Source organism: Streptomyces sp. NPDC008125, from assembly GCF_042957125.1.
GTDB lineage: Bacteria > Actinomycetota > Actinomycetes > Streptomycetales > Streptomycetaceae > Streptomyces.
This window is the reverse complement of the sequence record NZ_JBIBHR010000033.1, coordinates 1-42,367: the sequence shown is the minus strand read 5'-3', so window position 1 is coordinate 42,367 and position 42,367 is coordinate 1. Positions and strand designations below refer to the sequence as shown.

The window sequence follows — 42,367 nt, the reverse complement described above, 5'->3', positions numbered from 1 at the left end:
CACCCCCCCCCCCCCGCCACGGGCCCCCCCCCCACCGCCCGCGCCGCGGGGGGGGGGGGGGCGCCCCCCCCCCCCCCCCCACCCCGCCCCAAGATCTTCATCAGTCTTCTAGGCATGGCAGGTTCATGACGGCATCCTCGGGGTGGACCTCATGAACCCACGAGGTGCACGCTCAGCCGGACTCCCCCTCACCCAGAGGAGATTGCCATGCGTCGCCAGGTCGCCACACTGCTCGGCACCGTCGCCCTCTCGCTCCCCCTCGCCCTGCTGCCCGCCGCATCCGCCTCGGCCGCGCCCGCGGACAAGCCCCAGGTACTCAGCTCATGGACGCAGACGAGCGCCTCCAGCTACAACAGTTGGAACGCCGCCCGCAACAACCAGGGCGCGTGGGCCGCCTATGGCTTCGACTGGTCGACCGACTACTGCAGCACCTCGCCCGACAACCCGTTCGGCTTCCCCTTCCAGACGGCCTGCGCCCGCCACGACTTCGGCTACCGCAACTACAAGGCCGCCGGCACGTTCTCCGCCAACAAGGCGCGCCTCGACTCCGCCCTCTACGCCGACCTCAAGCGCGTCTGTGCCGCCTACACCGGCGCGAAACTGACCTCGTGCAACTCCACGGCCTGGACGTATTACCACGCGGTGGACATCTTCGGAATCGCACCGGCCGGGGCGAGCACCGCCGGACTGCCCCAGTCCGCCTGACCGGTCCTGTCTCCGGAGGCCCGGGCCATGGGGTGGCCCGAGCCTCCCGTCCGGAGCGAGGGTCAAGTGCGGGCGCCGTCCCCGCGCCGAAGCAGCCCGGGCAGATCGGCCAGCAGCGGGGAGGTCCCGCACGCGGCGGCGGTGATCACTTCCTCCAGCGCCTCCAGGTGCGCCCGGATCGCCGCCGGCGGCAGGTACGCGGTGTCGGCGGTCAGCATGACGGCGAGCGTGCCCTCTTCCTCGGTCACATGGACGCAGTAGCGGCAGCCCAGCCGTTCCTGGGTGGCGGGGAAGGAGAACCGCGTACGCGTCCGGGCCTTCCTCAGCTCGTCGGCTCCCGGCAGAGGGCCCTCCGCCGGCGGGCGCGTGAAGAACCGCTGGTCGTTGTAGCAGCAGTACGGATGCACCGGCGTGCCGCGTTCCCTGCCGATCCGCTCACGGAGCGCCTCCCACGCGACGGGGTCGTACGCGGCGGCCCGGTAACCGGCCATCGCCGCGCGCCACGCCACCGACAGCAGGTCCGTGAACCGTACGGCTCCGGTGGTGTCGAGAAGGAACGGAGCGTCCTGGGACAGCATCGCCACCAGATCCCGGTGGTCGGCGGAGGTGCGGTTGCCGACGATGGGCATCATCGCGGCCGTGCCGTGACCGCCGTCGGCCGCGACGAGAGCCGCCAGGCCGGTCATCAGTACCGTCGATCCGCTGACGCGGTGTGCGGCGGCCAGCGCGTCGGTGGCCGTGGCGAGGGCTTCCGACACCAGCCGGCCGCTCCAGAACCGGGGCGTCCGGGGGGCCGCGGCCTGCCGGGGAAACATCGTCGGAGGGATGCTGCGGTAGAAGGACTCCCAGTGGGCCAGCGCCCGCTCGCTGCGGCGTACCCCCACCGGTCCGTGCTGTTCCACGGCGAGATCCATCGGGGTGGCGCGCGGCTTCCGGCCGGCGGAGCCGCGTACCACCAACAGCCGCAGATCGCGCACCACCTGTTCGGCGGCGTGTCCGTCGCAGGCGAGATGACACAGCACCAGCACCGCGTGCGTCACCCTGCCCTCGCTGCGCACCACGCCGACCCGCAGCGGCCACTCCCGTTCGTAGTCGAACCGGGTGGCACTGAGCCGGTCGAGCAGATGACGTGCGGCCGCGTCCGCATGCTCCGGCCGTGGTTCGTCGACCACGGTCACCGGCAGCCGGCCCGAGTCCGACAGCGACTGGACCGGCCTCCGCTCCGTCCCCCGAAGCCTCGTTCGCAGGGCCTCGTGGCGTTCCATCAACGCCGTCACCGCGGCGGTCAGCTGCGCCAGATCGGTCGTCCGGCCGCGCTCCCCCAGAGGGAGGAGCCGACCGATGTTGAAGTAGATGTCGTTCGGGGCGGTCCGCAGGATCGCGTTCCAGATCGCCTGTTGCCCCCAGGTCAGTGGCGCCGTCCCCGAGCGGTCCCCGGCGAAGGGGACCTCGACCACGTCGGCCGCGAGGCCCGCCGCGGGGACCTCCGGCTCACTCACGGGGCTGTCCGGCGTCCGCGGCGTCGAGCCGGGCGGCCAGCGTGTCCACACTCTCCCGGTAGAACGACGGGTCGGCGAGGTCGACCTCGACACCGAACTCCTCCTCCAGGGCGTCGACCAGCCTCAGCAGGCCCAGCGAGGTGACTCCCACCTCGGTCAGTGTCGCCCGGGACGTGAGCAGTTCGGCCGTGGCGATCTGCCCGTCCATGGCCTCGCGGATCAGCACGGCGAGCCGGGCGCGCGTCCCGGTGGCGGGGGCGGCGGCACTCACAGCTGCTCCTGCTCTGCCAGCCGGCGGCGCAGGCTCAGCGGCCTGATGTCGGGCCAGACCTCGTCGACGTGGACGACGCACTCGTCCTCCGTGCCGCTGAAACCGTCCGGCTGCCAGCCCTCCGGCGGGAGCGACTCGGCCGGCCACAGGGCGTGCTGCTCCTCCTCGTTGACCACCACCTGGTAGCGGATGCTCGTGTTCATCGGTTCTCCTCCATGAGGTCGGTGACGCAGGATGCGACACCGTGGACGGTGGGGCTGTCGAAGAAGGCGTCGAAGGGGACCGACACGCCGAACTCCTTGCGGATGCGGCCCGCGATGGCGGTGATCGTCAGTGAGTGGCCACCCAGGTCGAACAGGTCCTCGTCGGGTCCGAGGTCGTCCAGGTCGAGCACGTGCCGCCAGATCGCCAGCACGGCGGCGACGATTCCCCGCTCCCCGCCACCGGTGACCCGCTCGTCCGCCGTGTCGCGGCTCCGCGGCGGCTCGGGCAGACGGGCCCGGTCGATCTTCCCGTTGGGAGTGAGCGGAAGGGCGTCGAGCACCACGTACACGGCGGGCAGCGCGGCGGCCGGCAGATTCCGGGCCAGATGGGCGCGCAGGGCGTCGGGGGACGGCACCGGGCCGGCCGGTGCGGGCACGACGTAGGCCACGAGCCGGTCCTGTTCGCCGTCCGCACCGTCGCGGAGCACGGCCGAGGCCTGGGCAACCTCCGGATGTCCGCAGAGCGCGGTCTCGACCTCGCCGAGTTCGATCCGGTGTCCGCGGATCTTGACCTGGGTGTCGGACCGGCCCGCGAACTCCAGCCTTCCGTCGGTCCGGAGCCGGACCAGATCCCCGGTGCGGTAGAGGCGGGAGCCGGGCGGGCCGAAGGGGTCGGGCACGAACCGGCTCGCGGTGAGCCCGGCCCGCCCGCGGTATCCGTGGGCGACGCCGCTGCCTCCGATGTACAGCTCGCCGGTCGTCGCGTACGGCAGCGGACGCAGGCGCTCGTCCAGAACGTACGTACGGGTGTTGGCCAGCGGGCCGCCGATGGTGACGGGGCCGTCCGCCTCGATGTCGGCGGAGGTCGACCAGACCGTGGTCTCCGTCGGACCGTAGACGTTGACCAGCCGCCCCACGGCGCGGCGCAGCGTGGCCGCGAGGGGCGCGGGCAGCGCTTCCCCGCCGGTGAGCGCGACGAGGCCGGGGGCGTGCAGTCCGGCAGCGAGCATCAGCCGCCAGCCGCTCGGCGTGGCCTGCACATGGGTGAGCGCGTGACGTTCGACGAGGCCGGTCAGCGCGTCGCCGTCGCGGTGCCGACCCTCCGGTACGAGGACGACGCGACCGCCCGTGACGAGCGGGAGGAAGAGCTCGACGGTGGAGATGTCGAAGGAGAGGGAGGTGAGGCCCAGCCAGCGGTCCCCGGGCCGCGCGCCAGCCGTTTCGCCCATCGTGGCCAGCAGGTTCGCCAGCGCCCCGTGCGGCACCTCGACTCCCTTGGGCGTGCCGGTGGATCCCGAGGTGTACAGCACGTACGCCGGGTCTTCGAGGGCCGGCGGGGCCGGAGCGGGGGGTGGGGTGCCGGGTTCGCCGAGGGGTTCCGGGGCGAGGACGCCCGGCCCGGAACCCTCGGAGACCTGGAGGGTGAGACCGGAGTCGGCGCGGATGAACGCCAGCCGCTCCTCGGGGTGGTCGGGGTCGAGCGGCAGATAGGCAGCGCCGGCGGTGAGCACCCCGAGCACGGCGACGAGCTGGGCGGCGGACCGGGGCAGAGCGATGCCGATCAGGCTGCCGGGACCGGCGCCCCGTTCGCGCAGCCGGTGCGCGAAACGGCGTACCGCCGCGTCGAGCCGGGCGTAGCTGATCTCGTCGTCACCGTCGACGACGGCGACGGCGTCCGGGGTGGCCGCGGCCTGGGCCGCGAACAGGGCGGGCAGGCTGATGCCGGCGTTGCCGGGCGCGGACGTGGTGTCGGTGAGCAGGAGCGCGAGCTCCTGCGGGGGGAGCAACGGCAGGCCGGCGACGGGGGTGTCCGGCGCGTCCAGCACGCCGTCCAGCAGGGTGAGGAAGTGGGTCAGGATGCGTGCGGGGGCTTCGGGGGCGAAGGCGGCCGTACGGTACTGGAGGCTGCCTTCGAGCGCGTCCGGTGAGTCGACGAGCTGGAGGTGGGCGAGGTTGCGGGCGGTACGGGCGAAGCCGATCCATTCGGTACGGACGTCCAGCGCGTCACCGAAGACGGCCTGCGCCGAGGTGGTGCGGCGCCGGTAGCTGAGGGAGAGGGGGCACAGTGCCGTGCGCGGCGTCAGCCCACGGACGGCACGACTCAGCGGTACCGGTCGGTGGGCGTACAGGGCGCGCAGTTCCTCCCGGACCTCGTGGGCGAACTCCTGGAACGGGACGTGCGGTCGGGGGTGCGTGAAGAGCGGCAGCTCGTTGACGTGGAGCCCGGCCCGTCCGGGTGCGGCCTGGCCGCGGGTCGAGAGCTCGACGGCGGTGGCGGGCTCGGTGTTGCCGTAGCGCAGCAGGAGCGCGTGCCAGGCTGCGGTCAGCAGTTCGAACCGGGTGAGGCCGAGCGCGTGCGCGGTGGCGGTCAGACGGGCGTGCCGCCGCCCGTCGAGCCGGAAGCCGGCGGCGTTACCGGGAGCGGGTGCGACCGGGTCCACCAGGGAGTGTGCGGCCTGTCCCGGAAGGGACGGAGCGGAGCTCTCCCGCCAGCGGCCGGCCCAGAACCGGGCCGCCGCGTCGACGGCCTGCCCGGTGAGGGCGGGCGCGGACGAGAGGGGTGTCTGCGGCCGGTCCGGGGGCGCAGTGGCGGTGGCGGTGGCGGTGGCGGTGGCAGGGTCCTGGGTCGCGGCCCGGTAGTGACGCGCCAGCCCGGACACGTACACGTCCTTGGACTCGCCGTCGAAGACGATGTGGTGGGCGACCAGCAGCAGGGTGTGGTGGCCGGGGCCGGTGGTGTAGAGGGTCGGGCGGGCCAGGGCACCGTCCGGGGCGAACGGGGCGGCGGTCTCCTCCTCCTGGAGCTTCTCCAGGTCCGCGGAGGTGCAGGTGTGGTGTCGCACGGAGGGAACCGGCCCGGGGACCAGACACGGTCCGGCGGGGTCGACGCGGGCGGCGAGCACCGGGTTGTCGTGTACGAACCCGGTCCACGCGGTGTGCAGGGCCGCGAGGTCCAGCGGCCCCCGGAAGTGGAGCGCGACGCTGAGGTGATAGGCCGAACCGGTTCGCATCGCCTGTTCGGTGACCCAGACACCGTGCTGGGCCGGGTCCAGCGGGGCCGGATCGAACGGGACGGGTTCGGGCGCGGCCCGGCCGGGCGTGGCCGTGGCTGCGGAGGGAGTGGGCAGGGTCATGAGATCGCCTCGTCGTCCAGAAACCGGTGCAGTTCACGTTTGAGGACCTTGCCGCCCTCGTTGCGGGGCAGGGTGTCGCGGAAGAGGAACCGGGCCGGGAGCTCGTGCGCCGCCAGCCGGTCCAGCAGGAAGGACCGCAGCCCGGGGACGTCCAGCTCGCCGTGCCGGGGTACCACCACGGCCGCCACCACACTGCCGAGCACCGGGTGCGGGATCCCGAAGGCCGCCGCGTCGGCGATCCCGGGATGGGCGTGCAGGGCGTTCTCCACCTGGATCGTGGAGACCTTGTGGGCCCCGGACTTCACCACGTCGCGTTCCCGGTCCAGCAGGTGGAGGTAACCGTCGCCGTCCAGCATCCCGAGGTCGCCCATCCGTACCCACCGGCCCTGGAAGACGTCGCTGCCGCTTCCCTCCGGTCCGAGGTAGGAGCGGGGCGAGGCGGGAGAGCGCAGCCAGATCTCACCGGCCTCGCCGGCGGCCACGGGGCGGCCCTCAGGGTCGGTGATCCGCAGCTGGTCGAGCGCGGCCGGCAGGCCGGGCGAGCCCGGACGGCCGGGATCGAAGAGAAGAGTGATCTGTGCGGGGGCGGCCTCGGTGGAGGTGTAGTAGTTGACGATCTGCGCCCTGTCGAAGACCTGCGACAGGCGCAGCGCGACGGGCTGCGGCAGCGCCGCGGCGGTGGAGCCGACCAGCCGGACCGAGCTCAGGTCGCCGTGCGACAGGGCCGGGGAGGCCAGCAGCTCGATGGCGGTCGCCGGTACCAGGAACACGCTGCCGACCGTGTGTTCCTCGATCAGCCGGGCGAACCGCAAGGGGGTGAACTGCGGGGCCGCGACACCGGTGGCTGCCGCGTTCAGGCAGTTGACGAGCATCGTCTGGCCTGCGTTCGTCCCTATGGGAAAGCTGTGGAGGAAGGTACGCGAGTGCCGCAGCGGCCTGCGTCGTTCGTCGAGGGTGCACCCGTGGGCCAGGTTGGCGTGGGTCGCGCGGACCCCCTTGGGCAGGCCGGTGGTGCCGGAGGTGTAGAGGTACTGCGCGGGGGCGCCGGGAGCGGGCAGCGTGATGTCCGGCTCCTCCTCGACGGCCTCGGCCTCGATCAGGTCGCCGGGCGCCGCCCACACCCCCTCGGGCAGCCGTGGCGGCGGTCCGTCCGGTCCGTGCAGGACGGCGACCGCCCGGCAGTCGCTGAGGACGTGCGCGGCGGCGGCCGGTGCCATGCGGTCGCTGAGCGGTACGGCGACCCCGCCGGCCCGCAGGACCGCGCAGTAGGCGACGGCGTACTCCGTCCAGCGGGTACTGCCGTACCACAGCCCCACCGGCTCCCCGGGGCCGAGCCCGCGCGCGAGGAGGCCTGCGGCGAGGGCGGCGGAGCGGCGCTGCCAGCTGCCGAAGTCGAGGCTGCTCCCGCCGTTGTGCAGCGCGGTGCGGCCGGGGTGGAGCGCGGCACGGTGGGCCAGCACCTCCAGCAGGGATCCGGGAGGCGGCGCGGCGGTCGCGCGCCGGGGCGCGGTCACCGCTGTGCCCCGGCCGGCACCGGAGCGGTGTCGGCCTCCGCGGACGCTTCGCGCGTCTTCCTGGCCGCCGCCAGGGTCTGGGCACGCTCCCTGAGCCCGATGAGGTCGTCCGGCTCGGCGTCCGGCACGTCCCGGTCGAAGCGGGCGAGCACGGGCCAGCGCAGGGCGAAGGCCACCAGGACCAGCATGACGAGGCAGAACAGCAGATACATCAGGCCGATTCCGCGTCCCGGGCCGGTCCCGAGCACCCGGCCCACGCTGCCCGCCAGCACCCCGTCCTCGGCCAGCAGCGGGTCGAACAGCTTGACGCCGAGAGGAGCGATGAGGCCGTGGCCGATCGGCAGGGTGGACCAGGCCACCAGCGTGTTCAGCGCGAAGACCCTGCCGTGGAACCGCTGCGGCACCTTCACCTGCACGATCGTCGAGTACACCCCGTTGACCATCGAGATGGCGCAGGCCATCCCGAAGGCTCCGGCGCCGATCACCCAGAGGTCGGCGCGCAGTCCGGTCACCGCGCTCGCCAGGGCGAAGACGGCGGCCAGCGCCAGCATGCCGCGCACCCGGTGCCTGCGGGGTCCGCCCCACACCCCCATGAGCAGTCCGCCCACGATGGCTCCGGCGCCGCTCGCCATCGCCACCCCGGCCGCGTCGTCCAGGGTGCCGAAGGACAGCACCAACGGTGTCACCAGCAGGAAGAGGGGCGAGAGGAAGAGGTTCAGCACGGCGAACCACAGCAGCATCGAGCGGAATCCACGGTTGTGCCAGGTGTACGTGAACCCCTGTTTGATCTCCTCGACCACCGGTTCCCGGCGCCTCCACGGCAGCGTCCGGGGGAATCTGACGCACAGCAGCACGCCCACGGCGACGACGTAGCTGAGGATGTCGAGGATGAGCACGCCGCGCAGCCCGATGCCCGCCATGAGCGCGACCGCCACCAGCGGTACGACGAACTGCGCTGCTCCGAAGGCAAGTTGCACGGCTCCGTTGGCGTGTCCGAGGTACTGCTTGGGGACCAGTTGCGGAACGGCCGAACTGTAGGCGAGGCGCTGGAAGGTCAGCGCCACGGACAGCACGGCGAGCAGTACGTACAGGTACCAGGTGTCCAGTCGCCCGGCCAGCAGAAGGGCGAGCATGGCGACCTGGCTGAGCCCGGCGGTGAGGTCACCGGCCAGCATGACCTTGCGCCGGTCGAAGCGGTCGACCACGGCTCCGGCCAGCGGACCGATGAGAATGCCCGGCAGCATCGCGACGACGGAGTAGAGCGCGAACCGGGTCATCGACCCGGTCTCCAGCAGAATCCAGATGGGCAGGGCGAATTCGGTGAGCGCGGACCCCATGATGGAGGCGAGCTGGCCGAGCACGACCGTGAGGAAGCGGGCCATGCCCGGTTCCGGCCCGTCCGTGTCCCGCGCCGGGGCGCCGGTCCGGCCGGACGGGCCGCCACCTCCTCCTGGCCGGCGCGGGCCGGGCGCATCGGCCGGTCCCCGGCCGGCGGCCTGCTCCGGGTCCGCACCGTCCGGCCCGTCCGTGTCCCGCGCCGGGGCGCCGGTCCGGCCGGACGGATCGGCGGCCGGCTCCGGAGGCCCTGTCTCCCCGTGGAACCACCACGCCGCGTCCGGGGTCCGCTCCGGCAGGGACGCGGTGGCCTCCTCACGCAGGGCGCGGTGCACCGTGGTGACCGCCTCGGCGACCTCCGTGGCCCGGTACTTGACGAAGAAGTGGCCGCCCTGGTCGATCACCGCGACCGCCGAGCGTTCGGCCAGCAGCAGCCACTCCCGGTAGCGCTCGGAATAGAAGTCGGCGGCAGGGTCGCGGTCACCCACCAGCGACACCAGGGGTGCGCGCAGCCGTGGTGCTCCCGCCTCCACATCGGCGATCGCGCCGGTGAAGTAGTCCTCCGCGGCCTGCGAGTCGCGGCGCATGTTGCCCACGATGAACGCGGTCTGTTCGCGGTCGAGCTGGGAGGTGTCGACCCCCATCCCGGTGAGCCAGTTGACGTAGACCCGGTTTCCGAGCAGGGCCTCCAGGGAGGCGATCCGGCTCAGCGTGCCGAGCACGCGGCCGCGCGGTCGTGCGAAGGGGAACTGCGCTCCGGCGTAGACCGCTTCGAGTTCCCGTCCCGACGCCTCCAGCAGGCGTGCCGTCGCCACCGCCAGCGCGGTGCCGACGCCGCAGTGCCCGTACACGATCAGGGGGCCCTCGACGCGTTCCTCGATCTCGGCGGCGAGCTTCCCGGCCAGTTCTCCGAACGGCAGGTGCTCCTCGGTGACGCCGACGTCGTGACCGGGTATCGCGACGGACCAGAGCTCGTGGTCGTCGGGAAGCAGGTCGGCGACGGGCTGGTAGACGACCGCGCTGCCGCCTCCGTACGGAACGCAGACCACGGTGGCGCGCCGGCGCCCGGCCGGGACTTCGGGGGTCAGCCGGTGCAGCAGTCTGCGGGGGCCCCGGGCGTCCTCGGGCAGTTCCGCCAGCGCCGCCAGGTCCCTGACGGTCCGGCAGGTGAACAGGTCCATCACGCTGACCGGGCGGCCCCCGGCCTCCGGCAGCCGGGTCCGTGCCCGGGCCACGACCTGGGTGGCGAGCAGCGAGTGCCCGCCGAGGTCGAAGAAGTCCTCGTCCGCTCCGACCTCGTCCAGTCCGAGCACCTCGGCCCAGATCGCGGCGAGCACCCGCTCGGCGGGGCTCTCGGGTGCGAGGGCGGCTCCCGGGGCCCGGTGCAGCTCGGGCTTCGGCAGCGCCCGGCGGTCCAGCTTCCCGTTGGGGGTGAGCGGCAGGGCGGGCAGGGCGGTGAAGGAGACGGGCACCATGTAGTCGGGGAGCACGAGCTTGAGCCGTGTCCGCAGCGCCTGTGGATCGAGGCCGTCCGGTCCGTCCTCCGTGACGAGGTAGGCCGCCAGCCGCTTGTCTCCCGGACTGTCCTCGCGGACGACGACGGCCGCCTCGGTCACGGCCGGCAGCGCGCGCAGGGCGGCCTCGATCTCACCGGGCTCGATCCTGAGCCCGCGCAGCTTGACCTGCTGGTCGATCCGGCCGAGGTGTTCCAGCGTCCCGTCGGGGCGGCGCCTGCCCAGGTCGCCGGTCCGGTACAGCCGTGAGCCGGGCGGGCCGTACGGGTCGGGGACGAAGCGGCTCGCCGTCAGGCCGGGCCGGCGGTGGTAGCCGAGGGCGACACCGGTCCCCCCGATGTGGATCTCGCCCGGGGCGCCCGGCGGTACCGGCCGCAGTGCTCCGTCCAGGACGTACAGCCGGATGTTGTCGATCGGCCGCCCGATCGGCACCGTGTCCAGGACCCCCTCGCACTCCCACGAGGAGACGTCGACGGCCGCCTCGGTCGGACCGTAGAGGTTCGCCAGCCCGCAGTCCGGCAGCAGGGCCCGGAAGGCACGTGCGGTGTCCGGCGGCAGCGCCTCGCCACTGCATACGACCCGCCGCAGCCCGGTGCACCGGCCGGCTCCCTCCTCGGCGAGGAAGAGCGGCAGCATCGAGGGGACGAAGTGGGCGACGGTGACGGGGACCGAGCGGATCAGTTCCTGGAGATAGGCGGCGTCCTTCTGCCCGCCGGGGCGGGCCAGGACGAGACGCGCCCCGGTCATCAGGGGCCAGAAGAACTCCCAGACCGACACGTCGAAGCCGGCCGGAGTCTTCTGCAGCACCCGGTCGTCGGGGCCGATCGGGTAGCTCCGCTGCATCCAGAGCAGCCGGTTCACCAGGGCCCGGTGGGTGTTCGGCACTCCCTTCGGGCGGCCGGTGGAGCCGGAGGTGTAGATCAGGTACGCCGGATCGTCCGGCTGCGGCCCCGCACCCCGACCGGTGGCGGGAGCGCTCCCACGATGCCCGTCGTCGTCCAGGTACAGCACCACCGCATCGCCGGCCCCGGGTACGGGCAGACCCCGCTGGGTGAGCAGGACGCGCGCTCCGCTGTCGGCGAGCATGAACTGCAGCCGCTCCGCCGGGTACTCGGTGTCCAGCGGGGTGTAGCAGGCGCCGGTACGCATCACCCCGAGCAGCGCCGAGACCAGGGCGTGCGAGCGTTCGGCGCTGACGGCGACCACGTCGCCGCGGGTGACTCCGGCCGCGACGAGCCGGCCGGCGATCCGGTCGGCGGCCCGGTCGAGTGCCGCGTAGGTGAGCGTGCCTTCGTCGCCGGCCACCGCCACCGCTTCGGGGGTACGCGCGATCTGCTCGCCGATCAGGGACACCAGGGTGGCATCGGCCGGGAGCGTGACGTCGGTGGCGTTGAACTCCTCCAGTTCCAGATCACGTTCGGCGCCCGACAGGCCGTCCAGTTCGGACAGGGGCACGTCGGGGTGCTCGGTCACCGCGCGCAGCAGCCGGTCCAGGTGTCCCGCCATGCGGGCGACGTCCGCCTCGTCGAAGAGGTCGGTGTTGTAGTTGAAGGCTCCCCGCAGCCCGTCCGGCCACTCCATCAGGAACAGCTCGATGTCGAACCGCGTGCCGGCGGCCCGCAGGCCGTAGGTCTCGGCGTCCAGCGCCCCCTTGGCGTCCCCCCGCTGCTGTGCGGTCGCGTAGTTCTGGACGGCGAGCACGGCCTGGAACACCGGCGGCCTGGAGACGTCACGCTCGACACCCAGTTCGGTCACCAGCTGGGCGAACGGTAGTTCCTGGTGGGCGTAGGCCTCCAGGCAGGTCTCCCGCGTCCGCTCCAGCAGCGCGGCGAAGCCGGGATCTCCGTCGAGGCGGGCCCGCAGGGGCAGCACGTTGACGAACATGCCGACGAGGCCTTCGAGTTCGGGCTCCGGCCGGCCGGCCACCGGTGAGCCCACCGCGAAGTCGCGCTGTCCGCTGAAGCGGGCGAGGAGCACCTGGAAGGCGGCGAGCATCACCATGTGGACGGTGGCACCGTGGGCCTTGCCGAGAGCGGTGACCCGGTCGAGCAGCCCTCGGCCCACCTGGAAGCCGTATCCGGCCCCGTCGAACGTCTGCCGGGCGGCCCGCGGCCGGGCGGTGGGGAGCACGAGGGGCTCCACGCCGGCGAGTTCCCGAGCCCAGTAGGCCACCTCTGCGGCCATCGCGTCACCGCTCAGGCGGTCGCGTTGCCACAGCGCGAAGTCTCCGTAACTGACCGGGAGTTCGGGAAGCGGATCCGGGCCGCCCGCAACCTGGGCCGTGTAGCAGCGCAGTATCTCGGATATCAGGATCTCGCTGGACCAGCCGTCGCTGACACTGTGGTGCACCACGAGGAGCAGGATGTGCTCGTCGGGTGCGCACCGCACCAGAAGAGTCCGCAGCAGGGGGCCCGCGACGAGGTCGAAGGGCCGGGCTCCCGCCTCGTCCACCAGCCGTGCCGCGTGCGCCTCGTCGACCGCGTCGGCAACGGGCAGCGGAGCGGGCTCGGGCTCGGCGATCTCCAGGACGGGCTTGCCGTCGTCGGTCGCCGGGTACCGGGAGCGCAGGGTCTCGTGCCTGGCCACCACCATGTCCAGGGCGCGCTCCAGGGCCGCCTGGTCCAGTGGACCCCGCAGCCGCCGGGCCACCGGGATGTTGTAGGCGGCGGTGCCCGGTGCGAACTGCTCCATGAACCACAGGCGTTCCTGGGCGAAGGAGAGCGGGGGCACCTCCCCGTCGTTCCGGCGGGGGACGACGGGCCGGGGCGCGCTGGTGAGGCCGGTCCGCAGCCGGCGGCTCAGCAGGGCACGCTTGGCCTCGGAGAGGCCTGCGGAGGATGTGGTGGTTTCGCTCATGACGGCGAACCGGTTCCTTCCAGGGAGTCGTCACCGGCGGACAGGAGGCTCGCGGCCTCGTCGTCCGAGAGGGCATCGATTTCGGCCACCAGGGCGGCTTCCACCGCTTCGGCGAAGGCCGCGGTCGTCCGGTGGGTGAACAGGGTGCGCAGGGGGACGGTGAGTTCGACGGTCGCCCGGATCCGGGCGATCACCCTGGTGGCGAGCAACGAGTGCCCGCCGAGGTCGAAGAAGTCGTCCATCGCCCCGACCCGGTCGATGCCGAGGACCTCGCGCCAGACGCCCGCGACGAGTTCCTCCGCGTCGGTGCGCGGGGCTACGTACGCCTCGCGCAGCGCGGGGCGCTGGTCGGGGGCGGGCAGGGCGGCGCGGTCGAGCTTCCCGTTGGGCGTGAGCGGCAGCCGCTCCAGGACGAGTACGGCGTTGGGCACCAGGTGCGCGGGGAGGGACGCGGCGAGCGCGGCCCGCAGGGCGGAGGGGTCGAGGACCTCCCTGCCGGGGGTGGTGCCCTCCACGCCGGCGCGGTCGCCCTGAGCGGTGGCCGCGTGCGTACCCGCGGGACCGGCGGGCCGGGTGTCCGCCCGGGGACGGGGGCCGGAGCCGGGATCCTGCGGGCCCTCGGCGGGAACCGCCGGGACCACGTATCCCACCAGGGCGTCCCCCCGGGTGACGACCACCGCCTCCGCGACCCCCGGCTGTCGCATCAGCGCGTTCTCGACCTCGCCCGGCTCCACCCGGTAGCCGCGCACCTTGACCTGGCCGTCCAGGCGGCCGAGGAACTCCAGCGCGCCGTCGTGCCGGTGCCGGACGAGGTCCCCGGTCCGGTAGCGACGGGACCCGGGCGGTCCTTCGGGGTCGGGAACGAAAGCACGCGCGGTGGCGCCGGGTCTGCCGGTGTATCCGTGGCTCACGCCCGCGCCGCCGATCAGCAGCTCCCCGTGGGTGCCGGGTGGGACAGGGCCGCCCCGCGCGTCGCAGACCGCCACATGGACCCCGCCGATCGGTGCGCCGATCGGCGGTCGGCCACGGCTGTCGGCAGCCGCGAGGTCGGCGGTCGTCGCGATGATCGTGGACTCGGTGGGGCCGTAGGAGTTGACGAGCCGGACCCGGTCCCCGAACCGGGCCCGCCAGGCACCGACCGCGCTGGACCTCACCTGGTCGGCGCCCAGGATCATCAGCCGCAGCGAGTCGGGCCATGCCACCGCGTCCAGGTCGCCGACCAGTTGGTGCCAGTAGGGAGTGGGCAGGTCCATGACCGTGACGTCGGCGGTGAAGGCGTGGCCGAGCTGGTCCGGCAGGGCGGCCCCGGCTTCGGCGACGACCAGGGTGGCGCCGGCGGCCAGCGCCGGGAAGAGTTCCTCGGCGCTGGTGTCGAAGCTGAGCGAGGCGCAGTGCAGAACGCGGTCGGTGTGCGTGATGCCGTAGCCCTCACGCATCCACCGGACCCGTTCGGCGAGTGCGCGGTGCGGCACGAGGACGCCCTTGGGGGTGCCGGTCGAACCCGAGGTGTAGATGACGTAGGCCGGGTCGTCGGGACGGACGACGGGAAGAACGGCGACAGGGGAACCGCCGGACCCGCCCGGAGCGCCTGTCCGTTCGCCACCGCGGACCGTGTCTGTGTCTGTGTCTGTGTCCGTGTCCGTGTCCGTGCGCGCAGGATCGCCGGTGGCGTCCTGCCCGTCGGCGGTCAGCGTCCGCACGCCTTCCGGGACCTCGCGCGCTCCTGCCCGGCCGGATGTGAGGACGACCCGGGCTCCGCTGTCCTCGATCATGAAGGCGATACGGGCCGGCGGGTAGTCGGGGTCGAGCGGCACGTACGCCGCGCCGGCCCGCCAGGCGGCGAGCATCGCCACGACCGCGCGCGGGCCGCGCGGCAGGAGAACGCCGACGGTGTCCCCCTGCCGAATCCCGTGGGCCGCCAGCCGCACGGCCAGCCGGCCGGCTCGCGACCACAGGGCGGCGTAGGCGAGTGACTCGTCGCGCCCCCGCAACGCGATCCTGTCGGGTCCGTTGCGCACCGCCTCCTCGACGGCGGCGAGCACGGTCGGCGGTCCTGCGGCCAGAACCGGTCCCCGGCCCCGTTCCCGGAGGGCCGCGAGCTCCGACGCGTCCGACATCGGCAGCCGGCGGACCGGGGTGTCCGGGTCGGCCACCGCCGCGCGCAGCAGCGTCTCGAACCACCGGCCGAACCGAGCCGCCCATGCGGCGTCGATGAGGTCCGTGCGGTACCCGAAGACGGCGACGACGTCCTCGCCGTCCCGCCGCACGTCCAGGGTGAGGTCGAACTTGCAGGCCTCCATGCCCGGGTCGAGCTCGTCGCAGGAGAGGTCGGCGAACGGTGTGGCACGCAGCAGACCCGCGTCCTGGGTGTGAACGGTCAACAGGGTCTGGAACAGTGGCGTCCGCCCCGGATCACGGTCCAGGCGCAGGGATTCGACCAGACGCTCGAAGGGGATCCGCTCGTGGGTGAAGGCCCCGAGGACGGTGCCGCGGGCCCGGCGCAGCAGATCGGCGAACCCGGGGTCGCCGGAGAGGTCGGAGCGCAGCACCAGCGTCCGCGAGAAGTAGCCGATGACCTGCTCGGCCTCCGGGTCGGTGCGGCCTGCGGCGGGGACACCCACGCAGAAGTCCTCCTGCCCGGTGCAGCGGTGGAGGACCGCCTGGTAGGCGGCGAGCAGGACCATGAACGGAGTACAGCGCCGGGCCCGGGCCAGCGCGTCCACCAGGGGCCCGGCGCCGGGGATCACCTGCGTATGGAAAGCACCGTGCGTGGAGGGCTGCTCGGGTCGTGGCCGTTCGAGGGGGAGCTCGAGGGCGGGGGCGTCCGCAAGGCGTTCCTGCCAGTAGGCGAGTGCTTCGCGCGCCTGCGGACCGTCCGCCTCCCGCGCCTCAGCGGCGGCCTGCGCACGGTAGGGGGGCGGCAGGGGCAGGCCGGTGGCACGACCCGTCCGGTGGGCGGTGTAGTGCGCTGCCAGCTCGTCGCGGAGGATGTTGAGCGACCAGCCGTCGGCGACGATGTGGTGCAGGACCACGCACAGGACGTGCTCGCTGTCGCCCGTCCGGAAGAGGGAAACCCGCAGCAGAGGCCCTTGCCCCAGGTCGAAGCCACGGTTGGTGCGCTCGGCCAGCAACGCTTCCAGCCGGTGGTTCCCTGCCCTCAGGTCAAGGTGTTCGACGGCCACCGGAGCGGGCGCGCCGACCACCACGGCGGGGGCGCCGTCCTCGTCCGGAAAGCGCATGCGCAGCGACTCGTGCCGGGCCACCACCTCGTCGAACGCGGCCCCGAGGGCCGACCGCGCCAGGTCACCGGTCAGCCGCAGCACGAGGGGGATGTTGTACGAGGGGTCGTCCGGCTCCAACTGGTGCAGAAACCACAGCCGTCTCTGCCCATGGGTCATGTCCGGACACAGAACTGGAACACTCATCGGGCTCCCCCGGGCGTGCACGCCGCAGGGCGTGATGAGCGGATGCTTGAGATCGAGCAGAACGAACGATGAGCGGGATCCAGGCGGTACGAAGGCACTATGGCCTTTCGGCCCAGATATTCGGCGACGTTGAAGCCGACGAGATCAAGCCAAACTTGGCTTCAGATGTTTCGATGTTATGAACAGCAGACGCACGAGTCAATACAACTTCCTTACCCAGGAGCGGAATTGAACGCTCCGATCCGCTGCTCGCACCCGGCCGCGAGTGGGCCGGATCAACGCGTTCGCAGCCGGCGACGGAATCGAACGCGCAGGTGAGGGCCGCGCGCTCCGCACCGAGCCGGAGTCCTGCCGCACCGCCCGGGTCCGACGGTGCCGTGGACGTCGCGTCCGTACGGGCTCACCGGCGACGCGGTCGACGCTCCGGCCGCGCGGGCTGCCCGGTGCGCCGGCCCCGCGACTCGGTCCGCCCGCTGACGTTGCGTGGCGTCCTGGGCCCGAAGCGGCCGGTCGCCGCACCCTCCGTCCGACTGGGTCCGGACGCACGGCCGGGATGCCGCCGGCAGGCGGCTCTCGGCGAGGACGGTGACCTCACCCGGAGCGGGATGGATCGGCGGCGGAGGTCGCACCCCCCTGCGGTCGGCTGCGCGACCGGTGGGTCCGGTCAGGCGACCGTCGCCGAGGTGGTCGCCGTACGGGCGGCGGCGGTGGCCGGGAGCCGGGGCAGGGACGGGAGGCGGGGCAGGGGCGGGAGCCGGGGCAGGGGCGGGGGCGGGAGGCGGCCGTCGTGGTCGATGAGGGTGGGTCAGGGTGCGAGGCGGCGTTCGACCTCGGTGCGGGGTGGGGGCGGCCTCGGGGCGGAGCAGACCGGCCAGGAGCGAGGTTCCGGCGCGCCACGGCCGGTCCCCCGCGTCCGCACCCAGCAGGAAGGAAAGTCCGACCACGGATCGCGAACCGTACCGAGCGGCTGGGCCGTCCGGATGACAGCCGAGGGGACGCGCATGCCGGTGCGAACCGGGCGGATACGTCCTGCGTACGGTCCGTTCCGGTGGCCGCGCACGGTTCGCCTCCGATGCGCGGCCCGCCCGCGCCCGGGACACCCCGAGCCCCGGGCGGACCGGGATCCTCCCGCAGGGGCCACGCGCGGCTCCGTCGAAGTCGGCAGGAGGTCGTCATGGTTGTGTCGCCGGGTGCGCAGGACGGTCCGGGCCCGGAGTTGGACCGCGCGGTCCTCTGGGCGCTCTTCACCGAATCTCCCATCGGGCTCCTCGTGTTCGACCCTGAACTGCGGCTCGTGCGGTACAACGGCGCGGCCCGGCACGTGGATGCGATCCCCCTGATCAGCGCGTTGGGGCGGCCCCTCGCCGACTGGGCGGGTGACTTCTACACCGACGACACGGAGGCCGTGCTCCGGGATGTCCTGGAGACCGGTGTACCGGCGATCGACGTCGAGCTGACCGGCCACTTGGACTCCGAGAGGGCCGAGACCGCACTGTCGGTCTCGTGCTTCCGGCTCGCCGATCAGGACGGCGGCGTCCTCGGGATCGCGGTGGCGGTCGTGGACGTCACCGACCGCCAACGGGCCCGTAAACGGCTGGAGCTGCTCAGACGGTCGGGCGGACGCATCGGCACCACCCTGGACATCTTCCGCACAGCGCAGGAACTCGCCGACGAGCTGGCGCCGGCCCTCGCCGACGCGGTGGTCGTCGAGGTCCTGGACGCGGTACTGCGCGGTGAGGCCGCGTCCCCCGGCCCGGTCCTGGAGAGCGGACCGCTGCGCTGCGCCGGGCGGCGCACCGTACCGGAGCTCGGGACGGAGGGGATCTCCGAGATCGGCGAGGTGATCGGGCTCTCCTTCGCGACCCCGTTCGTGCAGAGCATGACCGACCTGCGGACGCGGCTGGTCAACGGCCTCGATCCGCAGACCGCCTGGCTGGAACGGGAACCGCGGCGGGGGCGCGACCTGGTCGGGCTCGGCGCCCACTCCCTGATGGTGCTCCCGCTGGCCGCCCGCGGCGTCGTGCTGGGGCTGGCCCACTGTTACCGGCTGGGCCGGGCCCCCGCCTTCGACGAGGAGGACCTCGCCGTGGCCGCCGAGCTCGCCGACCGGGCGGCCCTGTCTCTGGACAACGCCCGCCTGTACAACCGCGAGCGGTCGGCCGCGCGCATCCTCCAGCTCACCCTGCGGCCCGCCCGGGTGACCGACCACCCAGCTGTGGAGACCGCGTTCAGCTACCGGCCGTTCGGTGCGGGGGGAGACTGGTTCGACGTCATCCCCCTGTCCGGGGCCCGGGTGGCGCTCGTCGCCGGCGATACGGCGGGCCGGGGCATCCAGGCCGCCGCCACGATGGGCGAGATCAGGTCCGCGATCGGCGTACTGGCGGTGCTCGACCTTCCGCCGGACGAGGTCCTGGAACGTCTGCACGCCCTGGTGACCCGCCTGGAGGGCGAGCAGCGGCAGCGCGACGACGGGGGCGAAGGCTCCCGGGGGAGGACGTGCCTGTACATGGTGTACGACCCCGTGTCGCGGCGCTGCACCATGGCGAGCGCCGGGCATCCGGCCCCCGTACTCGCCCGCCCGGACGGGAGGGTGGAGTACGCCGACGTGCCCTCCGGACCGCCCTTGGGCCGCGGGATGCCGGACTACCGCACGACAGACGTGGAGCTGCCCGAGGGCTGCGTCGTGACACTGGCCAACGCGGCCCTGCTCCGCGCGGCTTCGGGCACCCGTGAGGAGCGGCTGGCACACCTGCACGACGCGCTGATGCCCCCCTCGCGACCGCTGCAGGAGATCTGCGACACCCTGCTCTACACGTTGGCTCCCCACCGCGCGGACAATGACGCCGTCCTCCTGCTGGCGCGTACCCGGGTCCTGGGGCCCGACCGGGTCGGGACGTGGACGCTGCCCAACGATCCCGCCGCGGTGGCCGGGGCGAGAGCGTCGGTGGAGAGCCGACTGGCCGCCTGGGGACTCGAAGCCCACACCTTCACTGCTGCGTTGGTCGTCAGTGAGCTGGTCACCAACGCCGTCCGGTACTCCCACGGTGACATCGGCCTCCGCCTCGTCCTCGACGGGCCGACCCTGGTGTGCGAGGTGACCGACGACAGCAGCACAGCCCCCCATCTCCGGCACGCCGAAGCGGACGACGAGGGCGGGCGCGGCCTCTCCATCACCTCGCAGATCAGCACCCGCTGGGGCACCCGGCCGGAAGCACGGGGCAAAACCATCTGGGCCGAGGTGCCGCTGTCCGACGAGGGGTGAGCGACGCGGCGTCCGAACCCGCTTCCCACGAGCCGATGTGCGCGCTGACCACCCGTCCTGGCCAGGCCGGCATCGAAGGGGGCACCTGACCGGCGTCGGCTGTCAGGCAGGAGTCAGACCGCCCTCCGAAGCCGTCTCCGCCCCGTGGCGACTTCACCCGCATCCCGCGCGACTCCAGCCGGAGACGCAAGGCCGGGGTGAGAGACCTGCTGGTCGTTCAGCCGCAGCGTTGTCGCCACCACCTTCCGCAGGCCGGCCGAACCGCACCGTACGCCGCGGCACCTCGCGCACATCGTTGGATCACGTCAGCCTGAAGGCGCACCTTCCGCGCAGGACCCGAATCCTGGAAGTCGATCCCTGAGGCCAGGTGCGACAACTCGCGAACTCGCCTCTCTGTGCCCGGACTTGAATGCGACTGGGCGCGCAGTAAGCGTTCAGGACTTGAAGCTTGTGCATCTTCTTGACGGTTCACCGTTGTCACTCAACACTGCCTTGACGGCCCCAGCACCTCGCTCATCCGTAGATTGAGAGCGTTTTCAAGAGGTTGATTCAAAGGTATGCAGAGTTGTCAAGGCGATGCACTGCACAGTGTCGAGACCGTCGGCACCTGTCTTCCGCGTTGATCCGGTGTTCACTTCACGAAACCAGGTGAAAGGACTCCCACCCATGCGCACTACCGTCCCGCCCGGCCGCATGAGATCCCTGCCAGGTCCGAAGCACCGAGTCATCGCTCTGCTGAGTGCGCTCCTCCTCGCGCTCGTCGGACTGCTCGGCCTCGATCAGAGCGCCGTTCCCGCCTCGGCAGCCGCGCCTGACTACACCCAGAGCGTCACTCAACTGAGCTCCACGCAGGCTCAGATATCGTTCACACCGACCACGTCCGCGGTCTACGTCGATGTGCACTACCTGGTCAGCAGCGCCAACCAACAGAACGTCCGTATGACCAACAGCGCGGGCACGTGGACTCAGACCGTCGGCTCGCTCGCCAACGGATCGGTCCTGGAGTACTGGTTCACCTACGAGAAGAGCGGGCCGCAGTACGACACGCCCCACTTCACGTACACCCAGGGCGGTGGTGGAACCAGCGCTGTTGCCACACCCACCTTCACTCCTGCGGCGGGCACCTACGCATCGGCCCAGAGCGTGACGCTCGCCGACGCGACCGCGGGCGCGAGCATCCGCTACACGCGTGACGGCTCCACCCCCACCGCGGCGTCCACTCCGTACAGCGCGCCGATCAGCGTCACGGCCACGGCCACCATCAAGGCCATCGCCATCAAGTCCGGACTCGCCGACTCCGCCGTCGCCAGTGCGACGTACACGATCGGCGCATCGGCGAGCTGCCCCACCCAGTCGGACACGCCGAACTTCGGCCCGAACGTCCACATCTACGACCCGAGCATGTCCAGTGCCACCATTCAGGCGCAGCTCGACGCGCAGTTCGCCCAGATGAAGGACACCGCCTCCGCGCAGTTCAGCGAGAACCGGGTGGCACAGCTCTTCAAGCCGGGTACGTACGCCGTCGACGACAATGTCGGCTACTACACCTCGGTGGCGGGTCTCGGGCAGAATCCGGGCGACGTGACGATCAACGGGCACGTCACCGTGGACGCCTTCAACGCCTCGGACGCGGGCAACGCGACGCAGAACTTCTGGCGCTCGGCCGAGAATCTGGCCATCAATCCGGTGGGCGGGAACCGTTGGGCCGTGGCCCAGGCGGCCCCGTTCCGCCGGATCGACGTCCGCGGCGACCTGCAGCTCTACCCGGCCAGTTACGGGTGGGCGAGCGGCGGCTACATCGCCGACACCAAAGTCAGCGGCCAGGCGGCGTCCATCTCGCAGCAGCAGTGGTACACCCGGGACAGCAACGTGGGCAGCTGGGCCGGCGGCGTGTGGAACATGGTCTTCTCCGGCACCGCCGGTGCTCCCGCGAACACCTTCCCCAACCCGCCCGAGACCACCTTGGCCACCACCCCGGTCTCCCGTGACGTGCCGTATCTGTACGTCGACGGCGCCGGAAAATACCGAGTGTTCCTTCCGTCGCTGCGCACCAACGCATCGGGGGCGAGTTGGGCGAACGGCAGCACTCCCGGCACCTCTCAGCCGATGAGCCAGTTCTACGTGGTCAAGGCCGGCGACACCGCCGCGACCATCAACAACGCCCTTTCTCAGGGCTGCAACCTGTTCGTCACGCCCGGCGTCTACCACCTGAACCAGACGCTGAACATCACCCGGCCCGACACGGTCGTCCTCGGCATCGGCTACCCGACCTTCGTTCCGGACAACGGCGTCAACGCGATCCAGGTCGCCGACGTGGACGGAGTCCGTCTCAAGGGCCTGCTGATCGACGCCGGAACCACCAACTCGGCGGCGCTGCTGACCGTCGGCCCGTCCGGATCGTCCGCGAGCCACGCGGGCAACCCGACGACCATCCAGGACGTGTTCTTCCGGATCGGTGGCCAGATCGCCGGCAAGGCGACGACCAGCCTGATCGTCAACAGCAACAACGCGATCATCGACCATATCTGGGCCTGGCGGGCCGACCACGGCAAGGCGGGAAGCTTCGGCTGGACGACCAACACGGCGGACACCGGCGTGATCGTCAATGGCAGCAGCGTCCTGGCGACCGGTCTCTTCGTCGAGCACTACCAGAAGCACGAAGTCGTCTGGAACGGCCAGAACGGCAAGACGATCTTCTTCCAGAACGAGATGCCGTACGACGTGCCCAATCAGAGCGCGTGGATGAGCGCGGCAGGGGTCAACGGGTATGCCGCTTACAAGGTGGGCGCGGGCGTCACCACCCACGAGGCGTGGGGGCTCGGCAGCTACTGCTACTTCAACGTCAACCCCGCGGTGAACAGTTACCACGCCTTCGAAGTGCCCAACACGCCCGGCGTGAAGTTCCACAACGCTCTGACGGTCTCACTCGGCGGCGTGGGCACCATCACCCACGTCATCAACGACGTGGGGGCGGTGACCGCCTCGAACACCACTCCCAGCAATGTGGTCGCCTACCCATGAGGCGATGACGCGGCGTGAAAGGTGGGCCGGGGCTCCTCGCGGTTGCGAGGAGCCCCGGTGTCTGCCGTATGCGGCGCCACCGAGGGCCAGGCGCTGGTCGTCATACACCAACGTCCAGCTGGGGTACGAGATCTGACGCGTGATTCGTCACGGTGAGCGGACAGCCTCCCGTGGTCAGCACTGCCCCGCCCTCGCCCTCGCGCAGTTTCCCGCTTTACGGAAGGAGAGGGAGTGCACGTTTCTCGGCCGTGCAGGGGTGCGCTCGGGGTGCGGCCGGACATCACTCCCGCAGTGACGTCAGACGCAACCCCTACCCGAGGAAGCTCACTGACGCCGCAGGTCACGCATCGCATCTGGTTCCGGCGGCCGGACCGACAGATGCACCTCGGCCTCGGCGGCCGGAGGACCGCGGCCGACGGTCCTCCGAGCTGACCGGAGTGACGACGGAGTGCCGTCCCTCCGTAGCGCACCGAACCGTCGAAGCTCGCAGTCGGAAGCCCCTCCGTACGCCCAGCCTCGTGCGGTCGCCGCGCGGGCAGCCGACACTCCCGGGCGGCCGCCGTGACGGCGGAGACCCAGGAGCTCTCAATGGCGGGGCCCAGCTACGTCGAATCAGGGCAACGTCGAAGGAGACCTTCCATCCCGACCGGTCGCCACCGCCGAGGGCGCACGTTCGGCGTGCCGGGTTCACTCCTCCGGCATCGGCCCCAAGCGATACCGTTACTCGCCGTCGATACCGTTACTCGCCGTCCGGGGAGAGCCGGACCACCGGGTCAGCAGTGGTGGGGCAGCTGGGCCTGGACCTGGGATGCGGCCCTGCGCATCATGCCGGCCTGCTGCTGGACCGGGCGCTGCTGCTCTCCGTGCAGGGCGTTCAGCACGACGATGGCGCCGGTCAGGGCCGGCACGGCCCACTGCATCAGCATCAGGTGGGTGCGGGCTCTGTCCAGGTCGACGGGGTGGGCCTCCGCCTTCTCCAAGTCGCGCGGGTTGTCGGAAGCAGACAGTTCGAGCTTCTTGCCCAGAACCCGGCAGTACGCGGTCGCGGCCAGGGCCGCCCCGGTCAGCACCGTCTTGGCCAGAGTCGAGGCGGCGACACCCTGCTGGGTCTGCACCCGGGCGGCATTGGCGGCCAGCAGCCCTGTGCCACCGATCAGGTGCGCGCCGATCGCCGCGGCGTTCACGGGCATCCATCTGGTCCAGCCGGCACTCGCGATCCGGGCATTCTCCGCCGCCGTGGAACCCTGGTCCCGGGCGGCCCCGTTCAGACCGACAGCCCCCATCAAGGACCCGCCGAACCACGCTGCCATCCCCAGATCATGGACACTGCGCAGGGCGGTATTGCGTTCCGACATTGCTGCTCCTTCTACCGAGAAGGCCCGCACGAGCGCGGACGCCGTGTTTACGCTCGCCGGAGTCCGGCCGGGGCACCACAGGTGTGACGCATTCGGCCTACGCGGGCCGCGCCACGAACGACGGGAGCCTCCGCACGGTGCAGCCCACAGCGGACGCCGGACGCGGCGAACCCCGGGGCGGACACGTGCGCCGACGCCTTCGGCCCTGCGGACCACCGACCACCGACCACCGACCACCGACCACCCACGATCCGCGGGTAAAGCGGCTCGTCTTCAGACCCGGCGGGGGCGCCGCCCGCCCGGCGCCGGGCACTGGGGCGGGGTTCCGTGCCTGAAGCCTGGGGTGGGGGCGAGGTGCAAGCCGTGTGCGAGCGAACGGATGAGGGGGGCGTCTGCGGGTACGTGGTGGAGCAGGCCGAGCGCGGATGGACGCCCTGGCCCGGAAGGAGAACTGCTGTGCTCATGGCTCACCCGGTGGTACTGAAGGGTCTCGTCGAGCGGTACGAATCGCTCCGCTCCGCAGCGGCGGAGGACGCGCGGGAGCGTCGGCGCTTGGAGGACGTGGAGTACACGCTGTGCGTCTCCACTGGCACTCGTGATGTCGAGTCCGCACTCGACGCGGCCCGAACTCGCCTCGCGTGCGGCGAAACGACCGGAACCCTCATGTCCGCCTGAGCCGAGGAGCACAGCACTGCGACGACCCGCGTCGGCCGTCGGCGTACCAGGTTCACTCCTCCGGCTCCCTCCGGCATCGGCACGTTGACAGCGGTCGCGGCGCTACTGGTCACCGCCCCTTTTACGGAGCGCCTGGGTGGCGGAGGCCGGCCGGGGCCCGATGAGGCATTCCATGGTTCCGGCGCGGTTCCGGGGGCGGTCCGGGTCGGCGGTGACGTGATCGAGAGAGCCCGGCGTCGGCCTCCGGCCTCGCCGGGGCGGCGGTGGGCCGCCCAAGGCGTCGACAGCCCACGGAGTCGACCATGCCCGGACCACCACGGTGCAGCCGCAGGTCGCACCGACCCGGATGGTCTGCGAGCTGCGAGGTGACGGCGGCAAGGAGACGCTCGGCGTTCTCTTTTTCGAGTTCCCCGGACCGGGCCAGATGGACCGCTGTCGCCGCGGCACCACTTGCGACCGGGTGGAGACCGGCTGGAGGTTTCAAAGGCTTCACGTCCCCGAGGCACTCATACCTGTTGCCCGACCCCGCACGTCGGCGATGGCCTCCGCGGGCGGCAGGCCACAGGACCCGAAAGGAGGCTGCCGCGCCTCACCTACCGGCTTCCTGTGCGTAGTCGCTGGGGGCCGAGAGCGAACCGCCCAGCCCCGCGAGCCGTGCTTCTGGCCGGCTTCGTCCGCCCTCGGGCCTTTCGGGCATCCGGGGGACGGCGGGCGCTGTGGTGAGTATGAGGGAGGCGAAAGCGGGGAGGCGGGTAACTACGGTTCCACCCTCTTGCCGGCAGGGCAGCGCCCTCGGCGGCTCGCCCCGCCCCGCTGCTGCCTCGCCCCGTTGCGATTTCCGGAGGTTCGCACATGTCTGGTCCCGATGCGTCCGAAAGCACCGACCTTCTGGGGATCTACCTCAACGACCACTACACCGGTTCCACCGGCGGCCTGGAGTTGTTCCGGCGCGCCGCGAAGGCGCGCCCGGACGCACGGGAAGCGGCCGTGCTGGAGGACCTGGCCCGGCAGATCGAGGAGGACCGCGACGCGCTGGCCGCGATCATGAAAACCCTGGGCATCTCACTCAGCGGTTCCAAGGCGGCCTTGGGATGGGTCGCGGAGAAGGCGGGCCGACTCAAGCCCAACGGGCATCTGCTCTCTCGTTCCCCGCTGAGCGACGTCCTGGAAGCGGAGTCGATGCTGCTGGGCGTCCTGGGCAAGGCAGCCTGCTGGCGCACCCTGCGCGCCGTGGCCGAATCCGACGAACGGCTGTCCGCCGAAACGCTGGACACGCTGCTGGAACGTGCCGAGCAGCAGAGCGCCACGCTTGAGGAACTGCGTGCCACGACGGCCGCCCGCACGCTGCGGCCGAAGGCCGCCGACACTCGGTGAACCGCCGCAGCCCAAGCCTGCGGCGGTGACCGGTTCCCTGCCCCGGTCAACCTGAAACGCATGGTGGCCATCGCAGCCGCCCTGCCCGACGAAGGAGCGATCGCATGACGAACGAGCAGTCCACCACGGCGTGGGGCGACAGGTCGGTGGAGCAGCCGGTGGCCCAGCGCGTGGGCTGGGACGAGGTGGACGTACGCGCCGTGGACACTGTGCGTCTGCTGGCGGCCGACGCGGTGCAGCGGGTGGGCAACGGTCACCCGGGAACGGCGATGAGCCTGGCCCCGTTGGCGTACCTGCTGTTCCAGAACGTCATGCGCCACGATCCCGCCGATGACCAGTGGTTGGGCCGGGACCGGTTCGTGCTGTCCTGCGGCCACTCCAGCCTGACCCTGTACATCCAGCTCTACCTGGCCGGCTACGGGCTGGAGGTGTCGGATCTGGAGGCGTACCGGACCTGGGGTTCGGCGACGCCGGGGCATCCGGAGTACCGGCACACCCGCGGAGTGGAGATCACCACCGGCCCTCTGGGGCAGGGCCTGGCCAGTGCGGTCGGCATGGCCATGGCCGCCCGCCGTGAACGCGGCATCCTCGACCCCGACGCCGCGGCGGGCACCAGCCCCTTCGACCACCACGTCTATGTGATCGCCTCCGACGGTGACCTGATGGAAGGGGTCGCCTCCGAGGCCGCGTCCCTGGCCGGGCACCAGGAACTCGGTGACCTGACGGTGTTCTACGACTCCAACCACATCTCGATCGAGGACGACACCGACGTCTCCTTCAGTGAGGACGTCCCCGCGCGCTTCGCCGCGTACGGCTGGCACGTGCAGACCGTCGACTGGATGCGCACCGGCAGCTATGTCGAGGACGTCGACGCGCTCCTGGCGGCGACCCGCGCAGCGCGGGAGGAGACCGGCCGCCCTTCGCTGATCATGCTGCGCACGCTGATCGGCTGGCCGGCCCCGAACAAGCAGAACTCCGGCAAGGCGCACGGAGCCGCTCTGGGCGAGGACGAAGTCGCCGCCACCAAGCGGGTGCTGGGCTTCGACCCCGATGCGCACTTCACCGTCGAGAACGCGGTGCTGGCCCGTACCCGGAAAGCCGCCGACCGCGGTCGCGAGGCGCACGCGCGGTGGGACGAGACATTCGCCGCCTGGCGGGAGAGCCACCCGGACCGGGCCGAACTGCTGGACCGGCTGCGCGGGCAGGAACTGCCCGACGGGTGGAGCGACGTGCTGCCGTCCTTCCCGGCGGACAGCGAGAAGGGCATGTCCACCCGCGCCGCGTCGGGCGCGGTCCTCAGCGCGCTGGCGCCGGAGCTGCCGGAACTGTGGGGCGGCTCTGCCGACCTGGCCGGCAGCAACAACACCACCATGGACGGCGAGCCGTCCTTCGTGCCGGCCAACCGGCAGACCAAGGACTGGAAGGGCGGCCCGTACGGCCGGACCCTGCACTTCGGGATCCGCGAGCACGCCATGGGCGCGATCCTCAACGGAATCGCCCTGCAGAGCCTCACCCGGCCCTACGGCGGCACGTTCCTCACGTTCTCCGACTACATGCGCCCCGCCGTCCGCCTGGCCGCGCTGATGAAACTGCCCGCCACCTACATCTGGACCCACGACTCCATCGGCCTGGGCGAGGATGGCCCCACCCACCAGCCCGTCGAACACCTGGCGGCCCTGCGCGCCATCCCCGGCCTGGACGTGGTCCGCCCGGCCGATGCCAACGAGACCACCGCCTGCTGGCGCACCATCCTCGAACACGACGACCGCCCCGCAGGGCTCATCCTGTCCCGCCAGAACCTGCCCGTCCTGGACCGCGACAGCGGACAGTACTCCCCCGCGAGCAGGGCGAGCCGAGGCGGGTACGTCCTGGCGGATGCACCCGACGAGGCGGCCCCGGACGTCATCCTGATCGGAACCGGCTCCGAGGTCCACATCGCCCTGGAGGCCCGCGCTCAGCTCGCGTCCGACGGCATCGGGGCACGGGTGGTGTCCATGCCGTGCTGGGAGTGGTTCGCCGCCCAGCCCCAGAACTACCAGGACCAGGTCCTGCCACCGGACGTCCGCGGCCGGGTCGGCGTCGAGGCCGCCGTCGGGCAGGGCTGGCGCGACCTCGTCGGCGACGCGGGACGCATCGTCAGCCTGGAGCACTACGGCGCCTCCGCCGACTACCAGCGCCTCTACACCGAATTCGGCATCACCCCGGACGCGGTCGCCGAGGCCGCCCGCGACAGCATCCGCGACACCCAGCGAGCACCACGCCCCGGAGGACACCAGCACACCTCCGCCCCCACAGTCACCGGCACCGGCGACCGCCCCTGACCAGCCCACCGCCGCGCGATGGACGGAGAGCAACGGTGCACACCTCGCCCTGCTCCCCTACGACGACGTGCGCGCCACCGCGGATCCTGGCGCCGCCATCCTCAGGTTCTACGACAGCGCTTACGCGGCGGGCGCGCGTCTTGCGGGCTGGCCCGCGGACCGACTGTGCCGGAACGGGGTGACCGACCCCCGGATTCGGGTGCCGCCGAAGGCACTGTGAAGGGACGCCGACACGCCAGGACCGCAGACCTCCTCCCGCCCGGCTGCCGACCGGTTCGCTGGGTGGGGTACGACTCCACGGCCACCAACCAGGCCGAACGGCTGACCAGTTGCCTTCACGCGGACCAGGAACGACGAGCCGACCCACCGGTATTCCTGACGTGTTTCCCTTGGCCCTGGACGCCGTCGTCCTGCCCGTGGAGGGCAGGACGAGCAGCGCAATACGCAGCAGTCGTCAGGGGCGCGTCCGGTGGCCGTCGCGCTCGACCGGCATCAGGGGCCTGGCCCCGCTCGCCTTACTCTGACCAGAGCTGTGGATCGACCACTTGGTGCGGCCGGGCATCGCTCCTGCAGTGACGGCAGACGCACCCCTACCCGAGGAACGACAGACGGACCTGCCGGTTTGCATTGTCGCGATTCGTGTCCACCAACATCCGTTAAGACAACCCCGACGATACCTCGTCATGTCCCACGCGGACCGACCGTCGGACCGATCTTGGCGAAGCGAAACGGGCATATTAGCCCGAAATGCTTTAATTTCGGGCTCTTTCATGGTGTGTGAGTGATCTGGTGAGGTATGCGCGGACTTGGTCGCCAGACACGCAGGAGGCTGTGCGGTTGCTGGCGGTGTCGGCGCTGGTGGAGGACCGGGCCCGGGTAGAGGTTGCCGCTCTGTTCAGGGTGTCGGTCAGGGCCGTGGACAACTGGTGGACGAGGCGGCAGGACGGCGGGCGGGACGCGCTGCCGTTCCGGCCGCGGGGCCGGCGCGCGGGTGAGCATCAGGTTCTGTCCGAGACCGAGCAGGCCCCGTGCGGCGGCAGACCGTTCTCGACCACACGCCGTCCGGTCGAGGGCTTTCAGGCCAGCTGTGGACGCGGGGGCAGACAGGCCGGCTGATCCTCAAGCTGCACGGAGTCCGCTTCACCAATCCCAGGGTCGGCAAGTACCTCAAGCGCTGAGGACTGACCTTCCAGCGGCCCAACAAACGGGCCGTCGAACAGGATCCGGAAGCAGTCCGGACGTGGCACGAGGCCACCTGGCCGGCGATCCACGCCCGGGCGAAGGCTGATGAGGGCGAGATCCTGTTCGCCGACCAGGTCGGGATCCGCTCGGACCAGGTCACCGGCCGCACCTGGGGCATGAAGGGGAGACACCGGTGGTTCGCCGCACCGGGAGCCGGTTCTCCGTGAACGCGATGTCCGAGTTCAGCACCAAGGGCCGGATGCACTTCATGGTCTTCACCGAGTCGTTCGACGTGACGGTCATGTGCCGCTTCCTCGCCCGCGTCGTCGGTCACTTCGACCGGAACCACCTGATCGTCGACCGGCACTCGGCCCACCACTCGAAGACCGTCCGGGCCTGGCTCGCCGACCACCAGGACGAGATCGAACTGCACTTCCTGCCCTCGTACTCACCCGATCTCAATCCGGACAAGCTCGTCAACGCCGACCTCAAACGCAGGCTGCCCCACACCCACCGGGCCAGGAACCGGACCGGACTCGCCTCCGAGACCCGCAGGCTCTTCCACCTCCGACAACGCCAACCCCACATCATCACCAGCTACTTCAAAGCCCCGCACGTCCGCTACACCCTCGACGAGTGAACCCCATGAGTTTCTGATCAATAGCGCCCGAGTCGGTCCTCCCGCAGAAGTCGCGATCGGCTGCGGCTGCCGGAGACGACGCCAGGAAGGGGGTAGCCAAACAGGCTGTCGCGAACGGGGCCAGTTTCCGAAGTGTGTTCACCTCGGAGAAGGTACCGAGAAGTGACGTGCGCGAGGAGTCCAAATCTGGCTGGGCTGCACCAGAATCTCCTCTTTCCTCCTGTCGTTCAGGATGGTCGGGAGCAGTGCTCGTCCAGCGCAGGTAGACAAAGGATTGGGTCCTGATACGCGCCCCACGGGAAACGTCCGCCCATTGAGGGTTGGAGACACAACTCGTGCGACATACAGCGACATTGCACCAGGAAATAATTCTTCCTTCACAGCATCCCCACAGCTTCGTGATCGCATCCGCTACAACCGTGTCTGGTGTCACATCCATCAACTCCCCTTAAGGGAGTGTGCCCCGGTTTAACACCCTTGCTGGATGGTCGAATCGGCCCGTAGGAAGGTCCGGAACGACGCAGTTGACCGATCAAACCCTGCCTCAAATTTGAGGCCAGGGCCAGAAAGGACACGTCTTGTCCGGTAGGTCCATACGAACTGGAATTTCCAGAAGGAAACTCTTCCTTGCGCGGCTTGCAATGGGCGCCGCAGCCATCCTGCTCATGGGGTCCGGCAACATAGCCGCAGCCGACACCGGCGATAGCAGCCCTAATTGGGACTATGCGCCCTCGTCACGCCCCGCGGCAGGCCCGGAGTCGGTCACCAGGGCTGCGGCAGCCAATGCCAACAGGCCCGTATCTGGAAAGAACCAGAAGGCCGGTCCGGGAACCAAGGACTCGGCCGGTGTGTGGCAAGTCAATCGCACCACACCCACACTGAGCAACACTGTCACCGACGCCGACGGCGACACTGCGGACCTGACCTTCGAGGTCTACACGACGAACGCCGACGGCACACCGAACGCTCAGGTCAAACTCACCGACCCTGACACCGGCCAACCCGCCTCATTCGGCGTGCTCGTGTCCAACTTTGTGACGTCGGGCGGAACGGCGTCGGTGACCCTCGCGTACGGCGACCTCGAGACGAACACCACCTATGCCTTCCGCACCAGTGCCTTCGACGGCACCCTCTACGAAACTGACTGGTCATCATGGTCGAAGTTCCATACGCGGGGCAGGGCGGTGAGCATCGCTCTCCCTGAGCCGAACAAGGACGCCCCGACACTCAACGAGGACGACTACCAAGAGCCTCAGACGATTCCACAGCCGTCTATGGCCTCAGTTGACCCGACCGTGCCACCGATCGGACGGAGTGCCAACTCCGATTGGAGCTGCGGCACACTGGACAAGGAGAAGGGGATTCAGCCGTGTTCACGGCTGGTTCCGGATGGAAGCAAGGAGACCCGGGACGCGCTCACCACGGGCGCCGCGGCCGACCTGCCCCATCTGGTCGACTGGTGCAACACCTACGCCGATTCGCACATCAAGCGGTATGAGGCATGCATCTCCACCTTCACGTACGAGTACGTCGGCATTGTTGTCGATGAGAGCGGACAGCCCACAGGCGAGACTCTGAACGCCTCATGGGTGCTGGGCCAGGAAGTGAAGTTGTCGGGGACCTCTGCGACCTTCACGCAGCAACTCATTCTCGTCCCAGTGGAGATCGACCCGAAATTCGTCTCGGTGACACTGGACGTGCGGTTCGATTGCATCATGGCTGACGTGTGTTCGAACGGTTCACAATCCTGGGATGGCGCGCTGGAGTGGTCGGCTGCCGATCCGTTCTCGCACACGGCGATCGGGAAGATCGACCACACCTGGAGCGCCGCGAACAGCGCAGACACGCTGGACCTGTCGACGAAGATTAGCGCCTACTCGCCCGTGGCGAACGCGTCTGCCACTCGGTGGCAAGCTGATGGCGCGCAGATCCGCTGCGACAAGATTTCGTCCTCCACTCCGGGATGCGCCTTCTACAAGTACATTCCGACGTGGGTGATGAACTTTGACAAGACGCCGCCGGCAGTGGCACACGCATGGTTGATCCAGTCCAAGCTTCCCACCCACCCGGGGAGCAAGACAGCCAATAAGCCCCTGTTCTTCCTCCCGTCCGCGGACAAGAACGCACCTGGCCGCGACCCGGACGCCAACCGGAAGGTGATCTGCCCCGACGGATGGGCGGCAACCTACGGCAACCCGGACGCCACCACCGTTCCGGAGATTCAGTCGACCGACAAGGCATCATGTGACGAGTTCGCTTACGCCTCCACCTACAACTCCGGCGGCATGCCCGGTGGCACGAACGAAGTCGATACCGGCAACGACTGCGTGCAGACCTATGCCACCCGAGTCGCGCAGGGCCAATGGCACCTGTACGACGACGTCCGCCAGGCCGCGCCCTCATGGACGGAGAAGTGCGGCCGCTCAGCCATGTCGGGATGGATCAACTCCACCTCGATGGGCGGAGCTTTCAGCGGAGGCTTCTCGGGCAAGTACCGGCTGTTGGACAAGGACCCGTACTGGGTGGACTTCCCCCAGTTCGCGCACTGCGATGCATCCAAGACGACCGTGACCTGCACCGTACCCAAGGCGTGACAGGCTACTGACCGCTGGTGGGGCACGGCACCGCTTCACGCCGTGCCCCACCAGCCCCGCCTTGCAAGAGAAAGAGGTAACAACCATGCCCGACGACGGCCTCGCATGGATTGCAGCAGCCTGGCGCGGAGCGAACGTGAGCGCCACCGAGCTGTACATCACCTGCGCCCGGGGCCTGAGCCCAGAGGCGCTCGCCGAACGTATGGCTGACCACGAACTCGTCCAGGCCGCCCCCGCCATGACCGTCGCGGAAGCGTCAGCCATGGTCGACCTCGCGCACATCTACTGCGTTGGCCGTCTTGGCCGAAGCGGCGACTGGTCGTTCATCGTGGAGAGCGGGGGGAGCGAAGGATGGGCCCTGGATCCGGCCGTGTCTCGTGGCACCGAGGTCCTTGTCTTCGACCCGCGACCAGATGACCCGCCCTCCATCTTCCGGTACCTGGCCGACGGGGACGTTCAGCTGCACTTCGAGTTGGGTGCCGGCTATGACCCTGCCGGAGCACAGCCCGACCTCCTGCGTCCGGCGCTGGAGGCGGCCGGGGTCATCCCTCCGGAAGACTCCATGGACGACCTACTCGGTGCCGACGAGGAGTTGCCAACCAGCGAGGAGAAGCGCCGAGTGCTGAAGGTCATTGGAGATCACTTCGGACTATCGCTACCGCGGCACGAGATTGAGAGCGGGCGACTTCCCGGCGTCATCACTCGCACCTCGCCACCAACCTCTTGGTGATCACGAGTACCTGGAGAGGTCCGGTCACGCCCCCGAGGAATCCAGGGCCCCGGCAAAGTTGTTTTGTAGACCTGTGACGTGGGCCTTTCAAGGCGAGCCCGGGGCCGAAAGATGGTCCCCGCAGGCCGCAATCGATGGGCGGGCTGCAACCATCGGGTCGGGCGCCGTGTCCTTTTCGGTATGCCAGCGAATCGCCAGCGTGGGCATCTCATGCATGATCAGGAGCTGCGGTCGTGGAAGGCCAGCCGAGCTCTGACCCTGGCTACCGCCGAACACGCTCCGGATGGTCGGCCGCATTCCTGAACCGGTGAGCGACACAATCACACGACAGAGCAGCCGAGTTGAACTCCACCGGCGCGAGCACGTACAACTGCGGCAACAGGGTCTCCTGGATCTCGGTTGGCTTCGCAACCCCGAGCTACCAAGAGGCCCTGCCTTCATGCCCACAGCCAGCCGCGATCACCCGAACGAGACTCCCGTTCGACGCCCACCCCTCGAGATCGGAACGACAACAGCTACTCACTTGGTGCGGCCGGACATCACTCCTACAGTTACGGCAGGCGCAGCCCTACCCGAGGAACGACAGACGGACCTGCCGGTTTGCATTGTCGCGATTTGTATCCACCAACATCCGTTAAGACAACCCTGAGGATAGCTGGCCACGCCACGCCTACGGCCGCATGGCCAAAATGTACGCGGAGTACAAGGAGCCCCTGTACGCCGCTCCCCCGCTGTTCCTGCGCATGGTGGACGCGGGGCGGTTCGGCCGGAAGACCGGGGCGGGGTTCTCCCCGTACGCATGACGGCCTGTCGGCGGGCTGCCGCAGGTCAGGACCGTTTAGATACCCAAAGGGTCTCGCCTGCTGCTACCAGGCCGCCGCCATGCCGGAGCGCCATGGAGCGACGGCACGGGAGGTCGGGCTCGAAGCCGTGAGCCTTTCAGCGCTGTCGTAGCGATGTCATCGGAGGCGGGTGGCGGTCGCCCTTCGGGGCGACCGCGGATCGAAACGATTCCTACACTGCGCTCATGGAGATCGGCGCCGCGCGGTGGCGGTCGCCCTACGGGGCCGGCGTGTTCGCGCTGGGTGTGCATCGCGTCGCTGGTGACCACGACGCCGGCCAGGTCGGCGACGGTGTCCAGCAGCGGCTGGAAGCACGTGATCTCGTTGGTCTTCCCGCCGACGTCCAGCTGGGCGAGGACAAGGCCGATGGTGTGCTCCAGTGCGAGCGGTCGGGAGCTGGCTCGCGGACCGCCGGCCGAAGACGGTCGGGGCCGCGAGCAGATGGATCTTCCGGCCGTTCGCCCTGGCCGCGCCTCGAAGACTCTTGCCGTCCACGGCCAGACCGCGCAGCCCGGTCCAGTGCATCGCCGTCGACGCGGGCCAGAAGCCGGCGGACCGTGGTCTCCGCGGGCAGGACCCGCCTGGGCAGAAGCGGGTCGGGGTGGGCGCCGACCTGCTTCAGCACGTGCACCGGGGCATCGGCGATCCACTCGCCGACCGCCAGCAGCGAGGTCGCTCCGGCCAACACCGCGCACGCGGTCAGTGCGAGCACAACGGCCAGGCGGTGTCGCACCCCGCGTGGATCACGAGGGTCCGGCACCTCGGCCAACCGCTCCAGCAGGCTCGAAACTTCCTCCGGTCCGACCTGCGGACTCTCACGCAGTTGGTCAAGGGCAGGCGGGATCAGCGACGATGCGTCGGCAGGCACGATCTTCCACTCGGATCACGGGGCGTAGAGAACTCCATGATCTTGGAAGCCGTGCCTGTCTCGCTCCCAGGGCGCCGATGAGACGGCAGATCGCCACGAACCGGGCGTCACGCGACTACGCCGAAGCCCTGAGGTACCGCCACCGGCATGTCGGCGTCCCGTGTTCCTCGTGGGCCGGCCTGGCCACCGCTATAGGATGATCAGCCCAATCGAGGGCGCCAACCTGCGGAGGACGGCATGAGTGACGGCACCGGGCATCTGTCCAAGCTCGTCTGGTCGGTGGCCGACTTGCTGCGGGGCGACTTCAAGTCTTCCGAGTACGGGCGAGTGATCCTGCCGTTCACGGTGCTGCGCCGGCTGGACTGCCTTCTGGCCCCGAGCCGGCAGGCAGTACTCGATGAGGCCGAGCGCGCTGTCGGCGGGGAGGAGCGGGAGCAGCGCCTGGCGGCCACCTCGGGTTGGCCCTTCTACAACTCCAGCCGGTTCTCCATGGAAAGCGTGCTCAGCGATCCGGAGAACGCCGACCAGTCGCTCCTAGCGTATATCAACGGGTACTCCCAGAACGTCAGGGAGCTGCTGGAAGGCTTCGAGTTCGAGCGGACCGTCACGCGCCTATCCCAGGCCGGACTCCTCTACCGCATCGTCGCGCAGTTCGTTGCGATCGACCTTGGGCAGACGATCACCGACGACCACATGGAGGGCCTCTTCGAGGAGCTAGTCCGGCGGTTCGCGGAGAGCGGCAATGAGGTGAGCGGTGAGCATTACACCCCCCGGGATGTCGCCCACCTGATGGCCGGCTTCCTCGTCTCCGCCGACTCGGACGTCCTGACGACGCCGCATGCCTTCCGCTCCATCCTGGATCCGGCCTGCGGGACGGCCGGCCTGTTGACCGAGGCGGCCTCGTACATCGCGTCGATGAACCCGCGGGCGGATGTCACGCTGTACGGCCAGGAGATCAACCGGGAGTCATGGGAATCTCCCGTGCCACCATGATGACCAGCGGCCGCCGAGCCTCGACGATCACCTTCGGGAACGTCTTCACAGAGGACGGGCACCAGGGAACCGCCTTCGACTACCTCCTCGCCAATCCGCCGTTCGGCGTCAGTTGGAAGAAGAGCGAGTACGCGGTCCGGTCGGAGCATGAGGAACTCGGTTTCGCAGGCCGCTTCGGTGCCGGTCTTCCGCGGATTAACGACGGCTCACTGCTCTTCCTGCAGCACATGCTGGCAAAGATGAAGCCGGTGAGCGCCTCGGGCGAGGGTGGCAGCCGAATCGCGGTCATTTTCAACGGCTCCCCAATGTACGTCGGGGGTGCAGGGTCCGGCGAATCGGACATCCGGCGGTGGATCGTGGAGAACGACTGGCTCGAGGCCGTGGTCGCGCTGCCCGATCTCCTCTTCCCCAATACCGGTATCAACACCTATCTGTGGGTCCTCAGCAACCGCAAGCCGGCACAGCGCAGGGGCCAGGTACTGCTGCTGAATGCTCAGGACCAGTGGCAAAAGTTGCGCCGTTCCGTCGGCTCGAAGCGCAAATACATCACGTCGGACCAGATCGCCGAGATCACCGGGCTTTACCTGGACGCCATGTCCGCCGACCTGGCCCAGCATCCGGATGACCGGGTCCGCGTGGTCTCCACCCACGAACTGATGTACCAGCGCGTCACAGTCGATCAACCACTTCGGCTCCGGTACGAGCTGTCCGAGGAGGTCCTGACTCGGCTCGCCGAATCGCGCCTGATCCAGAAGACCCGTGATCCTGCTGCCCTGGTGGCCGCCCTGCGTCCGCTGGTCGGCTCAACGTGGACGAGGGGCCAGGAGGCCGTCACGGCGCTGCGCCGGGCGGTTGCCTCGGCCGGCGTCAGCTGGCCGCGCGGGAAGGTCTTCGAGGCGGCGGTCCGCAAGGCCGTCGGCATGCGCGATCGCGACGGAGAGCCGCAGCGGATCGGCGAGGCGTACGAGCCGGATCCCGAGCTGCGCGAGTTCGTCCACCTGCCGCTGCAGGTGGATCCGAGCGACCATCTCCGACGCGAAGTACACCCGACCGCCCCGGACGCTTGGATCGACGACAGCAAGACGCGGGTGGGTTGCGAGATCCCACCCGCGCTCTTCTACCGGCCGGAACTCGACGGCGAATTCGAATTGCTGCGCAACCTTGCCCGGTTGGAGACCACCCGGGTTCACCCACCGCAGCGCGGTGAGGAGCAGGAGGATGGCACCGACCGGCCCAAGCACCTGCGTGCCCAGTATCTCCACGAGGCGGACTCAGCCGTTGAGCTCCCTGACGCGCCGGAGGATGGGCTGACGCTGACCCTGTGCTCGGGCGGCATGCTCGTCGGACGGCCGGGGAACTGGCGTCTGCTACCGCAGGGGTTCGGCGAGGCGGCGACCTCGCTTTTCGTGTTGCAGCCGCTCCGCGGCAGCGGCCAGGCGCTCTGTGAGTGGTTGAACTCCCGCAAGGACAACGGTCTGTACCCCAGCGCTCGCGATCTGCTGGACACGCACGTCCCCGTCGACCTGGTGACTGACAGCGAGGTGGAGAGTCTCCTGGAGACAGTGCAGGAGGGACGACGCGCACTGCGGACTACGATGTCGGGAATCCTGCCCAACGTCTTCGGTAGCGGCGAACGGGACGTCCAGGGGGTTCGGAACGAGATCAGGGCCGCTGCCCACGAGGCTGGCCTGATCGGCGAACTCGTGCGGCCGCTAGACGACCCGATCTCGCGCGCTGAGTGGAGCTTTCCTTACCACGCCGCCGCGCTGTCCCGTCGGTACCGGGTCAGCACGCATCCGGCGGAGCGGAAGGACGGACTACTCAAGCTGGGCGAGGGTCTGGCCCGAGTGCTGGGCGTGCTGGCACTCACCGAGTTGGCCGCCTCGAACGGCTTCTCCCGGAACCTGCGCAAGCAGTTCCGGACCGGTGCCACCTTCGGCACATGGCTTTGGATCCTCGATCGGCTGGAGGCGGAAGGAATCACGCCCCGCATCCAACAGCTCGCCACTGTGCACGACCGGGGCAACGCACGCGTTTTCCTGGGCCACATCAAGGACTTCAGGAACACCTCGCACCACGCTCACGGCGTCCGCGCCAGCCACCAACTGGCAGAAGACGTCGAGCGGTTGGAACCCCATGTTGTGCGCGCGATCAGTGCGGTCAGCTGGCTCTCTGGGACGCACTGGGACTGGGTGGAGCGCTGCGAGTACCTCGATGAGGGCTCGTACCGGATAGTCGGGCTCCGGCTGAGGGGCAGCCATCCGAGCTGGGAGCCGTTCGAGCGGTCGAGTACCCAGCCGCTTCGGCCCGACCGCATCTACGTGGACAGCGCCCCGTACGGGGCTCCGGTTGACCTCTGGCCGTTCGCTGTCGTCAGCCTGTGCGAAGAGTGTCGGACCCGGGAGCTATTCCTGCTCAATGAGGTCCGGGGCGACCAACTGATCCTCCGCAGCCTCGAAGAGCATTCGCTGGAGATGACGTACGGTCCGCCCGAGTAGTGTCGGGAACGCGGCTGCGCCGGGGGCGGGACCCGATCGACCGGGAATACGGAGAGCCGCTGAATACACCTCGGGCCCGATCGCCGCGCACAGCAGTACGGCGATCCGGCGGCGCACGGTCAGCCAATCTCACGGCGACTGGTTCACGAATTGTGCAGGGCCTGCAGTCGCGCTCGGCCTCGGAGATACGCTCGTCGACCGCGGCCTTCTCCGCGAGCCCCTTGGCGGCACCGGGCCACACTGGAGCAAGACCCCGGATAAGCCTTGCCGCTCGAACGGCGGGACAGCCCTTAAGACGTCGTAACCACATGGACAGCCGTGACCGTTGGGAACGATGGCCGTCTTCGAGACGGTATCGGCGCGTGCGGACATTGCCCGTAGCGTGAGCTCTTCGCAGCCAGGCCGCCTCCGCAGTGCTCAGCCGTCCTCGCTGGCGAGGTGCAGAGCGAACATGAACATCGAATATCGGTCCAGCTCCGCGGCCCAATCCGGCATGGACAGGTACTGGTAGGTGTTCAGTGCGACGGCAGCCAAGCCGGGTGCTCCGTCCGGGAGGATCCCACCGGACACTGCCCACGAGCGCCACATCGGGTCTCCTGTCAGCAGCGACATGATCTCCGGCATCTCTGGAGCACGGGGCATCAGGTTCTGAAGGATGACCGTTGCCATCATGCAGGCGCACAGGGCATTGCACAGGTCCTTATCATCGGCTGCCTCAATGGCGCGCACCATGCCCCTGACGCCCTGAGCTAGTGGGTGCACTGCCATGAGGTCGATCCCAGCAAGCTCGGCCCGGCGGAGCACCTGACGCACGTTCTCGACAGCTTCGGGATAATCTGGGAGAGCCGTCGTCAGGGCGTCCAGCAGTCCCTCGGCCCCGAGGTCTTCTCCGCCGCCCACGAGAAGTGGGGCCCCTGCCTCCAGCAGGGCGGGGTGGAATACCGTCGGGATGTCGGACTCGGCAAGGGCCGGCATGCTCAGCCCTACCTCGGCAGCATGCTCACGCAATTCCTCGTCCCGGTTGCGCCGGGGCGGGAGGCGGTTGGGGAGCATCTTCGCAGCAGCGGCTGCTCGGCCTTGGAATGCCCGGTCGGAGTTCCCTCTCGGGATTTCTCCGACGCCTGCCCGCCTCAGCGGTCGCTCCAAGGCGGCGATGATGGCAGCCCGAAGCCTCTGAGTGCTGTCGGGGGTTCCGTCGACGGCCCAGAAGACCCACCCCCACCATCCGATGCTGCGGCCTGCTCGCGTATTCTCCGCAAGCCATAGAGCGCGGTCCAGGATCAGGGGACGGAGCGTCGGGGGTGCGGGCTCGAACCACGTCGCCGGGTTCGGGAGCCAGGCGTGCTGCTGCCAGCGCTCCACCTGTGTGGTGGTGGCCTTGAGCCCGCGTGCCGTGAGGGCACGGACCAGGAGGAGGTGTGCGTCGGACGGTTTCGTGCGGACCATGGTCAGTTCCTCTGGCTGTCGGTGGTGAGGACGGCGTAGAGGGTGACCGCCGTTCCAACGGCGCTCGCCCATGCTTCGCTCTGCATGGCGACGGCCGCGCCGGCCGCCACCACGAGCAGCACCCAGATGCGTCCTCGGTCGCGTCCGGTGGGGTTGGAGTTCACGTGCTCGGTCCCTTTCTGACGTCTGTCCAGCAGTGCAGCCCAGCCGCATGAGCGCGGGATGGTGCTGCTCATGCATGAACTCACGCCGCCCCACGAGATCCGCAGGAAACCTCGCGGGGAAGCCTCCCGCTCCCCACGCCGGAGGAACCTAACCAGTGATGATGCCGATGAATCCGGAGAGCTCCAGAATCGCGAGGAGGTCCCCCTGTGCCGTCCCTCGTTGAGAGTCGACACAAGGGGACCTCGCCGCTCTGGCTATAGCAGGAACTACGACATGGGGCTTGTCAGTCGCCGGCGGGATCGTCGCCCGCGGCTTCTTCGGGCTGGGCCGCGGGTGTCGGGAACCGGGGCCACTCGATGCGCTCGATCAGCCAGGCGGCCAGGGACACGAGACCGTGGTCTGCGTACACGCCTTCCCCCCAGACATTCGCAGCGGTGGCGGCCATTGAGGGGGATCCGATCGTGTCATCCCACCCAGGCGAGGGGGCCCACTCCGCGTTCACGGCGCCTTCACGGGTCCTAACTTCTTCACCACCGGTCCAGAGGGTGACCTCTGCATCCCATCGGCCGTCACCGTACTTATTCATAGTGAGCTCGACATGGGCGTCCGTGCCCGGAATGCTGATCTCCAGGCCGTTCAACGAGTCACGGTTGAGGTCGAGGCGGATTCCAAGGACCCTGTTCAGCGACTCGACCAGCGACTCTTCCAGTTCGTCTTCCACCCAGTAGAGGTCATTGAGGATCACGGCGTCGGCCTCGGAGTCGGCATCCATGGAGGTGATGACTCCGTCGGCGAACTCGAAGCTGAGGTGCGCGCGCACCAGTACGTTGGGGATCGAGATGACCTCAACCTCGGGGTCACCGCCATTCCACAGCGACTGCACGGTGGTCTCCCCCGAAGCCAGGAACTCCACCGTCGCGTAGACGGTCTCGCGTCTGGCTGTGCCGGGGTCGACTCGCGGGTTCCCGCGGCGGGTCGCGGCCGACGCGGAGGGCTCGTCTACTTCGATCATGACGTCGTCGACCTCAGCCAGCGCAAGAAGGTGCGTCACGCTTGCGCCGTAGCTGCTCATGCTGGTGCCGTCGCCGCTCCGGGTGCGGGCGTAGGCCCGTTCGAGCCCTTCGATTCGGCCGATGCCGATCGGGTCACTATCCAGCTGTGCCGGTAGCTGATCACGGAAGTAGCGGATGACGGCGGAGCGTGCGTGGCCATCGTCCACGGTGAAGTCGAAGAGGGTGGGCCTGAGGTCCTCAAGTCGGCGCATCTCCGGCGCTGGCTTGTTCCAGGCTGTGAAGGCGGCCAGTACGTCACGGTCGCCGCTGACGATGACAATCTCGTCCGGGGCGGCACGTTCCAGCACGTCGCGGATCCAGGCACTGTCGCTGGCGCCAGTCTTGACCCCGCGCGATTCCTTGTCCCCTGTGCTGGGGTCGGCTGCCCTGGCTCCCTTGAGCTTGGCCGGGGAGCGGAGAAGGACCTGGTCCTTCAAGCCTTCGATCGCACTTCGACCAGTGAGCTCGATGATCTCCACGTTGGGGATCTTCGCCAGGTTGGCGAGCACCGCCGCGATCACCTCGTCGCGGTCTGGGTAGTCCGACACGGGCATGCTGAGGCCAGCCTGCTGGAGTCGCCAACGTTCGGTGGACGCGGCACTCTTCAGGATCTGCCAGTCGAGTACCAGGTGTTCGGCCCACTCCCAAGCGACGGTCTCGGGTATCCAGGTCTTGACGCCTACGCCGGCAAGTCGCGCGGCCAGGCGCTCCAAGTAGTCGAGGTCAGGTCGCGCGTAGCCGTAGGCGTTCGCGTCGAACACCACGGCCTTGAGCTTTTCGCGAAGGGGGGAAGCCAGTCTTAGACGTCGTTTCTTATGGCGTGAGGGCTCGTTGGTCTGTGCATGACGGATCTGGTTGAGCGGTTGGTACCGGATGAGTTGTGGGTGTTGTTC

Annotated in this window: 24 protein-coding genes and 3 pseudogenes; 15 read left to right on the top strand and 12 right to left on the bottom strand. The window is 69.9% G+C overall.

What is annotated here, in order from left to right:
• Positions 1-207 precede the first annotated feature (207 nt).
• Positions 208-705: a phospholipase A2 gene (locus ACFZAX_RS33610; protein ID WP_390966481.1), complete on the top strand. Its 498-nt coding sequence runs from the start codon at positions 208-210 to the stop codon at positions 703-705.
• A 62-nt stretch (positions 706-767) separates the two neighbouring features.
• On the opposite strand, the gene ACFZAX_RS33605 is transcribed toward ACFZAX_RS33610, so the two are convergent.
• From ACFZAX_RS33605 to ACFZAX_RS33575, 7 genes are all read right to left on the bottom strand, one after another.
• Entirely contained in the window at positions 768-2,204 is a 1,437-nt protein-coding gene (locus ACFZAX_RS33605) for a condensation domain-containing protein (protein ID WP_390966479.1), read from the bottom strand.
• Positions 2,197-2,475 (bottom strand): phosphopantetheine-binding protein, encoded by a 279-nt coding sequence (locus tag ACFZAX_RS33600; RefSeq protein WP_390966477.1) that lies wholly within the window; start codon positions 2,473-2,475, stop codon positions 2,197-2,199. Before ACFZAX_RS33600 ends, ACFZAX_RS33605 begins: the two co-directional genes overlap by 8 nt.
• Positions 2,472-2,678 carry an MbtH family NRPS accessory protein gene (locus ACFZAX_RS33595; RefSeq protein WP_390966475.1) on the bottom strand — a complete coding sequence of 69 codons (207 nt, stop codon included), beginning with the start codon at positions 2,676-2,678 and terminating at the stop codon, positions 2,472-2,474. Before ACFZAX_RS33595 ends, ACFZAX_RS33600 begins: the two co-directional genes overlap by 4 nt.
• On the bottom strand, positions 2,675-5,689 hold the full coding sequence (locus ACFZAX_RS33590; RefSeq protein ID WP_390966487.1) for an amino acid adenylation domain-containing protein: 3,015 nt from the start codon (positions 5,687-5,689) through the stop codon (positions 2,675-2,677). Before ACFZAX_RS33590 ends, ACFZAX_RS33595 begins: the two co-directional genes overlap by 4 nt.
• A 119-nt stretch (positions 5,690-5,808) precedes the next feature.
• Positions 5,809-7,326, bottom strand: coding sequence for an AMP-binding protein (locus tag ACFZAX_RS33585; protein ID WP_390966474.1), 1,518 nt, complete (start codon positions 7,324-7,326; stop codon positions 5,809-5,811).
• Positions 7,323-13,031, bottom strand: a complete 5,709-nt coding sequence (locus tag ACFZAX_RS33580) for an amino acid adenylation domain-containing protein (RefSeq protein WP_390966472.1) — start codon at positions 13,029-13,031, stop codon at positions 7,323-7,325. Before ACFZAX_RS33580 ends, ACFZAX_RS33585 begins: the two co-directional genes overlap by 4 nt.
• Positions 13,028-16,429 (bottom strand): amino acid adenylation domain-containing protein, encoded by a 3,402-nt coding sequence (locus tag ACFZAX_RS33575; protein ID WP_390966470.1) that lies wholly within the window; start codon positions 16,427-16,429, stop codon positions 13,028-13,030. The genes ACFZAX_RS33580 and ACFZAX_RS33575 overlap by 4 nt, the downstream gene beginning before the upstream one ends.
• Before the next feature lie 1,201 nt (positions 16,430-17,630).
• On the opposite strand from ACFZAX_RS33575, the gene ACFZAX_RS33570 reads away from it, so the two are divergent.
• From ACFZAX_RS33570 to ACFZAX_RS33560, 3 genes and pseudogenes are all read left to right on the top strand, one after another.
• Positions 17,631-19,718, top strand: a complete 2,088-nt coding sequence (locus tag ACFZAX_RS33570; protein ID WP_390966469.1) for a SpoIIE family protein phosphatase — start codon at positions 17,631-17,633, stop codon at positions 19,716-19,718.
• Between the two features lie 576 nt (positions 19,719-20,294).
• Positions 20,295-20,753: pseudogene (locus tag ACFZAX_RS33565) on the top strand (hypothetical protein); the annotation flags it as partial.
• Between the two features lie 108 nt (positions 20,754-20,861).
• The gene (locus tag ACFZAX_RS33560; RefSeq protein WP_390966485.1) at positions 20,862-22,739 is read left to right on the top strand and encodes a chitobiase/beta-hexosaminidase C-terminal domain-containing protein; all 1,878 of its coding nucleotides are present in this window, start codon (positions 20,862-20,864) and stop codon (positions 22,737-22,739) included.
• 773 nt (positions 22,740-23,512) lie between these two features.
• Here ACFZAX_RS33560 and ACFZAX_RS33555 read toward each other — a convergent pair.
• Positions 23,513-24,094 carry a hypothetical protein gene (locus ACFZAX_RS33555; RefSeq protein ID WP_390966467.1) on the bottom strand — a complete coding sequence of 194 codons (582 nt, stop codon included), beginning with the start codon at positions 24,092-24,094 and terminating at the stop codon, positions 23,513-23,515.
• A gap of 456 nt (positions 24,095-24,550) precedes the next feature.
• Here ACFZAX_RS33555 and ACFZAX_RS33550 point away from each other — a divergent pair, with 456 nt between their 5' ends.
• The 9 genes and pseudogenes from ACFZAX_RS33550 to ACFZAX_RS33510 form a co-directional block, all read left to right on the top strand.
• Positions 24,551-24,769, top strand: a complete 219-nt coding sequence (locus ACFZAX_RS33550) for a DUF5133 domain-containing protein (RefSeq protein ID WP_390966465.1) — start codon at positions 24,551-24,553, stop codon at positions 24,767-24,769.
• A gap of 852 nt (positions 24,770-25,621) precedes the next feature.
• The gene (locus ACFZAX_RS33545; protein ID WP_390966464.1) at positions 25,622-26,143 is read left to right on the top strand and encodes a hypothetical protein; all 522 of its coding nucleotides are present in this window, start codon (positions 25,622-25,624) and stop codon (positions 26,141-26,143) included.
• A 104-nt stretch (positions 26,144-26,247) separates the two neighbouring features.
• Entirely contained in the window at positions 26,248-28,464 is a 2,217-nt protein-coding gene (tkt, locus tag ACFZAX_RS33540) for a transketolase (RefSeq protein WP_390966462.1), read from the top strand.
• A 28-nt stretch (positions 28,465-28,492) separates the two neighbouring features.
• A pseudogene (locus ACFZAX_RS33535) lies at positions 28,493-28,684 on the top strand (DUF5996 family protein); the annotation flags it as partial.
• Positions 28,685-29,241: 557 nt separating this feature from the next.
• The gene (locus ACFZAX_RS33530) at positions 29,242-29,580 is read left to right on the top strand and encodes a helix-turn-helix domain-containing protein (RefSeq protein WP_390966461.1); all 339 of its coding nucleotides are present in this window, start codon (positions 29,242-29,244) and stop codon (positions 29,578-29,580) included.
• Positions 29,581-29,878: 298 nt separating this feature from the next.
• On the top strand, positions 29,879-30,286 hold the full coding sequence (locus ACFZAX_RS33525) for a transposase (RefSeq protein ID WP_390966459.1): 408 nt from the start codon (positions 29,879-29,881) through the stop codon (positions 30,284-30,286).
• A gap of 641 nt (positions 30,287-30,927) precedes the next feature.
• Complete coding sequence (locus tag ACFZAX_RS33520) at positions 30,928-32,880, top strand: hypothetical protein (protein WP_390966457.1); 1,953 nt, start codon at positions 30,928-30,930, stop codon at positions 32,878-32,880.
• Between the two features lie 85 nt (positions 32,881-32,965).
• Complete coding sequence (locus tag ACFZAX_RS33515; RefSeq protein WP_390966455.1) at positions 32,966-33,610, top strand: DUF6461 domain-containing protein; 645 nt, start codon at positions 32,966-32,968, stop codon at positions 33,608-33,610.
• 683 nt (positions 33,611-34,293) lie between these two features.
• Positions 34,294-34,413: pseudogene (locus ACFZAX_RS33510) on the top strand (3-hydroxyacyl-CoA dehydrogenase family protein); the annotation flags it as partial.
• 256 nt (positions 34,414-34,669) lie between these two features.
• Here the strand turns inward: ACFZAX_RS33510 and ACFZAX_RS33505 are convergent.
• On the bottom strand, positions 34,670-35,185 hold the full coding sequence (locus tag ACFZAX_RS33505) for a transposase family protein (protein ID WP_390966483.1): 516 nt from the start codon (positions 35,183-35,185) through the stop codon (positions 34,670-34,672).
• Between the two features lie 372 nt (positions 35,186-35,557).
• Between ACFZAX_RS33505 and ACFZAX_RS33500 the strand changes: the two genes are divergently transcribed.
• Positions 35,558-36,313 carry a type I restriction-modification system subunit M N-terminal domain-containing protein gene (locus ACFZAX_RS33500; protein ID WP_390966453.1) on the top strand — a complete coding sequence of 252 codons (756 nt, stop codon included), beginning with the start codon at positions 35,558-35,560 and terminating at the stop codon, positions 36,311-36,313.
• Positions 36,289-38,811: an N-6 DNA methylase gene (locus tag ACFZAX_RS33495; RefSeq protein WP_390966451.1), complete on the top strand. Its 2,523-nt coding sequence runs from the start codon at positions 36,289-36,291 to the stop codon at positions 38,809-38,811. The genes ACFZAX_RS33500 and ACFZAX_RS33495 overlap by 25 nt, the downstream gene beginning before the upstream one ends.
• 417 nt (positions 38,812-39,228) lie before the next feature.
• On the opposite strand, the gene ACFZAX_RS33490 is transcribed toward ACFZAX_RS33495, so the two are convergent.
• The 3 genes from ACFZAX_RS33490 to ACFZAX_RS33480 all read right to left on the bottom strand — a co-directional run.
• Positions 39,229-40,257 (bottom strand): hypothetical protein, encoded by a 1,029-nt coding sequence (locus ACFZAX_RS33490; protein WP_390966450.1) that lies wholly within the window; start codon positions 40,255-40,257, stop codon positions 39,229-39,231.
• A gap of 2 nt (positions 40,258-40,259) precedes the next feature.
• Positions 40,260-40,421: a hypothetical protein gene (locus ACFZAX_RS33485; RefSeq protein WP_390966448.1), complete on the bottom strand. Its 162-nt coding sequence runs from the start codon at positions 40,419-40,421 to the stop codon at positions 40,260-40,262.
• A gap of 284 nt (positions 40,422-40,705) precedes the next feature.
• Positions 40,706-42,367 (bottom strand): hypothetical protein (locus ACFZAX_RS33480; protein WP_390966446.1); only part of this gene is annotated, 1,662 nt, incomplete at its 5' end.

Coding starts and splice junctions, on each gene's coding strand:
- ACFZAX_RS33575 (WP_390966470.1), bottom strand. CDS start 16,429: ATGACCCATGGGCAGAGACGGCTGTGGTTTCTGCACCAGTTGGAGCCG.
- ACFZAX_RS33555 (WP_390966467.1), bottom strand. CDS start 24,094: ATGTCGGAACGCAATACCGCCCTGCGCAGTGTCCATGATCTGGGGATG.
- ACFZAX_RS33545 (WP_390966464.1), top strand. CDS start 25,622: ATGTCTGGTCCCGATGCGTCCGAAAGCACCGACCTTCTGGGGATCTAC.
- ACFZAX_RS33495 (WP_390966451.1), top strand. CDS start 36,289: ATGGGAATCTCCCGTGCCACCATGATGACCAGCGGCCGCCGAGCCTCG.
- ACFZAX_RS33515 (WP_390966455.1), top strand. CDS start 32,966: ATGCCCGACGACGGCCTCGCATGGATTGCAGCAGCCTGGCGCGGAGCG.
- tkt (WP_390966462.1), top strand. CDS start 26,248: ATGACGAACGAGCAGTCCACCACGGCGTGGGGCGACAGGTCGGTGGAG.
- ACFZAX_RS33580 (WP_390966472.1), bottom strand. CDS start 13,031: ATGAGCGAAACCACCACATCCTCCGCAGGCCTCTCCGAGGCCAAGCGT.
- ACFZAX_RS33590 (WP_390966487.1), bottom strand. CDS start 5,689: ATGCGAACCGGTTCGGCCTATCACCTCAGCGTCGCGCTCCACTTCCGG.
- ACFZAX_RS33595 (WP_390966475.1), bottom strand. CDS start 2,678: ATGAACACGAGCATCCGCTACCAGGTGGTGGTCAACGAGGAGGAGCAG.
- ACFZAX_RS33525 (WP_390966459.1), top strand. CDS start 29,879: ATGTCCGAGTTCAGCACCAAGGGCCGGATGCACTTCATGGTCTTCACC.
- ACFZAX_RS33500 (WP_390966453.1), top strand. CDS start 35,558: ATGAGTGACGGCACCGGGCATCTGTCCAAGCTCGTCTGGTCGGTGGCC.
- ACFZAX_RS33520 (WP_390966457.1), top strand. CDS start 30,928: ATGGGCGCCGCAGCCATCCTGCTCATGGGGTCCGGCAACATAGCCGCA.
- ACFZAX_RS33490 (WP_390966450.1), bottom strand. CDS start 40,257: ATGGTCCGCACGAAACCGTCCGACGCACACCTCCTCCTGGTCCGTGCC.
- ACFZAX_RS33610 (WP_390966481.1), top strand. CDS start 208: ATGCGTCGCCAGGTCGCCACACTGCTCGGCACCGTCGCCCTCTCGCTC.
- ACFZAX_RS33570 (WP_390966469.1), top strand. CDS start 17,631: ATGGTTGTGTCGCCGGGTGCGCAGGACGGTCCGGGCCCGGAGTTGGAC.